General features: G+C 45.6%; 44 protein-coding genes and 2 pseudogenes (1 of these 46 running past the window's edge). 21 read left to right on the plus strand and 25 right to left on the minus strand.

What is annotated here, in order from left to right; translation table 11 throughout:
• Positions 1 to 127: 127 nt before the first annotated feature.
• Positions 128 to 334: a hypothetical protein gene (locus RID53_RS08755; protein ID WP_446387740.1), complete on the minus strand. Its 207-nt coding sequence runs from the start codon at positions 332 to 334 to the stop codon at positions 128 to 130.
• Positions 335 to 355: 21 nt separating this feature from the next.
• Between RID53_RS08755 and RID53_RS08760 the strand changes: the two genes are divergently transcribed.
• Together RID53_RS08760 and RID53_RS08765 are read left to right on the plus strand one after the other, a co-directional pair.
• A complete protein-coding gene (locus RID53_RS08760) occupies positions 356 to 877 on the plus strand; it encodes a hypothetical protein (RefSeq protein ID WP_446387741.1) in 522 nt (173 codons plus the stop codon).
• A gap of 187 nt (positions 878 to 1064) precedes the next feature.
• Entirely contained in the window at positions 1065 to 1958 is an 894-nt protein-coding gene (locus tag RID53_RS08765; RefSeq protein WP_446387742.1) for an isocitrate lyase/PEP mutase family protein, read from the plus strand.
• On the opposite strand, the gene RID53_RS08770 is transcribed toward RID53_RS08765, so the two are convergent.
• Entirely contained in the window at positions 1935 to 2078 is a 144-nt protein-coding gene (locus RID53_RS08770; RefSeq protein ID WP_446387743.1) for a hypothetical protein, read from the minus strand. The two genes, RID53_RS08765 and RID53_RS08770, sit on opposite strands and share 24 nt — an antisense overlap.
• Positions 2079 to 2373: 295 nt before the next feature.
• Between RID53_RS08770 and RID53_RS08775 the strand changes: the two genes are divergently transcribed.
• The 8 genes from RID53_RS08775 (at position 2374) to RID53_RS08810 (ending at position 13130) form a co-directional block, all read left to right on the plus strand.
• A complete protein-coding gene (locus RID53_RS08775; RefSeq protein WP_446387744.1) occupies positions 2374 to 4857 on the plus strand; it encodes an ATP-dependent Clp protease ATP-binding subunit in 2484 nt (827 codons plus the stop codon).
• A gap of 399 nt (positions 4858 to 5256) precedes the next feature.
• Positions 5257 to 6453, plus strand: coding sequence for a 1-deoxy-D-xylulose-5-phosphate reductoisomerase (dxr, locus tag RID53_RS08780; RefSeq protein WP_446387745.1), 1197 nt, complete (start codon positions 5257 to 5259; stop codon positions 6451 to 6453).
• Between the two features lie 165 nt (positions 6454 to 6618).
• On the plus strand, positions 6619 to 7302 hold the full coding sequence (locus RID53_RS08785) for a Crp/Fnr family transcriptional regulator (protein WP_446387746.1): 684 nt from the start codon (positions 6619 to 6621) through the stop codon (positions 7300 to 7302).
• Positions 7303 to 7467: 165 nt separating this feature from the next.
• A complete protein-coding gene (locus tag RID53_RS08790; protein WP_446387747.1) occupies positions 7468 to 9207 on the plus strand; it encodes a M61 family metallopeptidase in 1740 nt (579 codons plus the stop codon).
• 294 nt (positions 9208 to 9501) lie between these two features.
• Positions 9502 to 10416 (plus strand): branched-chain amino acid transaminase, encoded by a 915-nt coding sequence (locus RID53_RS08795; protein WP_446387748.1) that lies wholly within the window; start codon positions 9502 to 9504, stop codon positions 10414 to 10416.
• Between the two features lie 165 nt (positions 10417 to 10581).
• On the plus strand, positions 10582 to 11919 hold the full coding sequence (locus tag RID53_RS08800) for a DNA methylase (protein ID WP_446387749.1): 1338 nt from the start codon (positions 10582 to 10584) through the stop codon (positions 11917 to 11919).
• Positions 11916 to 12167 carry a hypothetical protein gene (locus RID53_RS08805; protein ID WP_446387750.1) on the plus strand — a complete coding sequence of 84 codons (252 nt, stop codon included), beginning with the start codon at positions 11916 to 11918 and terminating at the stop codon, positions 12165 to 12167. Before RID53_RS08800 ends, RID53_RS08805 begins: the two co-directional genes overlap by 4 nt.
• Positions 12168 to 12545: 378 nt before the next feature.
• Positions 12546 to 13130 carry a hypothetical protein gene (locus RID53_RS08810; RefSeq protein ID WP_446387751.1) on the plus strand — a complete coding sequence of 195 codons (585 nt, stop codon included), beginning with the start codon at positions 12546 to 12548 and terminating at the stop codon, positions 13128 to 13130.
• An 84-nt stretch (positions 13131 to 13214) separates the two neighbouring features.
• On the opposite strand, the gene RID53_RS08815 is transcribed toward RID53_RS08810, so the two are convergent.
• The 6 genes from RID53_RS08815 to RID53_RS08840 all read right to left on the minus strand — a co-directional run bounded on the left by RID53_RS08815 (position 13215) and on the right by RID53_RS08840 (position 21155).
• Positions 13215 to 13901 (minus strand): TIGR04283 family arsenosugar biosynthesis glycosyltransferase, encoded by a 687-nt coding sequence (locus RID53_RS08815; RefSeq protein WP_446387752.1) that lies wholly within the window; start codon positions 13899 to 13901, stop codon positions 13215 to 13217.
• A gap of 31 nt (positions 13902 to 13932) precedes the next feature.
• On the minus strand, positions 13933 to 17136 hold the full coding sequence (locus RID53_RS08820; RefSeq protein WP_446387753.1) for a hypothetical protein: 3204 nt from the start codon (positions 17134 to 17136) through the stop codon (positions 13933 to 13935).
• Between the two features lie 297 nt (positions 17137 to 17433).
• A complete protein-coding gene (locus RID53_RS08825) occupies positions 17434 to 18042 on the minus strand; it encodes a TIGR04282 family arsenosugar biosynthesis glycosyltransferase (protein WP_446387754.1) in 609 nt (202 codons plus the stop codon).
• A gap of 183 nt (positions 18043 to 18225) precedes the next feature.
• Entirely contained in the window at positions 18226 to 18837 is a 612-nt protein-coding gene (locus RID53_RS08830) for a cation diffusion facilitator family transporter (RefSeq protein WP_446387755.1), read from the minus strand.
• A gap of 377 nt (positions 18838 to 19214) precedes the next feature.
• Positions 19215 to 20198 (minus strand): quinolinate synthase NadA, encoded by a 984-nt coding sequence (nadA, locus tag RID53_RS08835; protein WP_446387756.1) that lies wholly within the window; start codon positions 20196 to 20198, stop codon positions 19215 to 19217.
• A gap of 105 nt (positions 20199 to 20303) precedes the next feature.
• Positions 20304 to 21155, minus strand: a complete 852-nt coding sequence (locus RID53_RS08840) for an alpha/beta hydrolase (RefSeq protein ID WP_446387757.1) — start codon at positions 21153 to 21155, stop codon at positions 20304 to 20306.
• 63 nt (positions 21156 to 21218) lie between these two features.
• On the opposite strand from RID53_RS08840, the gene gcvH reads away from it, so the two are divergent.
• From gcvH to RID53_RS08880, 8 genes and pseudogenes are all read left to right on the plus strand, one after another.
• Entirely contained in the window at positions 21219 to 21611 is a 393-nt protein-coding gene (gcvH, locus tag RID53_RS08845; RefSeq protein WP_446387758.1) for a glycine cleavage system protein GcvH, read from the plus strand.
• A gap of 269 nt (positions 21612 to 21880) precedes the next feature.
• Positions 21881 to 24859, plus strand: coding sequence for an aminomethyl-transferring glycine dehydrogenase (gene gcvP, locus RID53_RS08850; RefSeq protein ID WP_446387759.1), 2979 nt, complete (start codon positions 21881 to 21883; stop codon positions 24857 to 24859).
• A gap of 439 nt (positions 24860 to 25298) precedes the next feature.
• Positions 25299 to 26687 carry a GTP-binding protein gene (locus RID53_RS08855; RefSeq protein ID WP_446387810.1) on the plus strand — a complete coding sequence of 463 codons (1389 nt, stop codon included), beginning with the start codon at positions 25299 to 25301 and terminating at the stop codon, positions 26685 to 26687.
• 190 nt (positions 26688 to 26877) lie between these two features.
• A complete protein-coding gene (locus tag RID53_RS08860; protein WP_446387760.1) occupies positions 26878 to 27195 on the plus strand; it encodes a hypothetical protein in 318 nt (105 codons plus the stop codon).
• 24 nt (positions 27196 to 27219) lie between these two features.
• A pseudogene (locus RID53_RS08865) lies at positions 27220 to 31431 on the plus strand (tetratricopeptide repeat protein).
• Positions 31432 to 31712: 281 nt separating this feature from the next.
• A pseudogene (locus RID53_RS08870) lies at positions 31713 to 31856 on the plus strand (type II toxin-antitoxin system RelE/ParE family toxin); the annotation flags it as partial.
• Positions 31853 to 32161 carry a helix-turn-helix domain-containing protein gene (locus RID53_RS08875; RefSeq protein ID WP_446387761.1) on the plus strand — a complete coding sequence of 103 codons (309 nt, stop codon included), beginning with the start codon at positions 31853 to 31855 and terminating at the stop codon, positions 32159 to 32161. The pseudogene RID53_RS08870 and the gene RID53_RS08875, both read left to right, overlap by 4 nt.
• A 131-nt stretch (positions 32162 to 32292) precedes the next feature.
• On the plus strand, positions 32293 to 32793 hold the full coding sequence (locus RID53_RS08880) for a hypothetical protein (protein ID WP_446387762.1): 501 nt from the start codon (positions 32293 to 32295) through the stop codon (positions 32791 to 32793).
• 652 nt (positions 32794 to 33445) lie between these two features.
• Here RID53_RS08880 and RID53_RS08885 read toward each other — a convergent pair.
• The 3 genes from RID53_RS08885 to RID53_RS08895 form a co-directional block, all read right to left on the minus strand.
• Positions 33446 to 33925, minus strand: coding sequence for a DUF3368 domain-containing protein (locus RID53_RS08885; RefSeq protein ID WP_446387763.1), 480 nt, complete (start codon positions 33923 to 33925; stop codon positions 33446 to 33448).
• The gene (locus RID53_RS08890; protein WP_446387764.1) at positions 33909 to 34190 is read right to left on the minus strand and encodes a UPF0175 family protein; all 282 of its coding nucleotides are present in this window, start codon (positions 34188 to 34190) and stop codon (positions 33909 to 33911) included. The genes RID53_RS08885 and RID53_RS08890 overlap by 17 nt, the downstream gene beginning before the upstream one ends.
• 368 nt (positions 34191 to 34558) lie before the next feature.
• Positions 34559 to 35008, minus strand: coding sequence for a hypothetical protein (locus RID53_RS08895; RefSeq protein ID WP_446387765.1), 450 nt, complete (start codon positions 35006 to 35008; stop codon positions 34559 to 34561).
• On the opposite strand from RID53_RS08895, the gene RID53_RS08900 reads away from it, so the two are divergent.
• Positions 34898 to 35239, plus strand: a complete 342-nt coding sequence (locus tag RID53_RS08900; RefSeq protein WP_446387766.1) for a GAF domain-containing protein — start codon at positions 34898 to 34900, stop codon at positions 35237 to 35239. The genes RID53_RS08895 and RID53_RS08900 overlap by 111 nt on opposite strands.
• 377 nt (positions 35240 to 35616) lie before the next feature.
• Here the strand turns inward: RID53_RS08900 and RID53_RS08905 are convergent, their stop codons facing one another.
• The 5 genes from RID53_RS08905 to RID53_RS08925 all read right to left on the minus strand — a co-directional run bounded on the left by RID53_RS08905 (position 35617) and on the right by RID53_RS08925 (position 43344).
• Positions 35617 to 36240 (minus strand): PEP-CTERM sorting domain-containing protein, encoded by a 624-nt coding sequence (locus RID53_RS08905; RefSeq protein WP_446387767.1) that lies wholly within the window; start codon positions 36238 to 36240, stop codon positions 35617 to 35619.
• A gap of 1482 nt (positions 36241 to 37722) precedes the next feature.
• Entirely contained in the window at positions 37723 to 38469 is a 747-nt protein-coding gene (gene hpsJ-A / locus RID53_RS08910; protein ID WP_446387768.1) for an HpsJ-like protein, cyanoexosortase A-associated, read from the minus strand.
• A 312-nt stretch (positions 38470 to 38781) separates the two neighbouring features.
• Positions 38782 to 38991 (minus strand): hypothetical protein, encoded by a 210-nt coding sequence (locus RID53_RS08915; protein WP_446387769.1) that lies wholly within the window; start codon positions 38989 to 38991, stop codon positions 38782 to 38784.
• Positions 38991 to 39881 (minus strand): cyanoexosortase A, encoded by an 891-nt coding sequence (gene crtA / locus RID53_RS08920; RefSeq protein WP_446387770.1) that lies wholly within the window; start codon positions 39879 to 39881, stop codon positions 38991 to 38993. The genes RID53_RS08915 and crtA overlap by 1 nt, the downstream gene beginning before the upstream one ends.
• A 34-nt stretch (positions 39882 to 39915) precedes the next feature.
• Positions 39916 to 43344, minus strand: a complete 3429-nt coding sequence (locus RID53_RS08925; RefSeq protein WP_446387771.1) for a DUF4347 domain-containing protein — start codon at positions 43342 to 43344, stop codon at positions 39916 to 39918.
• A gap of 269 nt (positions 43345 to 43613) precedes the next feature.
• On the opposite strand from RID53_RS08925, the gene RID53_RS08930 reads away from it, so the two are divergent.
• Positions 43614 to 44123 carry a DUF4149 domain-containing protein gene (locus tag RID53_RS08930; protein WP_446387772.1) on the plus strand — a complete coding sequence of 170 codons (510 nt, stop codon included), beginning with the start codon at positions 43614 to 43616 and terminating at the stop codon, positions 44121 to 44123.
• 117 nt (positions 44124 to 44240) lie between these two features.
• Here the strand turns inward: RID53_RS08930 and RID53_RS08935 are convergent, their stop codons facing one another.
• The 6 genes from RID53_RS08935 to bchL form a co-directional block, all read right to left on the minus strand.
• Positions 44241 to 46133 carry a tetratricopeptide repeat protein gene (locus RID53_RS08935; RefSeq protein WP_446387773.1) on the minus strand — a complete coding sequence of 631 codons (1893 nt, stop codon included), beginning with the start codon at positions 46131 to 46133 and terminating at the stop codon, positions 44241 to 44243.
• 351 nt (positions 46134 to 46484) lie between these two features.
• Positions 46485 to 47432, minus strand: a complete 948-nt coding sequence (locus RID53_RS08940; protein ID WP_446387774.1) for a hypothetical protein — start codon at positions 47430 to 47432, stop codon at positions 46485 to 46487.
• 3 nt (positions 47433 to 47435) lie between these two features.
• Positions 47436 to 48578: an AAA family ATPase gene (locus tag RID53_RS08945; protein WP_446387775.1), complete on the minus strand. Its 1143-nt coding sequence runs from the start codon at positions 48576 to 48578 to the stop codon at positions 47436 to 47438.
• Positions 48575 to 49750 (minus strand): DUF262 domain-containing protein, encoded by a 1176-nt coding sequence (locus RID53_RS08950; RefSeq protein ID WP_446387776.1) that lies wholly within the window; start codon positions 49748 to 49750, stop codon positions 48575 to 48577. Before RID53_RS08950 ends, RID53_RS08945 begins: the two co-directional genes overlap by 4 nt.
• Positions 49751 to 49957: 207 nt before the next feature.
• Positions 49958 to 51361, minus strand: a complete 1404-nt coding sequence (locus tag RID53_RS08955; protein ID WP_446387777.1) for a ferredoxin:protochlorophyllide reductase (ATP-dependent) subunit N — start codon at positions 51359 to 51361, stop codon at positions 49958 to 49960.
• Between the two features lie 267 nt (positions 51362 to 51628).
• On the minus strand, positions 51629 to 52495 hold the full coding sequence (bchL, locus tag RID53_RS08960; RefSeq protein ID WP_446387778.1) for a ferredoxin:protochlorophyllide reductase (ATP-dependent) iron-sulfur ATP-binding protein: 867 nt from the start codon (positions 52493 to 52495) through the stop codon (positions 51629 to 51631).
• A gap of 736 nt (positions 52496 to 53231) precedes the next feature.
• On the opposite strand from bchL, the gene RID53_RS08965 reads away from it, so the two are divergent.
• Complete coding sequence (locus RID53_RS08965) at positions 53232 to 54161, plus strand: Rpn family recombination-promoting nuclease/putative transposase (protein WP_446387779.1); 930 nt, start codon at positions 53232 to 53234, stop codon at positions 54159 to 54161.
• 290 nt (positions 54162 to 54451) lie between these two features.
• On the opposite strand, the gene RID53_RS08970 is transcribed toward RID53_RS08965, so the two are convergent.
• The 3 genes in view from RID53_RS08970 to RID53_RS08980 are tightly spaced (at most 33 nt apart) and all read right to left on the minus strand, a layout consistent with a single transcriptional unit that may run on beyond the window.
• Entirely contained in the window at positions 54452 to 55891 is a 1440-nt protein-coding gene (locus tag RID53_RS08970) for a hypothetical protein (RefSeq protein ID WP_446387780.1), read from the minus strand.
• Positions 55892 to 55924: 33 nt separating this feature from the next.
• Positions 55925 to 57343 (minus strand): hypothetical protein, encoded by a 1419-nt coding sequence (locus RID53_RS08975; protein ID WP_446387781.1) that lies wholly within the window; start codon positions 57341 to 57343, stop codon positions 55925 to 55927.
• A protein-coding gene (locus tag RID53_RS08980; RefSeq protein ID WP_446387782.1) for a hypothetical protein crosses the window boundary here: on the minus strand, positions 57306 to 57671 show its 3' end. 390 nt of this gene lie beyond the right edge of the window; only the last 366 of its 756 coding nucleotides appear in the window; the start codon falls outside the window, past its right edge; its stop codon occupies positions 57306 to 57308. The genes RID53_RS08975 and RID53_RS08980 overlap by 38 nt, the downstream gene beginning before the upstream one ends.

Here is a 57671-nt window from a genome sequence, read left to right on the forward strand (position 1 = left end):
CATTAATTTGGAGATAGCCGCCAGTTAGGTGGTGTTAGCTTGTGGACTGGTTGAGTGCCGACACCGCCAGGATGAAGCAGGAAGTAAGTTCCAGGGATGTCCATTTGTGGGTAGCTTTGGGTAAGTCTTATGTAACGGATACGACATGAGGAGGTAAGCGAAAAGATGCGATCGCACAAAAACACGATGGAATGAAGATCCGTCCTACTCCTATGCTATTTTCAGGATACATGATGATTTCAGCAAGACGGGCAGCACATCGCTCTCGGTATTCTCGATTACTCAGCCGACCAACAGTTCCAATCGTTACAACAATTACGTAGAAACGTGCCATGGCACATCTGTTATCAGTCCAATGAAGCAAGTTACAGTTTATCTCAACCACGGAAAACACTGTACCGGAAGCTCCGATAACGGCAGAACCACCACCGAGAACCATATCTTGTATCCCGGTGATATGTGTATCGTTGATCCCGCCCATTCAAACAAACACAAATACAGAGGTAGAATCGGCAGACTGGATGGCACCCAACGAAAAGGAATTCCCCGAATTTGTTTCACGGACAAAAAAGGTGGTTATGGTTACATCAATCCCGTTGATCTCTCCCCTCTCCCCGCTAATCTACCCGCTATAACCAGCATTAAATCATCGTCCCAAAAACCCCATCCCACCTTTTCCGTAGACTTACCGCCAAAAGTTCCCGGCGACAAAGATAGTCTGCAACGCGCCATCTGTCTCCTGGGAAATCGCACCAAATCGGAACTCAAACCCAAGCATCAAACCGAATTAAAAGAACTCATTGGCACGTATCCCAACGCCCAGAGAGCCGCCGACTGGAAGAAAGGATTAAAGCAAGTCGTTAAACAGTCAAGTTAAATCAAGATAAGTAGGTTGGCATTAATTAATAGTAGTCATTGAGGTAAGGCAGAAGGTAACGAGTAAGGTAGCAAGAAGGAAATGATAACAGTTTAGGCGGACAGACTAACCCTCTCTGCGTTTCTCTGCGTTTTCCTCCGCGTTCTCTGCGTTAAAAAATCCAACTAGCCATAGTATAAAATAACTCATGTCTCATCCCCAAAAAATTCGCCAACTCCTCCAACAACCCGAAACTCTCATCCTTCCCGGCGTATACGATTGCATCAGCGCCAAACTTGCCGAAAAAATTGGCTTTGAAGCCATCTTTACCAGTGGCTTTGGCATTTCCGGTTCCACCCTCGGTAAACCTGATTACGGTTTTCTCACCGCTACCGAAATGCTCAATAGCGCCGGACAAATTGCAGAATCTGTTACCATTCCCCTTATCGCTGATATTGATACCGGGTACGGAAATCCCCTCAATGTTATCCGTACCGTCACCGATATCGTTAAACTTGATATTGCCGGAATTATCCTGGAAGACCAAGAATTGCCCAAGAAATGTGGTCATTTTGCCGGAAAACGGGTGATCCCCGCCGCAGATCATATCCAGAAAATCCGCGCCGCCGTTCAAGCCCGTGGTAAAAGTGACTTAGTGATTATTGCCCGTACTGACGCCCGTGCGCCTTTGGGACTCGATGAAGCGATTCATCGCGGACGTGCCTATTATGAAGCTGGGGCAGATATTATCTTTATAGAAGCCCCTCAGTCTCTTGAAGATTTACAGGCGATCGCCTCAGCCCTTCCTAATGTGCCTCTGTTTGCCAATATGATAGAAGGGGGCAAAACTCCGGTGCTGTCGGGTCAACAATTGCAAGAGTTAGGCTTCAAAATTGTCGTCTATCCCCTCTCTGGCTTATTTGCTGCGACTAAAGCCATGATGGACTGTTTGAGTCATTTACGCCAACAGGGAACTACCGCAGGCTTTTCCAATCTCGTCTCCTTCCCAGAATTTGAGCAGCTTATTGACGTACCGCACTATCGCCAACTCGAACAGCAGTTCACTGTATCAGAAGCATCACCACCGGGGGAAATGGGATGAGATGATGGGGCGATGAAGTGATGGGGGAGTTAATTCAACATTATTGCACTTGGTCAGGCGAGAGGCAATACTGCTCGGATAAGCTTTCTCCCCAGCTCCCCCAGCTTCCAGACGTGCCATGGCACGTCTCTACATTGCTTCCCCAGCTTCCCCAACTTCCCTGATTGATCCGGTTGACCAATAGAAGAATGTCAGTATACATGGGTAGAAAGGGACGCCATCTTCAAAACTTAACCGGAATGCCCTGAAATCCCCTGTAGACGGCAACTACACCTAACCATTACGGTTCTGCCCACTGATAGAGTCCATCATACAGAGGTAAAGTGTTAGTAGAAAGTACATAAAAATTTACAAATAAGGGTAAATCGTTTACCCCTTCAGCCAATCATATACCGCTCGGCAAAGGAAACCAACCATGTTTGAACATTTTACAGACAGAGCTATCAAATCCATTATGCTCGCCCAAGAGGAAGCCCGTCGCCTGGGACATAACCTCGTGGGAACGGAGCAAATTCTCCTCGGATTGCTGCGAGAAGGAACCAGTGTGGCGGCGATTGTCCTCAAGGAGATGGATGTCACCCTGGAATCGACTCGGAAGGTGGTCGAAAAAATCATTGGTCGCGGGTCAGGCTTCGTTCCGGCTGAAATTCCCTTCACACCTAAAGCCAAACGCCTGTTTGAGCAGTCGTTTAAAGAAGCGCGACAACTGGGACACAATTATATCGGTCCAGAACATTTGTTACTCGCCATTCTGCAAGACACCGACAGCGTCGCGGGTAAAGTGTTGCAAAGTTTAGGCGTCAACCCCTCCACCGCCCGCACCAAACTCATTCAAGCCATTGGCGAAGTCGCCGCCGCTGCTACCGCTAGAGGACCCGGTACTTCAATGATGGGTCGCACATCAAAGTCCGCCACCTTGGAAGAGTTTGGCAGGAATCTCACCCAGTTAGCCTCAGAAGGTAAGTTAGACCCGGTGGTGGGTCGTGTCAAGGAAATCGAACGGATTATTCAAATATTAGGACGCCGAACCAAGAATAATCCCGTATTATTGGGAGAACCAGGTGTTGGTAAAACCGCGATCGCCGAAGGATTGGCGCAACGGATTTCCGATAATCATGTACCAGAACTATTGGAAAATAAGCAGGTGATCAGCCTGGACATCGGATCACTGATTTCCGGTACTCGTTTCCGGGGTGACTTCGAGGAACGCATTAAGCAGATTATGCAGGAAGTGCGTGAAGCCGGAAATATTATCCTGGTGATTGACGAAATCCATACCTTAGTTGGTGCTGGGGCGCTAGAAGGCGGATTAGATGCAGCAAATATCCTCAAACCCGCTTTAGCACGAGGCGAACTCCAGTGTGTCGGCGCGACAACATTGGATGAATATCGTAAGCATATTGAGCGCGACGCCGCCCTAGAACGCCGTTTCCAACCAATTATGGTGGGTGAACCCTCAGTTGAGGAAACCATTGAAATTTTGCAGGGGTTGCGAGATGCTTATGAGCAGCATCACCGAGTCGAAATCTCTGATCATGCGTTAGATGCGGCGGCGAAACTGTCAGATCGTTATATTAGCGATCGCTTCTTACCGGACAAAGCCATTGACTTGATTGATGAAGCTGGAAGCCGTGTGCATCTGATTCATTGTCAGCCGTCTCCAGCCACGCGAGACATCAAGCGTCAAATGCGTCAGGTGACAAAAGAAAAAGAAGACGCCGTTCGTCTCCAGGACTTTGAAAAAGCCGCCCAATTGCGCGATCGCGAACAGGAACTGGAAACTCAGCTTCAGGCAATTCTGCAAGAGGAAACGGATGCAGATACCCCCGTACAGACACCTCTGGTGAATGAGGAAGATATCGCCCACATTGTCTCCTCCTGGACAGGTGTACCCGTCAACAAGTTGACCCAATCCGAATCAGCGATGCTGCTGCACATGGAAGATACATTGCACCAACGCTTAATTGGTCAAGAAGAAGCGGTTACCGCTGTCTCCAAAGCGATTCGGCGGGCGCGGGTGGGGTTAAAAGACCCGAATCGACCCATCGCAAGCTTTATCTTCTCTGGACCGACGGGAGTGGGTAAGACGGAATTGGCGAAAGCGTTGGCGGCTTACTTCTTCGGGTCAGAAGAGGCGATGATTCGCTTGGATATGTCTGAGTACATGGACCCGCACACCGTCTCTAAGCTAATCGGTTCGCCTCCCGGATTTGTCGGCTATGACGAAGGTGGTCAACTTACAGAAGCTGTCCGGCGTCAACCCTACACGGTACTCCTGTTTGACGAAATCGAGAAAGCACACCCCGATGTCTTCAATAGCCTCTTACAACTGTTGGATGATGGTCGGTTGACAGATGCCAAAGGTCGTACCGTAGACTTCAAGAACACCCTGATTATCATGACCTCGAACATCGGTTCACGGGTGATTGAAAAAGGTGGCGGTGGTTTCGGATTTGAAGACTCAGACAACCTAGCTGAATCTCAATACAACCGGATTCGCAGCCGCGTGAATGATGAACTCAAGGATTATTTCCGTCCAGAGTTCCTCAATCGCCTTGACGATATTATCGTCTTCCGTCAGTTAAACCGCGATGAGATTAAGCAAATTGCTGATCTCCTGTTGGTGGAAGTTTCCACTCGCTTAGTTGAACAGGGAATTACCCTAGAAGTGACCGAACGGTTCAAAGAGCGTTTAGTTGAAGAAGGGTATGATCCCAGTTATGGGGCGCGACCTTTACGTCGGACGATTATGCGGCTATTAGAAGATAGCTTAGCCGAAGCCATGTTAGCGAGTGAGATCCTTGAAGGAGAAACCGCTGTGGTTGATGTTGATGAGAATGGTGAGGTGAAGGTTTTACCAGGTGAATCACCAGCGCGGTTGCTACAACCTGTAGGTTAACTTTCATTCCCAGGATCTTTTTAGGTTCCCAGGCAAAGCCTGGGAATGCTTTTAGGGAGGCAAAGCCTCCCATATTTTTCGGTTAAATTGGGCGCAAAGTTGGGCGCAAAGTTGGGCGCCCCTACGGTTTCTGTGATACAACAGCGATAACTATCACACCACATCTCAAACTGAAAGCACAAAATGTTCAAGCAAAAAGGGAAATGGGGTGAGGGGGTGAGGGGGAGAAGTTTTTATTATGGGTGAGACAGCCGGACATCATAATAAACCCGTTAAAACGGGTTTTAGCTTTTAGCCGGAACTTGAGTTCCAGGCTTGAGTTCCGGACTGAAATCTGATGAACGATGTGCAAAATAATCCTATAGTAATTAAAGAGCGGCGAATTCTTAAGAAACTGTTGTGAAATCAATTACTCTCCTCGGCTCCACTGGATCGATTGGCACGCAAACCTTAGAGATATTAACTCACCATCCAGACCAATTCCGGTTGGTGGGATTGGCAGCACGCAGCAATGTGAAACTGTTAGCTGCCCAGATTCGGCAGTTTCGACCGGAAATCGTAGCCTTATGTGATGCTCAAAAATTACCTGACCTAAAAGCCGCGATCGCAGATCTTGATCCCCAACCGATTCTGGTGGCGGGAGAAGCGGGTGTGGTGGAGGTTGCCCGTTATGGTGATGCTGAAGCGGTAGTCACTGGGATTGTTGGATGTGCCGGATTACTACCGACGATCGCGGCAATTGAAGCCGGAAAAGATATTGCCTTAGCCAACAAGGAAACCCTAATTGCCGGGGGACCCGTTGTCAATCCCCTGATTGCCAAACATGGGGTTAAACTGCTTCCGGCTGACTCCGAACATTCTGCTATCTTCCAATGCCTTCAGGGAGTCCCAGAGGGCGGATTACGGCGGATTATCCTCACCGCATCTGGGGGCGCGTTCCGGGATTGGTCAGTCGATAAGTTAGGGGAGGTAACAGTTGCCGATGCGATTAAACATCCTAACTGGTCGATGGGGCGCAAAATTACCGTCGATTCCGCTACCTTGATGAATAAGGGGCTAGAGGTGATTGAAGCACACTTCCTCTTCGGTATGGATTATGACGATATTGATATTGTCATCCATCCCCAGAGCATTATTCACTCCCTGATCGAGTTACAAGATACCTCCGTCTTAGCCCAGTTAGGGTGGCCCGATATGCGCTTACCCCTACTCTATGCCTTATCCTGGCCCCATCGGATCTATACGGACTGGGAACCCTTGGATTTAGTCAAAGCGGGGACGCTGACATTTAAAGAACCTGACCATGATAAATATCCCTGTATGCAATTAGCCTACGCCGCAGGGCGGGCTGGGGGTTCAATGCCAGCGGTATTAAACGCCGCTAATGAGCAAGCCGTGGCACTGTTTTTAGACGAGAAAATCCAATATTTAGACATTGCCCGGTGTATTGAGCAAACCTGCGATCGCCACAGCCGTGATAACTGCCCTGATCCTGGACTAGAGGATATTCTAGCCGCTGATCGCTGGGCAAGGGAGGAAGTATTGCGGATTTATCCAACCCTAGAAACGAGCGATCGCGTGGTTTCTCTGCGATAATGAAAACACTGTTGGTCAATTCACTAACGATTAACCCCTCCTACACACCTACCCCTCTGCACTCCTGCACCCCTGCTCACAGACAACTAACTTAAGGAAGTTGGGGACTGTTGTTCTGGTGTGGTGTAATGGAATCTTAGATGATCCAACTTTAATAAACCTTTCATGCACACCAAAGCTTTTAGTGAGCTTTTCCCTCTATTTAATACGGCGAACCCCGAGACACTAGAATGGCTATTGTCAGTTGGAGTCGAACATGAGTATCCCACAGGGCGAGCCGTTTTAATGGAAGATGCCTGGGGTAATGCTGTTTACTTTATCATGTCCGGTTGGGTCAAAGTTCGACGCCTGTACGGAGAAAACGCCGTTACGTTAGCAATTTTGGGTCGGGGAGATTTTTTTGGCGAGATGGCAATCCTGGATGAATCTCCCCGGTCTACAGATGTTGTCGCCCTTTCATCAGTCAAATTACTCAGCGTCTCCGCCCAGCGCTTTATTCAAACCCTGTTCAAAGATCCCCAGTTACACCACCGGATGCTACAACTGATGGTTAGACGGCTGCGTCAGACGAATGTCCGCTTTCAACGACGCCATCAACCCCCAGCGATTAAGTTAGCCAATACCTTGGTCAACTTAGCAGATAATTATGGTCAAGTGGGGGAAAAGGGAACCGAAATTTATAACATTCCCTATAAAGACTTGGCTAATGTTACGGATATCAGTGTGGAAGATACAGCTAAAATCATGAAAAAGCTGGAAAGTAAGGGTTGGACTGAAGTTGACCCCCAAGAGCAAAAACTTTGTTTGATTAATCTCAAACAACTAACCCATCTAGCTGGACGGCTTTAGGATAGAAGGAAGCTGGGGGAGATGGGGGAGATGGGGGAGATGGGGGAGATGGGGGAGATGGGGGAGATGGGGGAGATGGGGGAAGGGATTACCAATGAACCATGAACTATCAACCATCAACCATCAACCATCAACAAAGGACGAATGACAAATGACAAAGGACAAATGACTAAACCCACCTTTCATTATCACGTCGCTATGCCTCAACCTCAATCTCATTTGTTTGAGGTGATGCTACAGGTAAATGGTTGGTCTGAATCAGTGCTAGATTTAAAAATGCCTGTCTGGACTCCGGGTTCCTATCTAGTGCGGGAGTATGCCAAACACCTACAGGATTTCCGAGTTGAAGCGGGAAACCAGCCCTTACCCTGGAATAAACGGAGTAAAAATCATTGGCAGGTTCAAACAAAAGACGCCTCAACCCTCATTGTCCGCTACCGCGTCTTTGCCAATGAATTATCAGTACGCACCAATCACCTTGATGCCACTCATGGCTATTTTAATGGGGCGGCATTATTTTTATTTGTCCCGGATTTTGAGCAACAGCCCATTCAGGTGACGATTGTCCCCCCTAAATCCGATTGGCAGACAACTACACCCTTACCCGCCGTCGAGGGGGCTGAAAATACCTTTGAAGCCGAGGATTTTGACACCTTAGTCGATAGTCCCTTTGAAATTGGCACACAACAGGTTTACGACTTTAAGGTTCTGGGGAAACCGCATCAACTGGCAATTTGGGGACAGGGAAATGCTGATCCGCAACGGATTATTGCGGATACGACGAAAATTATCGAGACAGAAGCCGAGTTGTATGGGGGATTACCCTACGAACGGTATTTATTTTTACTGCATTTATCGTCCACAGGGTTTGGTGGTTTAGAACATAAAACCTCTTGTTCCTTAAATTATCCCCGTTTCGCGTTCCGGGCGAAAGATAAATACAATCGTTTCATGCAATTAGTCGCCCATGAGTTCTTTCACCTGTGGAATGTTAAGCGGATTCGCCCCAAAGTTTTGGAACGGTTTAACTACGAACAAGAAAGCTTTACCACATCCCTGTGGTTTTGTGAAGGGACAACCAGTTATTATGATTTAGTCCTCCCCTTACGGGCAAAGATTTACGACAGTAAAACATTTTTAGAGGGGTTAAGTAAAGAAATTACCCGGATGCAACTGATCCCAGGGCGTTTGGTGCAACCGCTGAGTGAATCCAGTTTTGATGCTTGGATTAAGTTATATCGCCGGGATGCCAATAGTGATAATAGTCAGATTTCCTATTATCTCAAAGGCGAAATGGTATCCTTATTACTGGATTTGCTGGTGCGATCGCGTCATGGGAATCAGCGCTCCCTGGATGATGTGATGCGGCGCATGTGGCAAGAGTTTGGTGTTAAAGAGGTTGGCTTTACGCCTCAACAACTGCGAGAGGTGTTAGAGTCTGTCGCTGATACTGATTTGAGTGATTTTTTCCGTCGCTATATTGAGGGGACAGAGGAATTACCCTTTGATGAGTATCTTGAACCCTTTGGCTTAACCCTCACGGCAGTAGAAGATGAGGACTCTAAACCTTATTTAGGGGTAATTGTCAAGAGTGAAAATGGGCAAGAGGTGGTCAAGTTTGTCAACGCCACCTCTCCAGCGGGAATAGCTGGGGTGGATGCAGGGGATCAGTTACTCGCCATAGACGGTTGGCGAGTCAGTGCGGATCAATTATGCGATCGCCTAAAAGATTACCATCCTGGTGACACGATTCAGGTAACCCTGTTCCATCAAGACGAACTTTGTACCTTACCCGTTACCCTAGGCGAATCCCAACCCACCCGCTACCAGGTTGTGCAGCTTGAAAATCCCTCGGAGACTCAAAAACAGAATTTAGCCGGGTGGTTGAACACCAAGGAGGATTAAGCTCATACCCAGCAACTGTAGGGGCGCAAAGACTTGCGCCCGATTCAATGGTAAAATCTATTCCACCATTTTAGATTTAAGCTGGTCAAGCGTCTGGAACAAGGGCGGGTTTAGTTGCATTTTGGTGAGACAAGAAACAATAATAGTGAAACCCGCCCCTACAGCCCACTCAACCATCCACCCTCCCCCGTATGTCCGATGCCTAAATCGATGTTCTAGTCTCTGGCAAAATCACTTAGCTGTAGTACAATCGATAACCATACCTTCCCGCAGCCTTGACTGTCTAGTTTAAAAATGCATAAATTTCTGCCAATCGCTTACTTTAAAAATCAATTCCTTCCCTTCGATGATGCCAAAATTTCCATTGCTACCCATGCGCTGCACTATGGAACAGGCGCTTTTGGCGGATTGCGCGGGATTCCTGACCCCCAAAACCCCGAACAAATTCTCCTGTTTCGTTTAGACCGTCATTGTAAACGATTAAGCGACAGTGCCAAATATTTACATTACGACTTACCCGCTGATAAAATCAAAACTATAATTGTAGATTTCGTCAAAAAAAATAAAGTTAAAACCTCGTTTTATATCCGACCCTTTATTTATACATCCGATTTAGGAATTGCCCCCAGACTTCATAAGATTGAAAAAGACTTTTTCGTCTACGGATTAGAACTGGGTGATTATTTATCCCCAGAAGGGGTAAGCTGTCGAATTAGTTCCTGGTATCGTCAAGCGGATCACAGTTTACCCCTGAGAGGTAAAATTAGTGGCGCTTATATCACATCATCTCTGGCAAAAACAGAAGCAGTAGAATCCGGATTTGATGAAGCCTTATTAATGAATGCTCAGGGAAAAATCTGTGAAGCCTCCGGGATGAATATCTTTATGGTGCGGAATGGGCAACTGATTACGCCGGGATATGATCAAGATATTTTAGAAGGAATCACCAGAGATAGTATCCTGACGCTGGCAAAGGATTTAGGTATCCCCACAATCGAACGCCCTGTCGATAAATCGGAGTTATTGATTGCCGATGAAGCCTTTTTAAGTGGGACGGCGGCTAAAATTACTCCAATTAAACAGGTTGAAAATTATAAATTACCAAAAACCAGACCCATCACAGAGAAACTGAGAGATAAAATTACGGCAATTACGGAAAATCGCGATCCCAATTATCAAGATTGGGTGTATGTTGTTCCTCTAGGATAGAGTAAACATTAAAGTCGGTTGGGTAAAGCGTAAGCGAAACCCAACAGACTAAGCCCCTAGCGTTGGATGATGAAAAAAAAGTTCAGCCCAATCTAAACCGACAACGGTGATAGGCTTCCATCTGGCTTGTGTGTAACCAAATGGGACTCGTTAACCTAGATTAGAATGAAACAACTTTCACTGTTTGAAACTGACAATACTACACCTCAATCCTCCTACTTACATCTTGAGGGCGACATTCCTATCGATCTCCCTGAAGATTCCCTAATTTCTTTACAACGAAAACAACCCCTTAAAATTCATTCCCTTGGTTTCCAACCGGCAAAATCGATTCCGGAAATCCCACATTGGTTTTTAAGAAAGTATGGCAAAGGCAAATGCACAATATTAGAACCTTTTGCTGGTTCAGGAACAACAATTATTGAAACTTTATTACAAGGTGCATCAATTTATTGGCTTGACTATCATCCTTTAAGTCGCCTGATTTGTCGCGTTAAAACCCATGTATACGATGGAGCCGAGATTCTCGGCTATGCCGAGCAAATATTGAAAAATGCTTATACAGTCAAACATCCATTAGAAACCATCAATTTCGCCAATAAAGATTTTTGGTTTCAAAAACCTGTTCAAGCTGGATTAGAAAGTCTCCGAGTCCAAATCCTTCAAGTTCCGGAAGCCATACAACCTTTATTTTGGCTGGTTTTTGCTTCGACAGTCCGCAAAACATCTGATATGAATGATGGCATGATCCTCGCCGCCAAACGAGCGAATGTCAAAGAAATTCCCCAGCGTTCTCGCGAAGATGTTTATCGGTATTTTAAAGACTATCTTGATAAAGCGTTAGAGGCAATTGGGGAATGGCAGTTTGTCTTAAATAACTCGTTTCAAAATGCAATTGAATCGAATTCAAAAACAGCCATTGATATTACAGGCGATTGGCATTGTGATGCGGTAATTACTTCGCCGCCTTATATTAATGCAATTGATTACGTTTGGGCGTCTAAGTTTGAGTTACATTGGTTGGGCTTAGTGAGTAATGATCGCGAAAGACTTGATTTATATACTCAAGAAATTGGCACGGAAAGAATTACCCGAAACGAGTATTTACAATTGGGAAAAACTGGAATTTCCTATCTTGATCATTTAATTGCTGATATTTACTACGGTACGCAATATCAAGCGAGTAAAGGACAAAATCAGCTTCGTGCAAGAGTTGTTTATAAATATTTTATGGATATGAAGATGCATTTTTTAAGCTGCTTCAATTATCTTACTTCAGGTGGCTATTATTGCTTTGCAATTGGCGATATTAGTAAAATTTGCGGTGTTGAGATTCCAGTAGCTAAACTTTTAACGGAAATAGCTGAAGAAATTGGCTTCGCTAAAATATTTCAGTTTCACTTATTGCTAAAAAATCGTCGGCTTAATTTACCAAGGAATGTGAATTGGGCGGGAACAATTAAGCATGATACCGTTGTTGTCTTGCAAAAAAGCAAAACATGACTCAAGAACAGTTAGATAATTTGTTAGAGCAGATTTTAAATCAATATCAACAAGCTTTTGCCGAAAGAATTTCTCCTGAAGAATCAACAGAGGAAGACGATCTGATGTTGGCGTTTGGTTTAACCCAAGATATAAAAACTACCAATAAGCAGTATTGGGGAAGGCAATTAGGTAGCTACCTAAAGAGTTTAACCCAATTCGATTTGCAAGCATGGTTGCGGACAAGACAAAATCGCTTTATTTTCTAGGGGAGAATAGGTTGTAGGTTGGGTTGACGCAAGGAAACCCAACCAAGTTTAGGTCTAAAGTTCCCTACTACAAGCCGAATTTAATCCATCAAATTAATGTGCCACGCCAATAGGCGCATGACACGGCTGAAATTGTGGACTAGAGTTGACAGGTTTTTTGGACGCAAGGACTTGCGCCCTTACCGTCTCTAAATGTAAGATTATAGGTGATCAAACTTGACTAAATGTAAACATTATTCAATTAAAAGATTAAGTTAAATTAAGTTTTCTTAAAAATCAACTCAATTAACTGAAAAAACAAAAAAATGATTTTAATGTTAAGCAAACGGACGAATTAAGTTGACTTGATTTGTCTCAACGTTTTTTAGGAGACAGCCGATGATAAATTTTAAATCATTATTAACGACGTTGATGGGCGGGAAAACTCTCTCCAGAGAATCAGACAATACCGCCTCAAAATCAACCTTTATTGAAGATGTTGATGCAGGACACCTGATTTCGTCCGCTCAAGGTCCAATCGCAGTGCCAACGATTAACACAATTGAGGGCAGTTTGTTTAGTCCGGCAGATATCGATCTCTACCAACTTGAATCTGAACGTCAAGCATATTTAAAATTTAGTGTTGCTCAAAATCCCTTATTATCTGTATTATCTTTATCATCTTTGTCCTTATTTTTATTTGATGAAATGGGCAAAGGACTAGCAGCAGGAATCGGAGAAGTTGGGTTCAATTTTTCTGAAAACGAGACGTTCTATTTAGGTATAAGTGATGGTCTTAATCCGCTTAATAGTGCCGGAGAGGTGCTGTTATCACCTGAGGGAGAGGTGAATACAGGCACTTTGACAGGTTGGCAAGATCCGGGAATTGTAATTCCTATATTTACTCATTATAACATAGTAATAGAAATCGAGACACAGGCTGTTTCTGAACCTTTGACAGTTGGAGATCAGGGTGTAGCTTAGGCAACAGTAAACAGTTGACGCTTGTTATCATTTCTGAGTACAGCGGACAGAAATTATGTCCAGGTACTGATTGGCACGAAGACATTACTCTTTTCCCCGATACCATCGCGCCAGTTTGTCAGGAGAAACTCTCCAAAAATACCCCAAAATAATAAGCTGGTTAATTAGAGTGGTTTTGATGATACCTAACCGTTCCCAGCGTCGTCCTGATGTCAGAACCGATTCTGAAACAATCGTAATCCGTCCTTGGGGTTGTAAGCGACGAATGAATTCAAAATCTTCCATGATTGGCAAATTTGGAAAACCTGCTATATCATGAAAAACAGTCGCTTTTAAAAATAGAGCTTGGTCGCCATAAGGCATCGAAAAAAAACGCGATCGCCAATTTACCAGTCGTTCAATGAGACGCAAGCCAAACTGTTGAGAATCAATGCCTAATTCAAACGCCCCGGCAATGGTTGGGGGATCTTGTAGCGCTTGGCGGATTAAACGATCAAAGTTTGCTGGTAAACGAGTATCGGCGTGGAGAAATAAGAGGATATCACCCGTCGCCCTCGCTGCACCCGCATTCATTTGACAGGCGCGACCGGGTGGGGTAGAAATAACCTGGACATTTCGCGATCGCGCTACACTGACGGTTTCATCTTGACTCTCCCCATCTACCACAATAACCTCCACATTATCAGTATTAACCAGTCTATCTAAGACCGAACCAATCGTACTCGCTTCATTTAAAACGGGAATAATAACTGAAATTGTTTCGGTTTTCATTACATTAGAGTTTCTGCCCTAATCCCCATTGTCAATCAATTTCGACCCGAAAGCGAATCAATCCTACATTATTGGGAGCGGTGGTAGGAATATCGCCTAACTCGACAACCACAGCGCCATTGGGATTGTTGGTTTCATCACAAGGCGTTGATACAGGATTGAGAGGCGGAAAAAATGTTCCCGAATCTTGGTCTGATGCATTACTTTGGGGTGTCGGTGTTCCATCTTGATTTAACAAGATTCCGCTCCCTTGTCTAAAACTATCTGAGATAAACGTTGTCCCTTGAGGAATCAGATCACAAAAATCGACACCGTTAACCACTGTGCCACCATTTGACAGGAAATAGATCGTATATTCCACAGTATCGCCACTTTCTAAACGTCTATCAGGACTAATCCTGGGAACACCTAAAAGCCCTCCTCCCTGTAGCTGAGACCAGCCACTAGCGTTATCATCCGGATCAGTGGGATCGTCTACAACCGTATCAAAGTTAATGCCTTCGATCACTTGTCCATCTCTCCTCACCTCAGTAATCCGTTTCACTAGAAGCAAGTGGGGTTCTCCAGCCAAAAATACCTCAGCACTGGCTCGATTATTCCCAGGATTTGGATCATCTTGATCTAAAGCACTAATCACCGCCGTGTTGGTAACAGAACCAGGAATATCTCCAGTGGTGGTAATCTGTAACCTAGCCTCATTACCATTGGCTAGGTTCCCCACTGACCAAATTCCACTACTGCGATTATATGAGCCTTGAGACGCTTCTGCCGATCTAAAGGTTACTTCAGGGGGTAAGGGTTCCGTCACCGCTACATCAGTCGCGTCATTCGTATCATTATTAGTCAGAGTAATGGTATACATTATTTCGTCTCCCACATTGGCTTGGTTTGGGCGTGCTGTTTTGCTTAAGCCGAGGTCAACGAATTGCAAGGGAATCGTGGCACTATCTTGATCATCCTCGCCAGCAACGCTGTTTCCTGGGGTAGAATCGGGGTCAGGTCGATCTGAGGCTATCACTTGCGCCCGATTCACGACGGTTTCACTCGTGGTTAAGGTTGCCTCAATTTGCAACGTGGCGCTACTGTTGTTATCCAAATCGCCCACCGTCCAGACGCCCGTTTGGTTATCATAGCTTCCCTGGCTGGATGTCGCGGAAACAAAGTTCAATCCGGCTGGCAATGCGTCCCTAACTTGCACATCCGTCGTGGCGAGAGGTCCATCATTGGTGACGGTGATGGAGATGGTTACATTGTCCCCCGGTTCGGGATTATCAGGGGTTGTTGTTTTGGTTAGGCTCAAGTCGGCGGTTCGTTCGATGGGGGTTTGAACGGTACTTGTATTATTATCCGGATTGGGATCGGTTACGTCATCTCCTATGGAGTCACCGGGTCCGAGGGGAACTGTGGCGGTATTGGTTAAGGTTCCGGAAGCCGTCCTCGAGAGAGTGCCGATTACCCTATAAGTAGCAGTAGCCTCCGGGTCGAGGGTGACGGTTGTATCAATCACATTACCTGTACCATTTGCCGCACCGCAACTCCCTGTACCGTCAGTAATTGCACAAGTCCACCTGACGTCAGTAATCGTATCCGGAATATCATCCCTGACTGTTGCCCCCATGACATCATTAGGACCATTATTGGTCACAGTGATCTCGAAGACAATCGGATCATTGGCAACCACTCGGTCTGAACGAATCCGTTTTTCAATTGCCAAGTCTGCTTCTGCAATGACAATAGCATCGGTAAAGGTAAAATCCCGAGACGGTAAAAACGCCCAAGTATCAATACCCCTGACATCGCCAAAGCAAGTTTCTTCACTACTAGCATCAGAACAACCATAGCGATGAGCGCCATTACTGCTGTTGACTCCTTCTAGACCAACTCCATTGATTGAGGCATCCAGGGGATCAGGAGGAATGCCAGGTCCACTAAAACGGCTGTCGTCATAGTAAACGGTAAAATCCGGACTGTTTCGACCATTCAGCCGTTCTAGGATAATCCCATTGGGACTCGCTTCCACATCTAAAAACGGAAAATGGACTTGAGCCGCAAACAGATTGATGCGAACCCGGAACCCTTGAAGTCCGCCCGGTATAGGGTTACCATTCCCATCTAAACCATCCCAAACCACTTGATTTTCCCCTTCAGTCACTCGACCCGTGATAATTCTGTCTCGAATGGAACTGTCATCATTTCCGAACACGCCATCGCCATTTAAGTCAATGACAATTCTGAAACTACCCGCCTGTGTTGCTGTGAATCTAAAGATACCCCCACCCGGCGAGGCGGCTTGACCTCGCGTACCCTGATCACCGATAAACCTAAAATTACTCACGTCCCCAGGAGGGCTGGGTTCGGGAGGAGTGTCTAGGATGCCAGGTTCAGGTCGATTAAAGAAAATTCTATGGGTTCGGTCATCACCAGTATTAGGATTAGTAAATGGATTTTGGAAGTCAGGGGGTGGATCTAGGGGAACAGAGGAGAAGAATGGGTTGCCGTTGGGTCGTCTAAATCCTTTATTGTTGGAGAAGAAGATGAATCCAAAGGGTTCTGTACCGTTCAAGTCGATGCGGTAAACATAACCTTGTTCAGTCAGGATGTAGGCTTCGGAACTCAGGGGTACGTCTAAATCTCCCATATTCAACGCCAGAAAATTGGCAAAGGCGCGACCTTTAATGGGTTCATTCTCATCAGCTACGGTGACATCCCAAGCGGTTACGAAGTTATCATTGTTATCTTGTTCAGACCAAGGATCGTCGGCTGGAATAGGGTCTGGGTTGACTGTACTCGAAGGATCAGGACTAACAAAGTCAATTTGCCAAACCCCAGTTTGATCGACCTCCTCGATACAAGGGCTATAACCCCCAGAAAAAAGAGTATTCGGTCCTATTTCTTCTTCTGCACGATTTTCAATCTTACCCGTGTCGTCGCAACTACCAGATGCACCACTGGGTTTTGTGTAATCAATCCTACCCTGACCAACGCCCACAGCACTGGAACCCAAGTAGAGTGTCTCACCTGCCTTAGCATAAACCAGAATCGTCGTTTGGCGTTGTATTGGTCCTGTATCCAGAGAGTCTTCGCGATAGTCCAAAAACGGGCGAAAGCCACCACTGGAGGTTAATTCCCGGCTTCCTTCAGCCTGAACGGGAGGAGTCCAAAGACTACAGATGCACCAAGAAAGGGCAAGGCTACCGATTACCCTACTAAAGAATTGAGTTTTCAGGTTATTCACAATCTACCATTTACGTTTCAACAGTCATAAACAGTCATAGGAGGTGGCGCAGACAACGCCGACTAGGAACGGTAAATCTACCCCTAGCGTCGCTTTGCAGGGGTAGGGGAAAGTTAACCGAACAGGGCAGACTTACACCGGGCAAAAGCCCGATAAATTTCTCGTATTCCTATGATTTCGCTCAATTCGCGCTAAACATAACGCGATAGGGGCTAATCTAATCACACTTTGAAGGTAAAAAAATCAGTCTCTCGATAGATACCAAATATTATCTCTAGGCAGAATAAACGGGTGTTCTCACTTGCCCAAATCCTCGGGACGGTCAATATCATGGAGTATGGGCAGAGATGCGATCGCTAATCCCAGGCGATCGGCAATCTCGATGGTTTGTTGTCTGACTTGCGAGGTTCCCCAATGAATTCCCATGAAGAGTTCAGGAATTAACCGCCGCAAACCAATTAGATAATATCCTCCATCTTGGGCGGGTCCTAATACTAAATCTTGCGTTTTAAGTAATTTAAATGCCTCAGCAATTATTTGAGTATCTAAATCGGGGCAATCTGTCCCAATAATCACTACACTTGTCATTCCCGCTGCAAAGGATTTCTCAAATGCGGATGCCATTCGTTTGCCTAAATCTCCCTGACTTTGTTGACGGTAAATCAGATCAGCACCTAACCAAGCTTGCATTAATGGTTGATTCCCGCCAGCAAAATGAATTTCTACAAATACAGGATAAAAGACTTGTAGTTTTTTCGCTTTAGCCAGGGTATTTTCTGTCATCTGGCGTTGCAGGTTTGCCGCCCCTTCCTCACCTAGGGCGGGAATCATGCGTGTTTTGGTTTTTCCCGGTTCGGGATAGCGGGTGAAAATAATTAGCGTTTCGTTTACGGTAGCTGGAGTCATTCGATTAAACTGATGTGCATCTAAATAGGGGCTTGCTACAGGGAGTTTTATGGTGAGGGGAGGGAACAGGGAATAGGAAAATTATTATCCAGCAAGCCTTTGACAAAATTCAATAACTTTTTCTGATCACCATAACTCCTGGAGAGCCAGAGTTTTTTGAATTTAAAGACCTTGTAGAAAAATTTAGTCAACATCAGATTCGTGACTCTCTTCCCAAATCTCCCAGCCTTCTTTAATCAAATAAAACACGATAATAAATCCGGCAAACGGATCAGCTTGCCAAAAGCCAAACCCGTAATTTCCTGCTAACCCTAAAAATAATGCCACTGAAAGAAAGGAACAGACTAAGGTTTCTTTGGCATCGGCAATCAGCGCTTTACTATTGAGTTGTTTACCAATTTTGCTTTTTTGCCACGCCAACAGGGGCATAATAATCAACGAAAGGATAGCGAGAAGTATACCCAGGAATGATGGATCGGGAATGTCTTGGGTAATTAACTTTCTCAGGGATTCAAATCCAATATATCCAGCCATTAAGAAAAATGTAATTGCCACAAACTGGGTAGCTTGTCGCTCAATTTTGGCTTCGGCTTCCGCTGTTAGGCTTTGATGCTGGCTGAGACGCCAAATTAAAATACATCCTGATAAGGATTCAACAATACTATCGAGTCCAAATCCAATTAATGCAATACTATTATTAATCGCGCCTAAAAGAATTGAAACAACGGCTTCAAGGATGTTATAGCCAACCGTAAAATATTCTAAATAAAGTCCTTTTTGATAAAGCTGGCTCATTAAGAAATACCTCGGCAAGATTGGTAGGGTTAGTCGATAGGTTCAATACAGGATATGATTAATAACATTTTCCTCTGTATGCCAGGTTGGGATTAGGGCGGGTTTCGTTGTGCAGTTTGAGGTTGGTTAACTCATTTTAACCCTAAACCCACCCCTACATCTTTAGGCGTGCGATCGCGCCGGAAAATCCAGTGGGTTTTGTTGTCCGGTTTTAGGTTAATCTATCAATCTGATATCTTGGCATCAAATCCCCTGTAGGGGCGGGTTTAGAACGAAAATTAACCGAGAAACAAATAATGTTTTTACAAAACCCGCCCTTCCCCGCCCTGTCACTGTGCCTGAAAGAAAGCGTAAGTCCTGCCCTAATTTTGCTGAACTTAAACCTTAACTTTAGCACTCATGTCCAACATGCGCTGAATCGGTTGTAACGCCGCAATCCGAATGTGTTCGGGTAACGTAATTTCTGGCTGACGCTGCTTCATCGCTAGATAAAGTTTTTCCAGCGTATTTAACCGCATGTAGGGACATTCATTACAGTTACAATTATTCGTGGCAGGCGCTGGAATGAAGCGCTTATCGGGCATTTGCTTTTGCATTTGGTGAATAATTCCCGGTTCTGTCGCCACAATAAACTTAGAACGGGGACTGGTTTGTGAATACTTCAATAGCGCGGTTGTGGAGCCAATATAGCTGGCGTGACGTAATACTGGAGGTTCGCATTCAGGATGAGCAATTACCTCAGCGTCGGGATGTTCAATCTGGAGTTGGACAATTCTTTTTTCCGAGAAGGTTTCGTGAACAATACAACTCCCTTGCCATAAAAGCAAATCTCGACCTGTCTGCTGCATTACATAGCGTCCTAAATTCCGATCTGGAGCAAAAATGATCGGTTGATCAGGGGGAATTTGCTGGACAATATCGACGGCGTTGGAACTGGTGCAAATAATATCGCTCATCGCCTTAATTTCGGCGGAGCAGTTGATATAAGAGATGACTAAATGGTCAGGGTGTTCTGCCTTAAACTGGGCAAATGCATCCGGGGGACAACTATCAGCCAGAGAGCAACCTGCCTCTAAATCGGGTAGAAGAACAAGTTTGTCAGGATTGAGAATTTTGGCAGTTTCTGCCATGAAATGAACACCCGCAAAGACAATAACATCGGCATCGGTATCAGCAGCTTGGCGGGAAAGTCCTAAAGAATCGCCAATATAATCGGCAATATCTTGAATATCGGGGTCTTGGTAGTAGTGGGCAAGGATAACGGCGTTGAGTTCCCGCTTGAGGGTGTCAATGGCGTCAAATAGGTCATCAGGGATTGACCCAAAGGGTTGTTTCGTTTGAGGCAGTACGGTTGTAAACAATGTTGTAAATTACCCGGAATATATACCTTCCAAATTAATTATAGTGAATTTTACCAAAAATAGCAGGGGTGATGTCATTCTTTCTTGACGAATTGGTTATTGGTCTTATGTCTTATGTCCTTTGTCATTCGTCGGGTGATTGCGTTTTACTAACTGGGCAAACTCCTGTAATGCCTTCCCATATTGCTCCCCAGCCACCCAGAACAGATCATTATGACCCGCACCCTCTACCCAGAAAGAGCGTTTCGGTTCAGGGGCGGCGGCAAATAGGCGTTGTCCGTGGGAGAGGGGAATCGTGTCATCAGCAGTACCATGGATGACTAAGACAGGACAGTTTACCTGGGTGATCTTGTCCAGGTTGGGGAATTTGTCAAAGGGTAAAATCGGGATGGGTACGACGACGCGAAAGGCTGAGGTGAACGAACTTTCCAGAATCAAGCCAGCCAATGGGTAACGGGCGGCTAAATCTACGGCTGAACCGCCGCCAACAGAACGTCCATAAGCGATAATTTGTTCGGGTGGTACTCCCAGTTGCTCTTTTAAATAGGTCAAGGCGGCGTCACTATCGCGATAGGCATTCTGTTCAGAGGGATGTCCCTGACTTGTGCCATAGCCGCGATAATCGTAGGCAAAGACGCTAAATCCGAGACTGTGCAGATGGTGCAGCAGGGGTTGAATCTCGCCTAAGTCCTCGGCATTCCCGTGAATGTAGAGGATAGTATAGGTAGCTGTCGGATTGGGCAAGTAAACGGCGGAAAGCTGGAGATCATCAGCCGTCGTCACTTTGAGAATGTCAGGGGTGTCTGGGTAGCTGGAGGGGCGAGGCAGAAAAATCATCCGATCTGCCATGAAGTAGACGTATACGGCAAAGAAGACGTAGATAAAAATTAGCGATCGCACGAGTCGTTTCCAGCTAAACTCACCCAAGAGCCGTCGTTTGAGGGTTTCTTTATCCATAGCGTTTATTATGGCGCGATCAGAAGTTGTACACTTAGCTTTGCTGCAAATTGAGGACATGACATGGCTTTAGAGTATCCTGAAGACTTAAAGTATCTAGACAGCCACGAGTATGTACGACTCGATGGGGAAATTGCCACGATTGGGATTAGTGCCTTTGCCATCGATCAGTTAGGTGATATTGTGTTCATCGAACTGCCTGATGTGAATAGTGCTTTGGAGAAAGGGGAAAGCTTTGGCACGATTGAATCGGTGAAAGCCGTTGAGGATATGTATGCCCCAGTTACGGGAACGGTGATTGAACGCAACGATGCGATCGTGGAATCTCCCGAACAGATTGCTGAAGATCCTTACGGTGAAGGGTGGTTTCTGAAAGTGCGGGTTAATGATGCCGATGAATTAGAAGATACCTTATCGGCGGCTGAATATCAGGCTCAGGTTGAAGGAGAGGAGTAAGTTGAAGGGTGCAGGGGGAGCAATGTAGAGACGTAGCAAGCTACGTCTGGAAGATGGGGAAGATGGGGAAAAGAATTGACAAATGACGAATGACGTAGCTGGCTTCTCAAGGGAGCGAGTATGACAAATGACAAATGACGAATGACGAATGACAAATGACGAATGACCAATAACAGCACAATTATGAATGGTTTGTTAAAAAATAATAAGGAGTCACGCTGACTCTAGCGGCTTGATGCACCAAAACACCTTGAATGAATCGGTTTGATATGGCTAACTCAAATGTCTCAGTTAATCCAGACACAACTCTCAATGGCTTCTCGAATGATTCTCAGCCAACGCTTGCGGCGGCGGATCATCTCCTATCAACTGATTCATTTGCCAGACGGCATATTGGTGTCAATGCTGAAGACGTAGCGCAAATGCTGGATGTTTTGGGTTACTCCAGCCTAGATGAACTGATTGATGTCGCGGTTCCCTCCACCATTCGGCTGAATCATCCCCTCAACTTACCCCCCGCCCAAAGCGAAAAAGCTGCCCTTGCCCAACTTCAGGATATTGCCTCAAAAAATCAGGTGTTTCGCTCGTTCATCGGCATGGGGTATCACGACTGTATCACCCCACCCGTGATTCAGCGGAATATTCTGGAAAATCCGGGTTGGTATACCGCCTACACCCCCTATCAAGCTGAAATTGCTCAAGGGCGTCTGGAGGCGTTGCTAAACTTTCAAACCCTAATTATTGAGTTAACGGGTTTAGATATCGCCAATTCGTCGTTACTGGATGAGGGAACAGCAGCGGCGGAAGCGATGAGTATGAGTTATGGCTTGTGCAAAACCAAAGCCAATGCCTTCTTTGTGTCGCAGGATTGCCATCCACAAACGATTCAGGTGGTGCAAACCCGGGCGCAACCCTTGGACATTGAGATTATTGTCGGTGATCATCAGACGTTTGAGTTTGAGTCGCCAATTTTTGGGGCATTACTGCAATATCCGGCGACTGATGGCACGATTTACGATTATCGGGAGTTTGTCGCCAAGGTGCATGAGGCGGGGGGTTTAGTCACGGTGGCGGCTGATCCTTTGAGTCTCACCCTGCTGACACCCCCAGGTGAATTCGGCGCAGATATTGCCGTAGGAACGACGCAACGCTTTGGTGTTCCCCTAGGATACGGTGGACCTCATGCGGCATATTTTGCCACCCGTGAGGCGTATAAACGGCAGGTTCCGGGGCGAATTGTCGGGGTGTCTAAAGATGCTCAAGGTAAACCCGCTTTGCGCCTTGCTCTCCAAACCCGGGAACAGCATATCCGGCGGGATAAAGCCACGAGTAATATTTGTACTGCCCAAGTCTTGCTAGCGGTGATTGCCAGTATGTATGCGGTTTATCATGGACCAGAGGGACTTAAGCAAATTGCCCAACGGGTTCATCGGTTGACGGTAATCTTGGCAGCCGGGTTGGAACGGTTGGGGTATAACATTAGCTCACAACCCTTCTTTGATACGGTGCGGATTGAGTTCGATAGCCAGGACATCGGCGATATTGTCAAGGCGGCGCAAGCCAAGGGGATGAATCTGCGGGTGTTGGATGAGAGTGCGATCGCGATTACTCTGGATGAGGTGACAACGTTCCATGATGTGGTGACTCTCCTGGATATTTTCGGATCAGTTGGCGTTGAGGGGATTGATTCGCTACCCTTTCCGGTAGACTCCCTGCTAAAACGAGAGATTAAGGAGTTTGAACCGCCTTTTGCCCGCACCAGTGCCTATCTGACAGACCCAGTTTTTCACCGTTATCACTCAGAAACCGAGTTATTGCGCTATCTTCATCGTCTCCAAGCCAAGGATTTATCCCTCACCACCTCAATGATTCCCTTGGGTTCTTGTACGATGAAACTCAACGGCACCGCTGAGATGATGCCGATTACTTGGGCGGAATTTAGCCAGATTCATCCCTTCGCCCCCTTGTCTCAAACCCAAGGGTATCAAATTTTATTCCAGCAGCTTGAGAGGTGGTTAGCTGAAATTACTGGATTTGCTGGGATTTCCTTACAACCCAATGCTGGGGCGCAAGGGGAATATGCAGGATTGCTGGTGATTCGCCAGTATCATGAACATCGGGGTGAGGGACATCGCCATATTTGCTTGATTCCCCAATCCGCCCACGGGACTAATCCGGCGAGTGCGGTTATGGCAGGATTAAAGGTGGTTGCTGTTACCTGTGATGACCAAGGGAATATTGATTTAGAGGATTTGAAGGCAAAGGCAGAAAAGCACAGCCAGAATTTAGCGGCGTTGATGGTGACGTATCCGTCTACTCACGGCGTTTTTGAGGAAGACATTCGCGAAATTTGCGATACGATTCACGCCCATGGTGGACAGGTGTATCTGGATGGGGCGAATATGAATGCTCAAGTAGGATTGTGTCGCCCTGGGGATTATGGGGCGGATGTTTGCCATTTAAATTTACACAAAACTTTTTGTATTCCCCATGGTGGCGGGGGTCCGGGAATGGGACCGATTGGGGTACAGTCTCATTTGGTGCCGTTTTTGCCGGATGTGTCGTTTGTGAAAGGTCAGGGATCGGTGACAAATCACGACTCCGTTGGTGTTGTGGCGTCAGCCCCTTGGGGAAGTGCTAGTATTTTACCGATTTCCTGGATGTATATCGCCTTAATGGGGGCAGATGGGTTAACGGAAGCGACAAAGGTGGCGATTCTGAATGCCAATTATATTGCCCATCGCTTAGCGCCTTATTATCCGATTTTGTATCAAGGGAAGTCGGGTTTGGTGGCGCATGAATGTATTTTAGATTTACGCGGCTTGAAAAAGTCCGCCGGGATTGAAGTTGATGATATTGCTAAGCGGTTGATGGATTATGGGTTCCATGCGCCAACGGTTTCTTGGCCAGTGGCGGGGACAATGATGGTAGAACCGACGGAAAGTGAATCGAAGGAGGAGTTAGATCGGTTCTGTGATGCGATGATTGGGATTCGCCAAGAGGTTAAGGCGATTGAGTCAGGGGAGGTTGATCAGGAGAATAATCTGCTGAAAAATGCCCCTCATACGGCGGAGGTGTTAATTGCTGGGGAATGGGATCGTCCCTATTCTCGCGAACAAGCGGCTTATCCGGCACCGTGGACAAGGGAACACAAGTTCTGGACGGCGGTAGGGCGGATCAATAATGCTTTTGGCGATCGCAATCTGGTTTGTTCTTGTGTGGGGATGGAGGCGTATAGCCAGGATTAATTGGATTGTAGGGGCGGGTTTGACGGATAAGGTTATTGAGTTTAAGCGACAGCGATCGCAGGGGTGACAAACTAGCTGAAGTGTTGAGCCATCCTGCTTTTAGCTCTTTTCTTCTTGTCACAGATAAGGTCAAAGATAGCAGTTTTTTCTGGGGGACTAGCCCCCCAGACCCCCCAATGGGGGACGAGCGCCTCCCCCATACCCCCTGCGCAACGCTTCGCTTGAATATATCTCATCTGGTGGTCTTCATCTGTCAATAAGGCTTCATCTTTGGAAATACTAATGTCGCTTAAAACCTGTTTTTAAAAGGTTTTGGACGGCTTGTCACCCCTTCAGGGCTTGGTAACCAAGCTAGGATCAGAGTAAGCTCAAACCTAGCGCTGGAGGTATGATTTTGACTAACAATTCTCCCGGTTCAAACCAAGACTGGGATTGGGCAATGTGGAGTGTTGACGCGGTTCAGGGGGAACTCCACTACAAACGCGCCCAAGACTCTTTGCGTGAGTTAGTCAGCAATCTTGACTTAACCTCCCAAGAACAAGCGGGGTTAGAATCGGAAATTGAGGATTTAGCCAACCTCTTGGACAAGCTAGAACACAGTTGTGTGCAACTCGCGGCTTTTGGTATGGTTGGGCGGGGCAAATCCTCGGTACTGAATGCGTTATTAGGACAACCTGTGTTTGAAACCGGGGCGTTGCATGGGGTAACTCGGAATGCTCAAACGGCGAATTGGCAGTTAAGTCAAGAAACCCTGGCAAACACGGATCAGGAAATCCTGCGCGTGGCGTTACCGAGTATTGGGGAGTCCCAAATTCAGTTTATTGATACGCCAGGAATTGATGAAGTCCATGGGGAAACCCGTGAGGCGTTAGCGGTAACTGTTGCCAGACAAGCGGATCTGATTCTATTTATTATCGCTGGGGATATCACCAAGGTCGAATATGACGCCCTGTCTCTATTACGAGATAGTGGGAAGCCAATGCTACTGGTGTTTAATAAAATAGACCAATATCCCGAAGCCGATCGCGAGGCGATTTATCGTAAAATTCGGGATGAACGGGTGAAACAGTTGTTATCTCCGGCTGAAATTGTTCGGGTGGCGGCTGCACCGTTAGAAGCAGTAGCGGTGCGTCGCGCTGATGGGAGTCGGGCGATTCAACGGCGTCAGGGAACTCCCCAGATAGAAGAATTAAAGCTGAAAATATTGGAAATTTTGCACCGGGAAGGTAAATCCTTAGTCGCCCTCAATTCGATGATGTACGCGGGTGAGGTGAATGAACAACTGGTGCAACGGAAAATGGCGATTCGGGACGAAAGTGCCAATCAGGTTATCTGGAAAGCAGTGATGACCAAAGCCGTCGCGATCGCACTCAATCCAGTTACGGTTCTGGATCTACTCACGGCAACGGTTGTAGACGTAGTGATGATTCTAGCATTATCTCGCCTCTACGGTATCTCCATGACCCAGCAAGGTGCGGTGGGATTGCTTCAGAAAATCGCTCTGAGTATGGGTGGAATTGGTGCAAGCGAAGTTTTAGCCACATTGGGATTGAGTAGTATTAAGGGATTGTTAGGGCTTTCGGCACCTGCAACTGGAGGAGTTACCTTAGCGCCTTATCTGTCTGTCGCCATGACTCAGGCGGGTGTCGCGGGGGTTTCCACTTATGCAATTGGACAAGTGACGAAAGTTTATTTAGCCAATGGTGCGTCTTGGGGAGAAGATGCACCGAAAACTGTCGTCAGTCGCATTCTGGAATCGTTAGATGAAACGTCAATTCTCAATCGGATTAAAGGAGAATTGGCAGCGAAATTAGGGAGTACGTCTTAATCTCAACACGCCCTTCCCTTGCTCCCCTCTCCCCCGGTGGGAGAGGGGTTGGGGGTGAGGGGGCTGTAGCTTAAGTTGACACCCATGGGCATTGCGGTGCCTTTATTTTTTTGGCTACCATACATGACATAAGACGTAGCTTGCTTCTCAAGGGTAGCGAGTATGACGAATGACGAATGACGAATGACAAATGACAACCATTACCATTCGCGAACATCAGTCAACCGATAGCGGATTTACGGCGACTCTTAGTTTTGATCGGCGGGTCAATTATCCGATCGCAATTACTGACCCCTTCACCCCCAAACAAGAACAGAATCTGGAATGGTATTTTGAGGAATGGTTGGTGTTTCCCCAATTGGGAACAGTGAAGGCGGAACAGGCGAAGGAATCGGTTAAGGGTTACGGGGAACAATTATTTGAGCAGGTATTTAGAACTAATATTGATGCCTATAGCGAGTATCGGCAAATCCGGGGGAATTTAAGTCAGCTACAAATAGAGATTTAAAGCCAGACGCCAGAGTTTCAAGCGCTGCATTGGGAAGCCCTGCGTGATCCGGATTTACCGCGTCCCCTGGCGGTGGATTGTCTGATGCTAAGGAAACATACGAAACCCGTTCCGATTGGGGCAAGTATGCCACCGTTTCCGGTGATTAATTTACTCTTGGTAACAGCACGACCGGATGAAGAAAGGGATGTTGGTTATCGTACCATTTCCCGCCCGTTAATTGAAGCGATTGAGACGGCAAAGTTACGGGTGAATGTGGAGTTATTGCGTCCGGCTACATACAAAGCGTTATCGAAACAGTTGGAGGAGAAAGGGGCGGGATATTATCATATTATTCATTTTGACGCCCATGGCTCGTTGATGAGTTATGAGCAATTGCAGAAGGGGATAAAACGGAAGCGGTATCTGTTTCAAGCGCGGTGGGGGCGAGAGGATATTGATCCATATCAAGGGGTGAAGGCGTTTCTGTTTTTGGAGGGGGAAACTCAGGGAAAAGCTGATCCGGTGGAGGCGTCGGAGTTGGCGGATTTGTTGACCGGAAAGGGGATTCCGGTTTGTATTTTAAATGCTTGTCAATCGGGGAAGGAAAGACCTAACCCCCCAACCTCTTTTCCGGCTGATGAATCGGGGGGAGCTGGGGAAGCTGGGGGAGCTGGGGGAGCTGGGGGAGCAGAGGGAGGGGTTCTTGATGATGCCCGTGAAACCAGTTTAGGCAGTCGCCTGATGGCGGCGGGGATGCAGATGGTGGTGGCGATGGGCTATTCGGTAACCGTAACGGCGGCTTCGTTGTTAATGGAAACGGTTTATAAACAGGTATTTGCCGAAAAGACGATTCGGGAAGCTTTACGACTGGGACGCCGCGAACTCTACAACGATAAAAAACGTAAAGCCTATTATAACCAAACCATCGACTTAGAAGACTGGCTTTTACCTGTGGTTTATACCAATCAACCCGTTAATCTGAATTTACGGGAGTTTACGCCTCAGGAAGAAGAAGATTATTATGCCGCGCGTCAGCAGCAGTATCAGTTTACTCCACCCACTTATGGGTTTGTGGGGCGGGATTTGGAGATTCTCAAGATAGAAAAGGCGTTGCTGCGCCATCCTATTTTACTGTTGCGGGGGATGGGGGGAACCGGGAAAACTACCCTCCTACTTTATTTACAGGAATGGTGGCAAACGACTCATTTTGCTGAAGCCATCTTTTATTTTGGTTATGACATAAAAGCCTGGACATTAAAGCAAATCCTGCGGGAGATTGGTAAGCAGGTTTATGATAAGTTCGAGTTCAGCCGATTTCAGGCGATGAATCAGGCGGCGCAGGTGCAGAAATTGGCAGATAAACTGAAAACGGAGACTCATATCCTGATTTTGGATAACTTGGAATCGGTGACGGGGAAACGGTTGGCGATTAAACATACGTTATCCAAGACTAAGCGACAGGAAATCCAGGACTTTCTCAGCCGATTAGTGGGTGGGAAAACGCGGGTGGTGTTGGGTTCCCGCAGTGGCGAGGAGTGGTTACAAGGGACATTTGGCGATAATGTGTATCCGTTACAGGGATTAGATGTTCAGGCGCGTTCAGAGTTGGCGCAAAAGATATTAGAACGGTACTTACCCGCAAAGGCGATTCCCAAGATACGGGAAGATGCAGCGTTTATCCGATTAATGAAACTCTTGGCGGGGTATCCTTTGGCGATGGAGGTAGTGTTGGCGAATCTGAAGCAGCAATCCCCGGCGGAGATTGTTGAGGGGTTGGAGAGGGCGGATATTGGGTTGGATTCGGGGAGTGAGGATAAGACGGAGAGTATTGTTCAATGTGTGGACTATTCCCATCGGAATTTGTCGGCGGCGGCGCAGCAGTTGTTGTTGTGTTTAGCGCCGTTTAGTGGGTTTATTTGGCGGGATGGGATGGGGAATTATGTGAATGAGTTGCAGCAGTTAGCCCCGTTTCAGGATTATCCGTTTGAGGAGTTTGAGGCGGCGATTCAAGAGGCGATTAATTGGGGGTTGTTGTCGAACCTCTCCCCCAGCTCCTCTCCTACAAGGAGAGGGGAGCAAGATGACCTCTCCCCCAGCTCCTCTCCTACAAGGAGAGGGGAGCAAGATTCTCCACTGTTGCGGATTCAGCCGGTTTTTCCTTATTTCTTGCGGATGAAGCTGAATGAAGAGGATGCAGACAAGCGGGAAGCGTTGCGGGAGGGGTTTAAACGTCACTATTTGACGTTGGCGGTTGGTTATCAGCAGTGGCTGGAATCGAAGCAGGCGCAAAAACGGCAATTGGGGATTGTCTTCTGTCAACTGGAGTATGAAAATCTCTATAATGCCCTGCAACTCTGTTTAGAGAAGCAGGAAACGGTGGATATCTTTTTCTGTTTGTTTCAATACTTCTTGCAGATTAATGATATCCAGAGTAATCTCAAACTCTCAGAATTTGTTTGTCAGAAACAAGCAGCATATCCGGCATCATTACACACCGGTAGAATTAGGTGGGAAATTGTCATGGCACAGGCTAAGTTAGCCTATTGTTACCTAGAAACCCAGAATTATGCTCAAGCCAAAGCCGTTTATCAGTATGTGCTGGAACTTTACCAACAGCTTGCCGGAGTAGAGGAGAGACAGAAACAGCTTTACATAGCTAGCACCTATCACCAGTTAGGAATAGTTGCCCAAAAGTTACGGGAGTATGAGCAGGCAAGGCAATACTATCACCAGGCTCTCGATATTTTTATTGAATTTGGCGATCGCTACAATCAAGCCAAAACCTATCAGGAGTTAGGAAATGTTGCCCAAGCGTTAGGGAAGTATGAGCAGGCAAAGCGATACTATCAGCAGGCTCTGGATATTTACATTGAATTTAGCGATCGCTTCTCTCAAGCTGGCATCTATCACAATTTAGGAAGGGTTGCCCAAGAGTTTGGGGAGTATGAGCAGGCAAAGCTATACTATCAGCAGGCTCTGGATATTTGTATTGAATTTAGCGATCACTACAATCAAGCCAAACCCTATCACCAGTTAGGAAGGGTTGCCCAAGCGTTAGGGGAGTATGAGCTTGCATTGCACTACTATCAGCAGGCTCTGGATATTTACATTGAATTTAGCGATCGCTACTCTCAAGCTCGCACCTATCACCAGTTAGGAATGGTTGCTCAAGAGTTACGGGAGTATGAGCTTGCATTGCACTACTATCAGCAGGCTCTGGATATTAAGATGGAATTTGGCGATCGCTACTCTCAAGCTGTCACCTATCACAATTTAGGAAATGTTGCTGTAGAGTTACGGGAGTATGAGCTTGCATTGCACTACTATCAGCAGGCTCTGGATATTTACATTGAATTTAGCGATCGCTACGAACAAGCTAGCACCTATCACCAGTTAGGAAGGGTTGCCCAAGAGTTACGGGAGTATGAGCAGGCAAAGCACTACTATCACCAGGCTCTGGATATTTACAATGAATTTAGCGATCGCTACTCTCAAGCTCGCACCTATCACAATTTAGGAATCGTTGCCCAAGAGTTACGGGAGTATGAGCAGGCAAAGCACTACTATCAGCAGGCTCTGGATATTTATATTGAATTTAGCGATCGCTTCTCTCAAGCTAGCACCTATGAACAATTAGGAAATCTTGCAGTAGAGTTACGGGAGTAAGAGCAGGCAAAGCGAAACTATCAGCAGGCTCAGGATATTTACATTTAATTTAGCGATCGCTTCTCTCTAGCTAGCACATATGGACAAATAGGAAATGTTGCTGTAGAGTTACGGGAGTATGAGCAGGCAAAGCGATACTATCAGCAGGCTCTGGATATTTATATTGAATTTAGCGATCGCTACGAACAAGCTGACACCTATCACCAGTTAGGAAGGGTTGCCGAAGAGTTACGGGAGTATGAGCAGGCAAAGCGATACTATCAGCAGGCTCTGGATATTTACATTGAATTTAGCGATCGCTTCTCTCTAGCTAGCACCTATGGACAATTAGGAAATGTTGCTGTAGAGTTACGGGAGTATGAGCAGGCAAAGCAATACTATCAGCAGGCTCTGGATATTTGGATTGAATTTGGCGATCGCTACTCTCAAGCTCGCACTTATGGACAATTAGGATTACTGGCAGAAGCCCAGGAAAACTACGCCGAAGCGAGGGTGAATTTACAGACAGCCTTAGAGATATTCCTAGAGTATCAGGATGATTATTGGGCTGGTGTAGCGCGAGAAATCTTAGAACGCCTCCCAGATTGAGACGGGCACGATAGTATCGTTCCCCTACCCTATCAATTCTCCCTGGGTGTCGTAGGGGTACGGCAATGCCGTACCCTAATCCGATGAATGAGCGCCTAGTGGACTGACACAGCTAAAATGGTGGCACAGATTTTACGATTAAATCGGGCGCACGTCGGGAGAGGGCGCACGTCGGTGCGCCCCTACCTGTTTTCCACCGTGAATTGTAGGGAATTCTGCCTAGACGCGATCATTCCACACCTTTTGTCTTGCCACTCTGCCGCGATGATACAATATCAACTGCTTTTGATCCGCGTCGGGTTGCTGTACTACTTTTAGGGGGTAATAAAGGGGGAAATGATCGGTGGTATGACGAGAATATCCCCAAAGCCGATTTACTCTACGACGAACTTTTGCAGGAATTATCGGATGAGGGTTTGATATGAAACGAAAGCCAATCAGTGAGTTAAGAAAACAAATGACACCTGAACAACTAGCCGAGAGTCAAACTCGCGCTCAACTGGCGTCGTTGTCTCTGACTCTAGCCGAGTTACGTCAATCTCTCGGTGTTACCCAACAAGATATGACCGAGGAACTTGGTGTTATTCAGTCTACTTTGTCTAAACTGGAAAATCAAGAGGACATTCAAATTTCTACTCTATACCGCTATATTAAGGCTCTGGGTGGAACGCTCCAACTGGTTGCCCATTTCCCGGATAGAGATGTGATTATTTCTCAGTTCGAGTCTTAGGGACGGGAGGGGGATCTAAAAGGGGGACGGAAGGGGAACCAGATCCAATAAAACCTACTAAAATAAAAGAATCCTTGCCCTCTTCAACAATAGCCAGGGCAACGGCAATCTTCACATCAGGAGACAGTACCATGTCCTATCACAATATTAGTGCCAGCCTCTCCGACACCGATATCGAAGAAATCAACACCGCCTTACAAACTATCGAACAGAAGCTACCCTTTCTGATTAACCTCAGCCCGAAAGAACGCCATGATCTGTATAAAATGGGCGATAAAAGTTTAGCCTTTGTCAACAATAGCCTCAACGCCGCCCAAACGAACTCTGGCATTCTCCCCGCCAATTTCAACACGGAGGAATTCGAGCGCGACTATCAACTGGCGTTGCGTCTTTCCGAGTTACTCATCCGACTCCAGCAACTGTCAGAAAAGGTGGATGATACCCTGATAGCCGTCGGTAGTGAAGCCATGAAAAGCAGCTTAACCGTGTATGACTACGTGAAAATGGCATCGAAAACCACACCGGGCTTAAAAAGCGTGGCGGAGCAGTTAAAGGAACGCTTTAAAGGCGTGAAAACCAAAGGGAATGGGGGTTCATCAGGAGATGAATCAAGCTCTGAGAGTGATGAGTGACGCTCTGAGCGTGGTGATGGGACACTCCAAGCGTGGCGGGAGACGCTCCTAGCGTGGTGAGGGGACGCTCTAAGCGTGGCGGGAGACGCTCCTAGCGTGGTGAGGGGACGCTCTAAGCGTGGTGGGAGACGCTCCTAGCGTGGTGAGGGGACGCTCTAAGCGTGGTGGGAGACGCTCCTAGCGTGGTGAGGGGACGCTCTAAGCGTGGTGAGGGGACGCTCTAAGCGTGGTGGGAGACGCTCTGAGCGTGGTGGGAGGACACTCTAAGCGTGGTGGTGGAGTCTCAAGGCGACAAACGTTACCCGAACAATAGCGGTTAGGACACATAGTAGAGACGTTCCGCCGGAACGTCTAGAACAACAGGAAAGGAAAGTCCGAATAGATGTGTATACAAATAGAAAGGTGCGTTACGCTTCGCTCTCCCCACGATGGCGGACTGACACAGCTAAAATTGTGGAATAGATTTATCGTTAAACCGGGCGCACGTCTGTGCGCCCCTACAATTCTAATCCACCAAATAAGGTGTGCCACGCCACTACAACTAGGAAGGTGTACCAGATACAATAAAACCGACTAAAATACAAGAATCATTGCCCTCTTCAACAATAGCCAGAGCAATGGCAATCTTCACATCAGAAAAAACAACAATGTCCTAGTCTATACCCCTGCGATACCGATCTAAAAATTGTTTCAGTAGAGTTGATGATGCCCGAAAACTGGTTTGCTGTAAACGCTCAAGCGTATCGGGAAAGTCAATGATTTGACGGACTCCTGCTTGATACAAAACACCTAATAATCCCGTTACCGTTAATCCTCGTTGTGTCGCTATGCGTCGAGCATCTAAATCATCCAGTACAATTAAACTCGATCCTAAACGCTCTGCCAACAAAATTGCCTCTGTCTCACCAACATCTAAACGCTCTAACATCTGATCTGCTTCGCCAGATACAACATGAATATCAAGCCAGTCTGGTGCTTGAGCAATCCAGGTTTGCACAGAAGCACCTTCCGCGATAAGTTCATTCTGTACCGCCTGGGGAATACTGATTCGCCCAAAAAGTTGAGGCAGGACATCGATTTGGTCGATTAAAATCAAATAGCAAAGTGGAGACGTATCACAAACAATGGTCATTCGTTTGGATAACCTTGGCTACGGCTTGAAGATCCTGTTCTAGGTCTGCCTCAGTATAGTGTAGATACGCTCCTTCTCGTTTCAGAAATTCATCAACGGCTAAACGAGAGGGTAAATTAAGCATTCGTCGGACTTCACCTGCGGTAAGGATACCCGATTTATAGGCTTGAGCCGCCATAATTTCTAATGAGCGCTGGGGCAAATTGTGCCATTTTGCTGTCAAACGATTACCAATATCATCCGGTATTTCAAGGCTAATTTGCATATTAAATAATGCTTGGCTGTCTGGTTTATTAGAATTTATATTAATTATAGTCGTTAAGGTAGGTTGGGTTTCGACTTCGCTCAACCCAACAGATGCTTCGGAAACAGGATTGATGCACCAATACTAGATAATAGGGTAGGGGCACGATAATATCCATTGGTGTCAACTTAAGCTAAACCCCTCACCCCCAGCCCCTCTCCCACGCCGGGGAGAGGGGAGTAAGAGAGTCTGGTTCCCCTTCTCCCCACGGTGGGAGAAGGGGTTAGGGGATGAGGGGGAAAATGTTGAGGAGTAGATAGACACGGTTTAAAACCTTGCCAGCATTGGTTTTCTACCTTAAGTTGACACGGATGCACATCGGTGCGCCCCTACTCACCTGGTAAGGATTTGGAATCGGAGGGTTCTGTATATTGACAGAAAATATTTAAGCCAATCTTGAGAATATACAATACCACCACAGTGGCGATCGCAGGATCAAGGGGTAAGCCAGCTAATCCCACCAAATACACGATTAATCCCGTCAGCAAAGGTGTACTTCCGGGATTCTTGCTATACTCCTGTACCTTAGTGCGAAAGCTATCATCACCACACAATTCCTGACGCAACTGGTTCAGCGTTACTTCCCACAGGGATTTGTCGGGAAAATCCGGGATTGAACCATGTTGCTGAAAATACAGTTCCTCAAAGGATGCCTCAATATCTCCATTATGGTCTTTGAGAACTGCGATCGCGTCTTGGTTTATCAGTTCGCTGAGGATTGGAGTGGGGAGATTGTAGCCGAATCGGTGGGTGACTTTCCCTCGGTTCTCGGTTCCCAAGTTCGCGATGCTTACTTCCAAGAAACCAAAGGCGCTGACTATCTGAATGGGCGGCGTCAGGTGGCGCATAATATTTATCATCAAGGGTTAACTCCCTGTCATTTAGAATTACTCGAACAGTTTCAAGTTAAAGCCATTCTCACCGTCCCAATTATTATTAACGAACAACTTTGGGCCCAGAAAGAGGCTTTTACTTTTCCCAAAAACTACTGCTTTTGTCAAGAGAATTAATGTTAAGAAAGATGTGAGTAATGCATAGCTTCAAAAGGGGAGACCAAAGGATGCTTCGCTTTTTGTTCCATGGGGAAGCCAGCGGATGCTTCGCTTTTATTGCACGGGGATTTAGGGGGATCGACAATGTACCGCATAGCAGAGCAAACTGCTGTATAACGCATCATTATTCAATGCATTGGTGGGTTACGGCGGATATTTCACTGAAGGGTTATTGTCTTAATTAAATCCCCGCCTAACCCACCCTACAAGACTGATGACAAAGGACGAATGACAAAGGACGAATGACAAAAAAATAACCCCTTCTGCTTGACTCGACAGAAGGAGTTTACTGGGCTTCTACTATGTAAACTCGGAGGGAATTACTTGAGACTTAATTAAGCTTTGTTGTTTTTTTTGGACTGTTGGCGCTTGAGCAAACCGCCGATTCCTAGAGCCGTGGCGGAACCTAAGATGGTGAGGGGTTCGGGAACAGGTTCAGCATTTTGAATATCTTTGGGTGCTTGATATACAGTGACGTGAGATAAACCAGGACCAGGGTTATCACCACCGTTTACAACCCCATCAGTATTCCATCTACCACTGGTAGCACCATTCAGTTTATAAGCACTGAAGGATGGACCGCCCTTAAGCACAACCATTATATTAGATGTGTTGAAATCAACGTCTGCCAGACTCCAAGTTCCTGATATAGCCTCCTTCTCCTCCTCCTCCTCATCATAAGTATCTGCTGTAACATTCAAGCCACCATCAACGCCACTAGAACTATCTACTTTAAAGAGTTGTGACCATGTATCGATACCAAACAGCTTATTATCATTTACAAGGCTTGAGGAATCATTATCCTTAAAAGCACCTTCACAAAGTTCAGCGCCTTGTAAGTTTGAAGTGCTACATGTCCCTAAAGATGTTAAGGCGGCTTGAGCAGGAGAGAAAGCTGAAGATGCAACTACAACACCAGCAGCGGCGACAACAGAGGGAACGAGAGAAGAGAATTTCATGTAAGTACTCCTTAGGACTAGATAACTCGATTGCTGAAGCGTTTGGACTTATTTGCTTCGGCGTGTTTGCTTTTCTATATTCACACTATAAGGGACTTCACTTAGGTGTTGGGTAAAGTGGCAATGAAGAATAAGTTAATTTGTGTAAACTTTCTATAAAGATTAATCCCAATAAGGCTCAAGTCTTTATTGGATAAGGGTTTTAGAGTTTTGAGCAATCCTCCGAATTTGTCTCATTTTGAAGAAAAATCGCCCTAAATAAGAAGCACAGAATGCTTTTTTGACCAAGGAAGACTAAGCTGTTCGGCATTTAAACCTTAATATCAATAAGGATGAAATCCTTGTAGTGTGAGCATCTTGCTCACTACTAATACCCTTGCTCACTACTAATACCCCTTTTAAATGTATGACTGCTTACCTCTACTCAATTTCAAGACGTGACTTATGAGGGGTTGAGTCTAAAGCCTCGACTAGAAGCGATGTCGATTCCTACAGAGTTTGGTTAAACTTGCAATCAATCCTTAGTTGAAACCAGAAACCCGAAAAAAATAGCGAGCGAGACGCAAAGCCTGCGGCATGGCTTCGCTTAACGCACTACTGTTCTCTCTGTCTCTTGCTCCCACCCTACAAACTAAAAATCCAGCTCAATTGGAACGTTGAGTAGAAGTCGTTCTGGATGTGGAATCCTTCGAGTAACTCATCAAGCAGTTATAGCAGTAGATACATCGATTAGGACAAGCGAACTGTTGTAGAGACGTTACGCCGGAACATCTTTACCATAAGATGTGTCCTAACCACTATGACGGTTGCTATATCTTAATAACGTTCTATAACAACCAAGGACAAATGACAAAGGACGAATGACAAAAAATTACCCCCTCTGCTAGACAAACAGAAGGAACGAGAGAAGAAAATTTCATGTAATGTACTCCTTAGGACTAATTAACTCAATTCGAGAGTTATATAATTGCAAGATGTGAGCAAATTCCTTGAATTCTTTGCCAGATAAGGCTTTGAGCTTCATTGAATTCGCTCTACCGTTAAATATAGGGTAAACTCCGAGATATGTCTGTAAAGCTTCGATGAAGATATCCGGAAATTCCGTGATGAATATTTAAAGTTTTGATGAAGATGTCGGAGATTCCCGTGAAAATACGGTAAAAATGGCGACATTATGTCGGCTGAAAACTAGATATAATGAGGTTTTGAGGATTAGACGCTGCTGAATTAAGTGTTGGGGTGGGGCAAGTAGGAAAAGAGTAGGGAATTTCGTCGCCTTATACCAAGTTGCATTCTAAAGATATAACTTTCCCTCCCCCTGCTTCCCCTGCTCCCCCGGCTTTTCCTATCTACTATGTTTGAGCGCAACTCGGTATTAATCTTAACCCCCCTTAATCCCCCCGGTGCTTTGGGGGGAAATGTTCCCTCCCCTTGGTAAGGGGAGGGTTAGGGTGGGGTAGAGTCAAGGTATTGCTTGGGTTTCTAATCGCTACGTCTTGCCCAACCGGTTAAGCGCCAGACACTAATAAACAACGCCGCAGACACCAAAGCGCCCAAATTCCACTTCACCGAATTTTCCAACAATCGCAAGCGCCGAGACTTCTTCTGGGATTGAGCTTCCTCCTGCATCCGCGTCTCACCCTGTTCCAAAAATGTCGAAAGCTGCTCCTTCACCTCAGCTAACTGCTCAGTACCTTGAATCTGTGGCGTGCGCCCTTGACTATCCAATTGACTAATCAGAAACTGCATCTGTTCTACAGTCGTCGCTTGTCCTAGCGCCTCTCTCACCTGTTGAATCTGCTCCTGTCGCTGTTCAACTTGCCGAGTAATGTCATTCGTGTTCCGCGTGTCTAGTCGGATTGTGTTCACCACACCCAAAGGAACCAGTAAAAAGAACAAAACCCCCACCAGCAAAGCCAGCCAGGACAAAATATTCAGTACTAAAGGTTCCCATCTGGTGCGTTGATCTCGTTCGCCTAGAAACACCAGCGCCAATCCCAGCAACGGTACAGGAACCCGTTCCACCAATTGTCCGATAGTCTGGAACTCCCAAGCGGGATTCATCAAAACTGGAGGTACAAATATCTCTACGACATCGAAAAATGCCAACACTAATAACCCATAGCCTACCCACCGCACCACTCCAATGGACTTGGATAAACCAGCGCTAAACTTCCACAGTTGGTCGATCGCGGGAACAAATTTATCTTTTTCTTCTGATTGCGTCATGGTTTTAATTATCGGTTATTTGTCATTCGTCATTAGTCTTATGTCATTTGTCATACTTGCCCCCTTGAGAAGCAGACTACCTCTTATGTCCGACATAATGATCAAAACTAATTCATTAGTTAGCAGACTAATGACGTTTAACGTTCAATAGATTATCTCTTTTTCCCTACCTCTGGAAACAGATTGTCTCAATTATGAGGGGTAAGTTGTTCGGCATTTAAACCAGAATGCCAAGAATTGGGAAATCCTTGTAGTGTGTTTAGCGAAGCTATGCCGCAGGCTTTGCATCTTGCTCACTACCTATACACAATTTCAATTCATGCCAGCTTCCGACTGTAAAGACGCGCCGTAGCCCATCTCTACCGACAGCGGCAATGTCAGGGACTCAACCCTGGGAAGCCTAGTCGCTGACTTTCCTTTCCCCTTCTCAGCCAGAGTTGCCAGAATGACTTTCAGCAACACCACGAGAACGGCTCCAAAAATCAGCGCTAACACAAAAATCCGCACCTGTTTCCAGGACATTATGCCTCCTCAGCCTCCGGAGAACTCGTGTCCTCCAGCCGCAGCAGAAACCAATAAAACACGCCGAAAACCATCACCGCAATCATACCGAAGAGTAGAGAACCTTCACCTTCATGCCAGTATTTAAAGGCTTCCATATTTTGGGCATTTGCCAGCACCGCCATCAACGCCACCCGGAAGCTATTGACGACAAATCCGACAACCAACGCCACGAGTGGCACGAAATACTGCTTGCGGCGACTGATGGGAAACATAATTAGGCAAATCACCGATAGTCCCAGCACATACGTCATCGCTTCCATACCGGAACAGCCATGATACACCTTAACGCCACCTTCGGGTAGATTAATAAAGACCTTATCGTACAGATCGACCTGAAAGCCCATATAGTGCAGCATGAACGCCGAAAATATAGCCGTGATTGGCGAGATATCCGGTATAAATGAGGCAATTGTCGCCGGTCCACCGAGAAAAAACAGAATCGTTACTTCTTGCCAGTATTGTTTGAATCCTTTAAACCCAGAGGCAAGTAACGCCACACCAATGGCAGAAATAAACGGCAGCAGGCGCAGTAATGGTGCCAGCCTTTGCACATTGTTATTGGTTAGCTTCAACCCACTGATGTCGGCGCTATACCACAGGACAAAACCAATGACTAGCGCCCCAACAATGCTAGGGAGAACTTCACTATCCAGGTTTAACTCATGGCGTTTACCCCAAAGTAGGGAACCAACCGCTAGCCAAAACAAAACACTCATGCCTAGCTGGGCTTCGTCTCCGGCTTTCCAACTGAGTGTCATATAGATGGCAACTAAGCCAGCCGCGATCGCAACAAGCCAGTACGGGGGGATTTTTAATCGTTGCAGGGGTGTGAGAGAGGTCGCTTTCATGGTGCTTTATCGGTAGAAACGATGAGAGAGAAAATTAGCCAAACTGAATGCCTATCATTACATCATTAAAGTCGATATCACTATCGTTTGTCAGGTCTTCCCAGGCAAATTCATTCGGGGACAGTCGCCAGAAATTATCCCTGCCATTGGGGTTCGCAGCAATGAATGAGAAAAAGGCTAAGGGCGAATTCCCCAGTAAATTGTCGGGATTCTCCCGTAAAAACTGTTCGGTTGTGCCGTTTTGGATCAAATACCATCCGAAAACGCGATCGCCCTCCACATTCAGTGTCCGTTGCCCATTTCCCGTCTCTGTTGGTGCAACGATAACCTGGCGATTCGCCTGAGACAGGGCAGCTACAGCATAACCCGGATCACCGGGGAATAAATTACCGATTTGTCCATTGGGCTGATCAAACAAAAATAAACCCAGTTCATGACTGATCGGGTTATCTTGTGCCATCCAGTTGACAATCAGGGATCTCATCTCACCCAAATCCCCTGGAACCGTCCAATCGGCGTTACCTACGTTGAAGACAACATCATTAAAATCTTGATCGCCTCCACCCGTGAGATCTTCCCAAGCCAGTTGCACCATCCCATCCCCCAACTCGGTACGTTGAACATGGTTAAACTGATCCGGATTTGCCGCCGTGACGGAGAAAAAGGCAATGGTTTCCCCATCCAGACGATTGTCCGGATTCTCGGCTAGCCAGTCTGCCCGGGTACTATCCTGAATCAAATAAAACACCCAATAGTCTCCCGCCTGGAGGCTTAAATCCACACCCTTACCCACAGTCTCACCTCGGGCAAATAATACCTGGCGTTCGGCACGGGTTAAGGCTTGCTGGGCATATCCGGGATCACCGGGGCGCACGCCATTCACCGTTCCCATGGCATCATCGACTCGCAAGACACCCACTTCATTTTTAAACTCGGCTTCTCGGAAGGTCCAGTCAAACTGTAAACGCACCGCCTCTCCGGGAGTTCCACCCACTTGGAAAACGCCCTGGGTTGAACCAAGTTGTGCCAGATCCACTAAACCAACAGGTAGAGTAGGTGTCGGTGTAGGTGTAGGCGTCGGGGTATCATCAACAGCCGCGATCGCAATCTCAAAGCCCTCTTCAAAAGAGAAGCCATCGGCATCGGTACTGCGGACAGTAATCTGATAAATCTGATTGGTCTCAAAGTCTAAGTTAACACCATCGGCAACGAGCAATTTATTATCGGCGATCGCAAACCGTCCTCCAGCATCATCAATTAACCTGTAAGTATGGCGATCATCCGTATCTGGGTCAATTGTCGAAAGCTGACCTACAACCTTCTCCTGTAACGTATTTTTAGTGATCGTTTGATTATCTAAACGAATCGCTGTGGGTGGATTACCAACAGGAGTCGCTGGACTTTGCCAAACCGAGAAAAAGGCATCCTCACTTCCACCCGAAGTCCCCTGAAGCGGATTAACCGTAATCATATTCGTACCAGCATTTGTGGACACCATCGCCCGGATATCTCCAAACACCGCCACCCCATTCACCTCAGAACCCGAGGGATTACCTCCCGACCAAAGTCCCACCAGTTCCCTAGCTTGAAAATCTTCACTTACGGCAATCACCGCCCCTTCAAAGCCACTGTAGGGTCCTACAGCAGTGCCATTAATTTGCAACTCGTCGCGATTGGGTAAAGACGCCGCCGCTTGACCCCCAATATACACTCTGCCATTAGCATCCGCCGTAATTGCATTAACTGTAAACGAATTCCCTTCCCCATTGGAACGGCGAGTGAGGAAAATCTGACCCTGATCCAAAGTTCCTGTCGCCGGATTCATGCGGGCAAAATAGGCAAATTTCCCGCCACCACTATTCGAGGTGTTTGTGTAGTTGTCGATATTCACATTACCAGCCGATTGGCTGATAGTTTGGGGATCGCGTTGAAAAACACTATTCCCGCCATCCAAGCTACCTGCAAAGTAAAGCTGATTATCTTGTCCAATGGCTACCCGTAACCCGCGCGTATCTGCGCCTAAATTCTCTCCGGCGGCTTCATTGGCAGAAAAATTATAATTTTCCCAGTTAATCTCACCCGTGTAACTATAGCTGCGGAGTAAGGGAAGCTGTAAATTGGTACTTACCTGTCGATATCCGGTGACAAATACCGATGAGGTATTACTGTCAATTGCCACATCTTCAATCCGGGTTCCGGCTACAGTAAAATCCCCGATGGCAGTCCCCTGGGGATTATAAACCGTCACCTGTTTATCTGCGAGGACAGCAACTTGACCCTGCGCCGCCACCGCGACTCGTTGGGCGCTACCGGGATTGGCACTCCAGAGAACCTGACTGGCGTCACTGTTAAGAGTTTTGACACCAAAGTCACCGACAACGGTGATGTTGCCATTATTACGATTGAGATCCAAGTCATCCACATCAGCACCCACCTGAGTAACTGATAGTCTGGTTTGTCCCGTCGAATCCAAACGGATAACTGTCCCCTGTCCCTCTGCTAAACTCTCAGTCGGTGTTATATCAAAATTTCCGCCAATCACAATGGTTCTGTCGGGGGCAATTTCCACCGCATTACCACTGTCATCCCCACTTCCCCCCAAAAAACTGGCACTATTAACCGTGAGATTATTATCCACCGCATCCAGTACCGCCTGATACGCCGACTGCGCCCACTGATGCAACGCCACATCAGATTCAATCGTTCCCTGGAATACCTCCAACTCCCAGTCACCGCCCAGGGCTGCACTTCCCGTGCGATCGCTAGAGGCGGCGACATCTGCCCCTGTCAACTGACTCACCCGTTCGATGAACTGCTGTCCTGAGGCGGTTGCTGCCAGATTACAGCCATAGAACAGGATATCAGCCTCCGGTGTTAATGCCCCTGCCCAGGTTTGCAACTGATTGGTATACCTATTCAGCGTATCCAGGTTCAACTCTCCTGCGCCTAATTGCAACCCAGCCGACATCCCATGAGAGATAATCTGAACACTGGAGAGTCCTTGACGTTGTGCCAATACCTGAGTAATTTGGCTAACTCCATCCTGATCCGGTGTCAGCATGACTACTTCAGCCCCCGGGACAACCCCAGCCACTAAGGTTTCAGCGTCTGCAATCCCAGCATCTACGAATACTAAAGTACCGTTGTGGGCGTTTCCAAAATCCAATCCGGTGAGGAGATCTCGCCCTGTCGCATTCTCTGATTCAGGGTTTAATGTCTCTGGAGAGTCTACGCTAGATAAGCGGCGTTCTAGTAACGGAACTGCCGCTTCAACGTCAATCACCGGACTATCTGGAAGTGGCTGTAACTCTGGGATATACGCCTCACCGACAAGACTGCGATCGCGGTTTGGTCTCCCATTGACTCCCTCGATTTGATTAAACCCTAGTCCCTCTGAGTATCCCGATACCCTGTCCGCCTCAGCGGATATGATCAACCCTGTTCCTGGTTCTATCAATTCCATCTGCTGCACCCTATCATCGCCATTGCCACTCCAATCTAGCCTGAGGCATTAGGAAAGTGTGTAGGGGCGGGTTTCACTACTATCGTTGCTTCCCTCACCCAGATGTAACTAAACCCGCCCCGCCTTCCTTGTCTCCTAACGAATGACAAATAACAAATGAAAACTTAAAAAAACGCAACATTATCGCGAGTGCTTCGCAAGAATATTTTACATTTTTTTGCTCTGATCTTGGTTAAGCTAAAAATAACAGAGGAATTCAAGGAAAAATTATGAATGCTATTTTAGGGACTAGCGCAAAGCGACCCACCTGGCAAACGATTGCTCTGTTTGTCTTGGGTCTGTGGTTAAGTAGTAGCTTTATTCTAGACTTCGTGATCATGCCCACTCTGGGAACGGCTGGAATGTTGAACGACGCCAGTTTTGCTAGTGCGGGTTATTCGATTTTCTGGATGTTTAATCGGATCGAGTTACTCTGTGCCGCTTTAGTTTTAACCAGCCTTTTGGCAATACGTGGCACATCTAATCTCTATCATCATGTCCGACGCTGGTCGATCCTATTATCTGGGCTTCTGTTAGCAATTGCTCTCATTAATACCTACATCATGACGCCCCAGATGAGCGCTCTAGCGATGCAACTGAATCTGTTTGCGCCAGCAACGGGTATGCCAAGTGGAATGGTTGAGATGCATGAAGGATATTGGTTCCTAGAAGCGATTAAGTTAATTGTCGGTGCAACTGTACTGGCTTGGTGTTATCACGATTCGCGAGAAATTGCTTAATAGGTTATACCATTGAATCAACATCTGTAGGGGTACGACGTGTCGTACCCCTACTGTTGGTTGTGGACTAAATTGGACAGCTTGATGGGCGCAAGGCTTGCGCCCCTACAACCGATATTATTCGACGTTCGACAATCGACAACGTTGAACGGCTCCAGCGGACTCTCCCCGAATTCGACGTATGGCGACTTCTAATTCACTTAAATCTTCTTGCAAACCACAATATTGAACTTGCAGAGTCTGCAAGGTTTCAGTTTCTACTGTCTTTCGCTCTTCTAACTGACGCAGTTCAGTTCGAGCCGTCGCGATTTGTTGTTCTGTGGTTTGGATTTCCGCTTGCAGTGTACTTAAACGCTGTTGTACGGTGCTGAATTCACGGCGAGAGACTTCTAGGCGTTCTTGAGCGGTTTCGATTTCACCACGTACCTCAACCAGTTGTGCTTCTAAACTTTGCCGTTCACTCTGTAGCGACTCAACTCTGGCTTCGGCGCTGCTAACCTCTTCTCGAACTTCAACTAACCGTTGTTGAGAGCGTCGCACAGAGGTTTGAGAGGCTTCTAGGCGTTCTTGAGAGGTCTCAATTTCTGCGCGGACTTCCACCAGTTGGGCTTCTAAGCTTTGCCGTTCATTTTGGCGTGATTCGAGTTCTACCTGAGCGGTACTAATTTCTTCTCGGACTTCAACTAACTGTTGTTGAGAGCGGCGCACAGAGGTTTGAGAGGCTTCCAGGCGTTCTTGAGCGGTCTCAATTTCTGCGCGGACTTCCACCAGCCTCGCTTCTACGCTTTGGCGTTCACTGCGTAGGGATGTCAGTTGGGCTTGGGCGCTGGTAATCTCCTCTCGGACTTCAACTAATCGTTGTTGAGATTGTCGCACTGCTGTTTGCGAGGATTCAAGTTGAGCTTGGACGGTTTCAATTTCTTCTCGAATGGCGACTAACTGTTGGCGAGATTCCCGGATTTCGACTTGGGAGGATTCAAGTTGAGCTTGGGCGGTTTGAATTTCTTCCCGCAGAGCGACTAATCGCTGTTGCGATTGGCGTACAGAGGTTTGAGAGGACTCGAATTGGGCGGTTACAGTTTGGCGTTCACTCCGCAATTCCTCTAATCGAGCTTCAGCGGTGCGAATCTCAGATTGCAACGCCACGAGTCGCTGTTGGGTGCTACGGACTTCAGTTGTCGATTCGCCGGAGGTGGTAAGAATCGAGAGTAAGGTGGTTACTTCTAAATCGGTTGCATCATAACTCGCCGCTCGTTCTAAAGACGCGATCGCTTGCTCATAACGTTCTAATTGATAGAGTGCTAATCCCCGTCGTTTCCAGGCGAGGGCGTTTCGCGGTTCAATTTCTAAGGCTTTATCACAACTCGCGACAGCATCTTGATACCGTTCCAGTTTATACAATGCAGCGGCGCGTTCTACCCACACTGACGCCATCTGCTCATTCGTTTGCAAAAGTTGGTCATAGATGGAGAGCGCCTGATTATACTCTCGCAACTCATAAGACAGCACTTGGGCAATTTGCTTGGGTATGACTGTAGTGATTAAGGTTTGTTCATACTCCGATTCGGCGTTTAAGGTTAAGGTTTGTTGCCAAGTATTAACCGCCGCCTGATAGCGTTGAAGTTCGTATAAGGCTTGTCCTTTCTGATACTGAGCTAAAAGATAATTAGGTTGAAGTCGAATTGCTTCATCGTAGGATGCGATCGCGCTTTCATACTGTCCCCAACTGCTGAATATCTCGCCGCGCCAATACCACGCCAAGAACGCCTCTGGCTGAATTTGCACAATCCGATCTAGGATGGCGATCGCCTCACGATATTTACCCACACCCCGTAACTGGCTCACCTGTTGCCATAATTGATCCAGCAGTTGAGCTTGTGCGATCGGCATCGTAGTGGGAGTGCGATCGAACTCCATGGGTTCAATCGGGGTTTGCACCGTCGCACTGGCGATTCCACCAGTCATCAATGTCGCTAAGGCTACACTTATCTGAACTGGGATTTTTGACATATTGACTCCTCAAACCTCAAGATACCATCAACGAGAATAACTCTGTTGATAGTTTAAATAATGTATAACTTTATCAAGTTCTTTGTTTATATACTACTTTTGCTTAATAAATCCGTAATATCTTAGCAGAAGTTTAAGAAGTAGTTATTCCTAAAGAGAGCGTAGACTGTTTTTTAGCGACGCAACCATCATCATTTGTCATTGGCTCCTATTGACAGACAAACTCAATTACCCAGACGCGATCATTGGAGGAGGTAGTACTTACGTTAGTGGAGGGTGACCAAGTTATCACCTCTTCCTCTAGCTAAAAACTTATAGAGCGATCACCAGTGGGATGAAATCGTGGTGAGATTAATTAGAATATTTCACAGTGCGAAGGTGAGAGCCAACATAACCGATGATTATCATCTTATCCTCAGTCGGAAAGAAATAAATTCGCCAACCAAAAGATAATTTAGCGTGCCAACTAAAAACTCGCTCTTTACCATCTGGGCAAAGAAACATTCTTTCCTTACTGTACTTTGGATTCTGAAGTGTGACTTGGCTTTCTGGAGAAACATTTCTAAGACTATTTGGTTCAAACGCTTCTTCTGTCCAAGTCTTGCAGTAGTCTTCAAGTTCTGACAATCGATTCTTAATAAGCTGCAATATCGGATTCTTAAGACTCTGTAATTGCTTACCAACAGCTTCGCAGAATATCAGATTTGGAAATAATTCATCTTTACGATTCCAGAGTTCTAGCCCATCACGCACTGTTGATCGGATACGGTTGGTAATCCACTCAGCATGTTCCTGAACGTGATTACTACGACTGGCGTGGACAATTTCTAGTCGTTCATCAATTAAATCTTCATTTGCATCAAGACGTCTTATTTCCAACTCTAAGCGGCTGCAATCCCAGCAGGTTTCCGAAATCAAGCTCACTGTAAGTGCATCAATGACTACAGCAAAACCCAGTCCTCTTGCTTCCTTTCCTTGATGCCAAACCTGAGATAAATCAAAGTCATTTTTAATTTCTTCAGCAACATCAGTCCAGAAGGGTGCTTTTGATGTAAGAGTTCTGAAAAAACTACGCTTTTCTCGATTAACTTCTTTATCGTTACGCCAACGAGCTACAGGATAGCCCGGTGCGAGTTCGATAGTATTAATATCTTCTGAAGTACGAAGTACTCGCTTCACGCCACTTGCAGTTGCTTGGCGGATAGTACCAATCAGATCTGACATTAATTGCCGTGCTGTTTGCTGATCAGAAACGGGAGTCTGAAAGGAGAGTTCATTGAGTACCATTTCTAAATCCATGTATTACTCTCCTGCTGGTTCTAACAAAGCTTCCAAACTTTTATCCCATTCATCAAAGAAACCATCGGGCCAGTAATCAATTCGTCCGTTTCGATCAATCCGTGGGGATATTACTTCGGTGTAAATTTGTCGATCTTTTTCTTTGCGATCAAAATAGTGCAACTGAACATTATTGGGTTTAAGTTTGCCACCATGAACAGCTAAACGAATCCCATTTAAAACATGATCGCTATGAGTTTCTATGACAACTTGAACACCACAACTAGCTGCAAGTGCCAATAATTCACCCATTTTTGATTGCCCTTTAGGATGAAGATGCGCTTCTGGATTTTCCAGTAAAATTAGTGTACCTGGAGGAGATGAAAGTACGGCGACAATAATGGGTAAAGTGTAAGTAATGCCAAAACCAACATTAGTAGCACGGTAAGGATTGCTATCTCCATAGAAATACTGAGAGATCATCAAATCTACATCTAATTTAGGGTCAATTTTAAGACGTGTGCCTGGACTGACTTCTCCCATCCATGCCTCAACTTGATCTATTAAATCAAGTGATTTTTCTCCTTTTTTACCTGTTTGACCTTTAGTGTTTACTTTTGGATGGCTTAATTTCCTGTTGGGAATTTCTTTACGCCCATTCAAAAAAAGGAAATGAGAGGTATATTCACCTCTAGTTCCAAGTTTGCCAAGCTGTCTGACTTGGAAATCAGACATTTCAAAAAAAGGTCTTGAACCAATTCTTTCGGCTTGTAGATAGTGAAAATTTTCATGAAAAAGGCTTGAATCATAAACTTCTTTTTTGACAGGTTCCGAATCAAGGTTTAATACTTCTACTTCTCGATCGTAATTGAAACGCCATATACCATTTTTATTATTATCCAAAACAAGATTAAACTCGATTGGCTCCTTACCTGCTCCCTCGAAAAGCGCATCTTGCCCCGTTCCAATGCAAACCAAATCACCGTTTAGTGCCAAACCTTTTTCTGGTAATAATCCCTGTTGATAAGATTGACGCAGTAGCAGTAGCGATTGAAGAACAGAAGATTTACCCGTACTATTAAGACCAGAAAGTAGGGTTAGCGGCCTAAACTCAAGACGCTGATTAGAAAAAGGCTTGAAATTTATTAAGTGTAACTGACGAATCATGACAATACATCTTGAATTATTTTTTCAACAGTAGTAAATCGATAGTCAACCTTGTTCGCTGCCTGAGAAATAGATGAGTTGAATTCTTTATCATTGTTTATATAGTTACGGAATGAATCAATTATTTCTTGCTTTTTGTTTTTTAATTTTTGGATTTCTTTATCACCTAGTTTTCCAAGATTCACTGACCACACTTCAAATATTGCTTTGTTTAATGGATATTTCCTTTGATTTTTATTAGATAGTTTACGAAAAGCATTTTCGCCGAATATTTCATTTGCAGCTATCATGGCTTTTTTAAATTTATCTTTTATGCTAGCCAATTCTTGATTCGTTAGTTTATTTATTTTAAATAATGCTTCACTTAAAAATTCGTCTCTATTGCCCTCTTCATAATTTTTATAAGATGTCAGTGTATAGGCAAGGAATCCTAAGACAAATTCTCGGTCATCCATCCGGCTTTTTTTAGAGTCACTAAGGTCAACAATTTGCTTGAATTCTTGCATTTTCGCAAGTTCGGCTAAAAACTCAGTTGCTTGACCTGGATTGAGTGCATGGCGTATTTCTTGAGGCGAAAGAGGTGTTCCACCTGTATTAATACGTTTAAATATATTGTATTTTACTTCAGGAGGCGTACCACTTTGAATTAAATAAACAGTTGGTTGTGTTTCAAGAATGCGTCGCTGATATCTGGGTATCAATTGCTCATATCTTTTACCTTCAAGATTATTAAGATACTCTAATCCACTCAGCGTAAGCTTGTTGTCATTTACAAATTCTTTTAGGGCAAATAGCCGCTGCAATCCATCTACAACCAACCAATTATCTTCATCAGTTGCATCAACATAAAAAGCTGGCAATGGAATGCGGATCAATATGGATTCAATGAGTCGGCTTTTGACATCAGGCTTCCATATATCCGCTTGACGCTGAAACTTCGGTGCTAAATTAAGTGCTTTTTGATCAATTCGTCTCAGAAGCTGTTCAATTGTTGGTTGTCTAGTAATAATATTAATTTCATCGGGATCGTAGCGAAAGCTACGTCGTTCATCTTGTTGATCATCATTCTCTGCTTCATCTAATAAAGTGTCTTCATCAAATGATTCTGGTTCTAAGTCTCGGTTATTTAACTCGGTCACAGCGTTGGCTCCTTTTGTTTCATACTCACTCATCCTCTTACTTATAAAATATAGGGTAAAACATTAGAAAATGCTATGTAGCGTTTCTTGCTCAATTGCCCAATTTGAGTGGTAAGGACACAGCCTAAAAGTAGTTTTTCTTATCACTACAGCAAAACTCAAGAGTGATCGCACCCTCTTACCATAACAAATAAACCCCCCGGAATCCGAGGGGTAGGAGAGATCTCAAAGGAGGAGAGATCAAACCTTCGCTTCTTCTTTCACCAACTTATCCCAACCCAAATCCTTGAGGCTGTTATTGCGACGCAGGGGACGAGTGGCTAACTCCAGAATGTCCCGCGCATTGGTAAAGCCATGAATCTGAGCAAATGTAAACTCAACGGACCACTTGGTATTAATTCCTCGCGCTTCTAAGGGATTCGCATGTGCCATTCCGGTAATTACTAAGTCCGGATTCAATTCATAAATTCGCTGAATTTGATTGTAGTTATCCGGTTTCTCGATAATCTTTGGTGTCTGTACTCCCATCTCCTGACAGGTTTTCTCCAGTAGATCCAATTCCGCCTTCTGATACCGCTTATCCATATAGGGAATGCCAATTTCTGGACAAGTCATTCCACAGCGAATTAAGAAACGAGCCAAGGAGATTTCTAATAAGTTATCCCCCATAAAGAAAACTGACTTACCGCGTACTAACTTGACATACTCTTCTAGGTTTTCCCAAATATGCGCTTCCCGTTCATCTAATCCTTTCGGTTCAATTCCAAACACCGAACAAATCTTCTCAATCCAGGCGCGAGTTCCATCGGGACCAATGGGGAACGGTGCGCCAATTAATTTACACTTACGGCGACGCATTAAGGTTGTCGCCGTGCGGCTTAAAAAGGGGTTGACACCTGCGACATAATACCCTTCTTCAATTACGGGAAGTTCAGTATATCGCTTTGCGGGTAACCAACCGGAAACCTTAATTCCTTGCTTCTTCAGTTCCAGAGTAAGGTTTGTCACCACGGGGTCAGGTAACGACCCAAATAATACTAGGGGAGGATGATCCACATACTCTGATTCTTCAGCAGCAAGGTCTTCTTTCTGGCGTCCAAAGTTGAGGAGTTTGGAAATTGCATTCCGTTCTTCTTTTTCGGCTTCTACCTTGGGTGCTTCTTTCGGACATTTGTGCGCCATCGCTGCGAGAACGGTATCTTCTCCTTGAGTAAAAGCATAGTCCAACCCATTCGCCCGCGCTGTCACAATGGGAATCCCAATCTCGCTTTCCAACTTCGGCGCTAACCCTTCCAAATCCATCTTGATGATTTCCGTGGTGCAAGTGCCAATCCAGACAATGACACTGGGGTTGCGATCGCGCTTAATCTGTAAACATAACCGTTTCAGTTCTTCGTAGTCATTTAATTGGGCGGAAATATCTCCTTCTTCCAATTCCGCCATCGCATAACGGGGTTCGGCGAAAATCATCACCCCCATGGCATTTTGCAGGAAATAGCCACAGGTTTTCGTCCCAATCACTAAGAAGAAACTATCTTCAATCTTCTGATAAAGCCAAGCTACACAGCTAATCGGACAAAATGTATGGTAATTTCCCGTTTCGCATTCAAACTCTAGCGATTGGGGATTTTGAAGCGCAGTCATAATTAATTCTCCTCTCCTGGTTTTATCGGGAAGTCTCTACAAGTATCGATATAAGACGTCAACAATCACTGATGGTTAATGGACTCATACCCTTTGGTTGTCTTCATCACAGGTAGGATTCGGGCGGGTTTACTAACGGGGAAGGTTTCGTGCATCCGATAAGAGTAAAACCCGCCCCTACAAATCCATGTATTTTGTCTATGTCGTTGCTGAAACCCAATGGGTATGACAATAACATACGACCAATGACAAAGGACAAATGACCAATTAAACCATCATCAGGTCAAGTTCTTCTTCCTCTGACGTTACCTTGGGTTGTTGAGGATTCAGGTAGAAGTCAGACAGTAAGGAGAACAACTCGCGATCGGGGGCGTCGTTGGGAACCACACCTTCTGGACGTGCCAATACTTGATCGGCAATATTCAGATAGTAATCACACACAGGTGTCAGAGATGGATCAGTTTCTGCCATTTCAAAAATGGTTTTCCCCTTAACCCGCGAAATGCGAATATCTTCAATTAAAGGCAGAATCTCCAACACGGGAATGGGTACAGCTTCAATATATTTATCAATCAGATCCCGCTTCGAGGTACGATTGCCGATTAGCCCAGCTAGGCGTAAGGGGTGGGTACGGGCTTTTTCACGCACAGACGCCGCAATTCGGTTCGCTGCAAATAACGCATCAAAGCCGTTATCGGTAACGATCATGCAGTAGTCGGAATAGTTCAGAGGTGCAGCGAATCCACCGCAAACAACGTCACCGAGAACATCAAATAGAATGACATCGTACTCGTCAAACGCATTAAGTTCCTTGAGTAGCTTCACTGTCTCGCCGACAACATAGCCACCGCAACCTGCACCAGCGGGGGGTCCACCTGCTTCGACGCAATCAACGCCGCCATAGCCTTTATAGATAACGTCTTCGGGCCAAACGTCTTCGTAGTGATAATCCTTTTCCTGAAGCGTATCAATAATCGTGGGAATTAAGAAGCCTGTCAGGGTAAAGGTGCTGTCATGTTTCGGATCACAGCCAATTTGCAACACCTTTTTGCCACGTCTGGCTAACGCTACGGAGATATTACAGCTTGTTGTGGACTTACCAATACCGCCTTTTCCATAAACTGAGAGTTTCACGCTTCGTTGTCTCCTAACGTTTGGATCAAAACTGAAATGTTGTCGTAGCTGTTAAATATGCTGGCATCGAGGCTTGGGCTGAGTCGTCAGCCGTTGCTTGCTGCCTGCTAATCGCATTATTGACATAACTCCCTGAGAAATGAAAGGGGGTTTAGGAATGGGATGGGCTTTAAATCTGAATTAAATCATGCCTAGCAATGGATAAATGGTTTTATCGGTTCAGAGTAACGCTGAAATCAATTTAATCAAATTATTTTAGTTTTGTGTCATAAATTTATATAAATATGAACAAAAGCAAAAAATAGGGTCAATTGACTTCCAGTTTGACTAAGCTGGCGCACGTTAGAGATCTGACTCCAGCTCAACGCTGACGGGAAATGGGGGATATAGATGGGGTTTAGCGCGATCGCATTCCTTCAGCCTGAGACACCCTGATCCCCAAAAACCCTGGATTTACGTCAATTAGAGAACGTGCGATCGCACTTTTGGCGAACTCCGGCAAGATTGTTGTAAATAAAGATTAATTTTTGTGGCAGCGATGACACTCACCGCGATCGCCCATCACTGGCATAGGTTAAAATCTATGGTTGCGATATAAATTTACCTATCCTCAAAAAGTAGAGACGTTGAATGCAACGTATTTTGGTTGCATCCAGATGTAACTCAACCCGCCCCGACCTAGCTAAAATAAGATGGATAGAGTTCCTATAACTTGAGAATTGACAGGGATGAAACCATGAAATTCATTAGTCCTAAAGTCGATTATGCCTTTAAAAAAATATTCGGCTCAGAACAGAGCAAAGACATTTTAATCAGCTTTCTAAACGCGATTATTTATGGAGGCAACAAAACCATTCAATCCTTAACCATTGTCAATCCCTATAATCCGGGGCAGGTCATGAACTTAAAGGATACTTATTTAGATATAAAAGCTGTTTTATCCAATGGTTCAGTCGTTATTATTGAAATGCAGATAGCACGGGTAACGGCTTTTAGCAAACGGATCGTATACAATCTGGCTAAAGCTTATAGTAATCAATTAGGAATCGGAGAAAATTATTTAACATTAAACCCAGTTATCGCTGTAACAATTACAGATTTTGTTCTATTCAATACTAGCCAAGATGTGATCAGTCAGTTTGTTTTCCAGGAAAAAAATCATAAGTTTGAATATCCTGATCCAGAATTGCAGTTAGTTTTCGTCGAACTACCGAAATTCCAAAAAAGCCTATCAGAGTTAACAAGTTTAAGTGATAAATGGATTTACTTCCTGAAAGAAGCGGCTCGTCTAGATAATATTCCTGACAGTTTAGGAGAAGTATCTGAGATAGAACTAGCTTTAAACATTGCCAACCAAGCCAAAATGACCGAAGACGAGTTAGAAGTCGTAGAGCGTCGGGGAATCATGTTGCAAGATGAGAAAGGGCGGATAACCTATGCAGCAGAACAAGGGGAAGCAAAAGGAAGAGAAAAAGGACGCTTGCAAGAAGCGATCGCTCTAGTTATGCGTCTACTTAAAAAGCGTTTTGGAGATGTACCAGAGGCGATAAGTACCAAGGTGGAAAGTTTGCCTTTGCAAGACTTAGAAAATTTAACTGAGGAGATTTTAGATTTAAATCATTTGGAGGATTTGGAACGTTGGTTAGACGAACATTCGCCATCTTAATCAGGTTTACGAGAATCTAGGTAAGCCAATGGGTTCTCTTGGATCTGGGGTGAAAATTGTAGCGGAAAGCTACAAAATAGATTTTGGTAATCACGCAAATGCTTAAATCTATCCTAGAATAATGTTTGTTTATCACCCTAAGTACAATGGCACTGAAATAAGCATTTTTGGATTAACGAAACCTTGATATACCGTAGGGTGGGTTGAGCGAAGTCGAAACCCACCAGCATACCAGTCAGCACCATTCACCCTAAGAATGAGAGAGATCAACCGGAAGTTGCTTTTTGGAGTTAGGGACTTTCAACCGGAAGTAACTCTCGGAACTCCCAATAACCAAGTTCACCTAAGCGGTTGATCAGTTCTACAGCAGTTTGTTTAGCTTGATCATTACTGCTTTCAATAGCAGCAGATAGAATAATCTTCGCCTCCTCGCGATAACCATAGATATGCCAAGCATTTTTGGCTGTTTCGATCTCGATCATAAGACTAAGACACTCGATGACTGACTGTGGTATTTTAGGAGCCAGTGTAGCTAAACGCTCAGATATCAGGAATTCCTCGACTTGAACACCCAGTTTAAGAACTTCTGCAAGCTGCTCAACTGCCCAAGTCTCATTAAACTTCCCAGAATTAAACCACCAGCCAAAGGCAGCAAGTTCATGAGTATGTGAAGCAGGTTCGGTACGTGCTGTATCGAGGCGCTGTTGCCAAAGTAATTGAATTCGATTGAGTATGTCTGGTTCTATCGCCTCTTTCGTCTGATGCAAGCTTCGCCCTACGCATTCAAGAGCGTATCCACAAAGAGCATCAGGTGCTTTTGCGTAAAACTGCGCCAGTAAACCTTCGGGTTCATTGAGATTGATCGTTCCCCGCCAGTAGAGAGTCATTAAGTGCTGAGCGAGACCTTCTTCTGAATGACTCAGTTGTTGGTTTTGATGTTTCGCGGTGTCGATTTTTTCAATTGCATTGTTGTATTCTTGATGCAGTACATCAAAGACATTATTATACACGGAGCAATAGGTAATATAGCTTTCCCAAGCCGAATCCCATAGGTGAGATAAAGCCTCATCTGCTGGAAAAATTTTACTCACATTCTGACTCGCCCAGTCTGAATCAAGTAAAACTAGCCAAGGAAACCACTGACCATATACTGAACGAATTGCCTGTGATGGCTCATAATCTGGATCGAGATGTTCATCAAGTATTTGTCGAACTTCTGGCATTTCATTAAAACCCTGTGCAATTCGCTCGGCACTATCAGGCATTTGCTCAAAATGTCGTCGAATCCAGAGTGCGTAACGTACTACAGTATGCATTGCCGCACCGCGAACTGTATTCAGGGACAGTGTAGTGAAATCCCTATTTGATCTATTTTCCTGCGCTTCGTCTTCAGGAGTCGGGTTTGGATCTTGAGTAAGCCGTTTCAGAATGTTCCAAACATCGCCACGCAGGTTAAAGGGAATTTGCTGCTTCTGTTGATCAGTAAAACCGACTCTCAGCAAATCAGTAACTTCTTTATTGGCTGTACGCCAATAATGATCAAATTCATGATCAATTTTCTCCTGATCACCAGCCTGATGAGATTCTTCCACTAACCAATAGCAGAGACGCAAAACAGATAACCAGGGAAATTCTCTCAATTTGTCGTGTTGGTTAATTAAGGCATTTTCTAATCCACCCAGCAGACTGTATCCATATCTGGGATGTAAATCTTGGAATTGTTCTGCCAACCGTGCATATTTTTCAGGATTTTTTTCAGCAAATCATCTGACAACTGACTCCAATCCTGCATAGGAGGGTTCATCAAATGGGTTATTAGAGTTGGGCTTCCAGGCTTTCAGAAAAGAGATTAGATCGTCGATACTCATAGAGTCCAATTCGGATTCAGTCTTAGGACTCTGAGTACCTAATATTCTGACCTCACCTATTCCACCAAAAACAATTTGGGAAAGTTCAACAGTACCAAATTCTTGAACTAGCTGCTGATATCGCTGTTGCCACTGGGTAGGCAGACTATCTTTAAAGGGCGTTAGCTTGTGTAACTGCCAATATCTCAGCCGTTTCGCTTTTTCTTCTGGATTTTTTAGCAAAGTCCAGTCATGCTCAGGATTTTTAATCCAACTCAGAATCTTATCTTGTTCCTCTTTAGGTAAATCACCAAAATAGTCTTTGGCTAAATGAACATACTCATAATCCTCCCAAACAGTCCTATCACTAAACCGCTTCTGGTCTACTAATCTTTCAATCAAAAGATTACTGTCTGCGTCTGCAAACTTACGAATTAAGTAAAGAGCGATGCGATAAAAAACCCGCCAGTGATACTTTTCCAGCAGATCCACAATTGAACGTAATTTTGATGGGTCGCTGTGGAGGATTGTATCGGCAGCATCTCGGACGGCAATCACTAAAAAATGTCTAACCCCGTAAGGAGAATTTCGAGGATGTTCCTCAATCACAGGTTGCCAGTAAATTGATTTATCTTCCCAAAAGTAAGAGTTGTCTTGTTGTTCTTCTCTTGTTCCAGATGGTCGTGAAAATTCTACTGTATCAGAGAGCAGACTGCAAAGTAGTTTCTTCAATACCTTTTCACCTGCTACTGACACCAATTCTGGCACGTACTTTTCGAGAATCTGTTTATATTGCCAGTGACTAATGCGTGTTTTGGGTTCGGCACGATAATATCTCTGGGTTGCACCTGCATCCTGATTATTCAAGCTAGGTTCTGGCATTAGAGCAAGCAGTGACTTAGCAAGCCCCAGTGCTTTTTCGACTTCATCTCCCTTGGCAAGATGCACCACTAGGGAAGCAACTTGCTCGGAATCAAGATAATAGTCTGACAAATTTAGAGATTCTAACCATTCCTTAACTTTAGGCACTAGCTTGACTGCGATTTCAGGAGGCATTTGAAGTGCCGCCTCTATAAAATCTTCACACATCCTAAAATTATCAGTTTCTATGTTAAGTCCAATGTTTAGAACAGCATCCGGTTCATATTTAGCCATTCGTGCCAAATACCGAGACTCTGACGCAAGTGGATTTTTGAAGAACCCTTTTTTCTGTAGTGGCTCAATCCACTTCGGATTTTCAAGGCGGTTGAAAAAGTAATTTCGTTGCTGAGAATGAATCAGCAAGGCTACAGCTTTATCAACTTGTTCGGGAGTTGATTTGTTCCAGGATGTCATCGAGTTTATCTGTAGTGCTGTAAAAACTTTGGGTGCGGGCGCATTCAATTAGAAACGACTCGAACAGTTCAAACTTAGACTGGAGTTCCTGCTCGTTGCGGTTTGCCTCATCTGTATCAACTTTACCCTTATCATGGGTTTGATCCATGAACCACTTGGTTACATCCCGCCAATGCTTGGCTATGGGATGTAATGCTTCTGGGGAAGATTGCTTCGTCGGAATACATTTTTCAAAAAAAACTATGGCTTTCTCTCTATTGTTAAGACGTACTTGCTGATGTTTTTGAAGCAGTTGTTGGATTGCTAAAAATAGTTTTTGGGGAACAGA

Origin of the sequence: Coleofasciculus sp. B1-GNL1-01 (assembly GCF_040220235.1) — a bacterium.
GTDB lineage: Bacteria > Cyanobacteriota > Cyanobacteriia > Cyanobacteriales > Coleofasciculaceae > Coleofasciculus.

Bases quoted from the DNA above. Each gene is read 5' to 3' on its own strand.
- RID53_RS08795 (WP_446387748.1), top strand. From the start codon at position 9,502: ATGCATAAATTTCTGCCAATCGCTTACTTTAAAAATCAATTCCTTCCC.
- RID53_RS08890 (WP_446387764.1), bottom strand. From the start codon at position 34,190: ATGCAAATTAGCCTTGAAATACCGGATGATATTGGTAATCGTTTGACA.
- RID53_RS08775 (WP_446387744.1), top strand. From the start codon at position 2,374: ATGTTTGAACATTTTACAGACAGAGCTATCAAATCCATTATGCTCGCC.
- RID53_RS08940 (WP_446387774.1), bottom strand. From the start codon at position 47,432: ATGGATTTAGAAATGGTACTCAATGAACTCTCCTTTCAGACTCCCGTT.
- RID53_RS08965 (WP_446387779.1), top strand. From the start codon at position 53,232: ATGAAATTCATTAGTCCTAAAGTCGATTATGCCTTTAAAAAAATATTC.
- RID53_RS08765 (WP_446387742.1), top strand. From the start codon at position 1,065: ATGTCTCATCCCCAAAAAATTCGCCAACTCCTCCAACAACCCGAAACT.
- RID53_RS08755 (WP_446387740.1), bottom strand. From the start codon at position 334: ATGGCACGTTTCTACGTAATTGTTGTAACGATTGGAACTGTTGGTCGG.
- RID53_RS08800 (WP_446387749.1), top strand. From the start codon at position 10,582: ATGAAACAACTTTCACTGTTTGAAACTGACAATACTACACCTCAATCC.
- RID53_RS08840 (WP_446387757.1), bottom strand. From the start codon at position 21,155: ATGGATAAAGAAACCCTCAAACGACGGCTCTTGGGTGAGTTTAGCTGG.
- RID53_RS08790 (WP_446387747.1), top strand. From the start codon at position 7,468: ATGACTAAACCCACCTTTCATTATCACGTCGCTATGCCTCAACCTCAA.
- RID53_RS08785 (WP_446387746.1), top strand. From the start codon at position 6,619: ATGCACACCAAAGCTTTTAGTGAGCTTTTCCCTCTATTTAATACGGCG.
- RID53_RS08925 (WP_446387771.1), bottom strand. From the start codon at position 43,344: ATGGAATTGATAGAACCAGGAACAGGGTTGATCATATCCGCTGAGGCG.
- RID53_RS08770 (WP_446387743.1), bottom strand. From the start codon at position 2,078: ATGGCACGTCTGGAAGCTGGGGGAGCTGGGGAGAAAGCTTATCCGAGC.
- RID53_RS08935 (WP_446387773.1), bottom strand. From the start codon at position 46,133: ATGTCAAAAATCCCAGTTCAGATAAGTGTAGCCTTAGCGACATTGATG.
- RID53_RS08975 (WP_446387781.1), bottom strand. From the start codon at position 57,343: ATGACATCCTGGAACAAATCAACTCCCGAACAAGTTGATAAAGCTGTA.
- RID53_RS08760 (WP_446387741.1), top strand. From the start codon at position 356: ATGAAGCAAGTTACAGTTTATCTCAACCACGGAAAACACTGTACCGGA.
- RID53_RS08855 (WP_446387810.1), top strand. From the start codon at position 25,299: ATGTGGAGTGTTGACGCGGTTCAGGGGGAACTCCACTACAAACGCGCC.
- RID53_RS08810 (WP_446387751.1), top strand. From the start codon at position 12,546: ATGATAAATTTTAAATCATTATTAACGACGTTGATGGGCGGGAAAACT.
- RID53_RS08900 (WP_446387766.1), top strand. From the start codon at position 34,898: ATGGTCTTTGAGAACTGCGATCGCGTCTTGGTTTATCAGTTCGCTGAG.
- RID53_RS08880 (WP_446387762.1), top strand. From the start codon at position 32,293: ATGTCCTATCACAATATTAGTGCCAGCCTCTCCGACACCGATATCGAA.
- hpsJ-A (WP_446387768.1), bottom strand. From the start codon at position 38,469: ATGACGCAATCAGAAGAAAAAGATAAATTTGTTCCCGCGATCGACCAA.
- RID53_RS08885 (WP_446387763.1), bottom strand. From the start codon at position 33,925: ATGACCATTGTTTGTGATACGTCTCCACTTTGCTATTTGATTTTAATC.
- RID53_RS08830 (WP_446387755.1), bottom strand. From the start codon at position 18,837: ATGAGCCAGCTTTATCAAAAAGGACTTTATTTAGAATATTTTACGGTT.
- RID53_RS08955 (WP_446387777.1), bottom strand. From the start codon at position 51,361: ATGACTGCGCTTCAAAATCCCCAATCGCTAGAGTTTGAATGCGAAACG.
- gcvP (WP_446387759.1), top strand. From the start codon at position 21,881: ATGGCTAACTCAAATGTCTCAGTTAATCCAGACACAACTCTCAATGGC.
- RID53_RS08950 (WP_446387776.1), bottom strand. From the start codon at position 49,750: ATGAGTGAGTATGAAACAAAAGGAGCCAACGCTGTGACCGAGTTAAAT.
- gcvH (WP_446387758.1), top strand. From the start codon at position 21,219: ATGGCTTTAGAGTATCCTGAAGACTTAAAGTATCTAGACAGCCACGAG.
- RID53_RS08945 (WP_446387775.1), bottom strand. From the start codon at position 48,578: ATGATTCGTCAGTTACACTTAATAAATTTCAAGCCTTTTTCTAATCAG.
- RID53_RS08930 (WP_446387772.1), top strand. From the start codon at position 43,614: ATGAATGCTATTTTAGGGACTAGCGCAAAGCGACCCACCTGGCAAACG.
- RID53_RS08915 (WP_446387769.1), bottom strand. From the start codon at position 38,991: ATGTCCTGGAAACAGGTGCGGATTTTTGTGTTAGCGCTGATTTTTGGA.
- RID53_RS08860 (WP_446387760.1), top strand. From the start codon at position 26,878: ATGACAACCATTACCATTCGCGAACATCAGTCAACCGATAGCGGATTT.
- RID53_RS08905 (WP_446387767.1), bottom strand. From the start codon at position 36,240: ATGAAATTCTCTTCTCTCGTTCCCTCTGTTGTCGCCGCTGCTGGTGTT.
- RID53_RS08815 (WP_446387752.1), bottom strand. From the start codon at position 13,901: ATGAAAACCGAAACAATTTCAGTTATTATTCCCGTTTTAAATGAAGCG.
- RID53_RS08825 (WP_446387754.1), bottom strand. From the start codon at position 18,042: ATGACTCCAGCTACCGTAAACGAAACGCTAATTATTTTCACCCGCTAT.
- RID53_RS08805 (WP_446387750.1), top strand. From the start codon at position 11,916: ATGACTCAAGAACAGTTAGATAATTTGTTAGAGCAGATTTTAAATCAA.
- crtA (WP_446387770.1), bottom strand. From the start codon at position 39,881: ATGAAAGCGACCTCTCTCACACCCCTGCAACGATTAAAAATCCCCCCG.
- RID53_RS08875 (WP_446387761.1), top strand. From the start codon at position 31,853: ATGAAACGAAAGCCAATCAGTGAGTTAAGAAAACAAATGACACCTGAA.